Annotated in this window: 53 protein-coding genes (1 of these 53 only partly in view); 21 read left to right on the top strand and 32 right to left on the bottom strand. The window is 60.0% G+C overall.

The features are described 5' to 3' along the window. Positions 1–1,585: the 5' portion of an alanine--tRNA ligase gene (alaS, locus tag BMZ63_RS14445; protein WP_091706601.1), read on the bottom strand. It extends 1,046 nt beyond the left edge of the window; only the first 1,585 of its 2,631 coding nucleotides appear in the window; its start codon is at positions 1,583–1,585; its stop codon lies off the left edge, out of view. Positions 1,586–1,726: 141 nt separating this feature from the next. Between alaS and BMZ63_RS14440 the strand changes: the two genes are divergently transcribed. After that, complete coding sequence (locus BMZ63_RS14440) at positions 1,727–2,266, top strand: RDD family protein (protein WP_091706599.1); 540 nt, start codon at positions 1,727–1,729, stop codon at positions 2,264–2,266. 16 nt (positions 2,267–2,282) lie between these two features. Here BMZ63_RS14440 and lptG read toward each other — a convergent pair whose 3' ends face one another. Further along, positions 2,283–3,344 carry an LPS export ABC transporter permease LptG gene (gene lptG / locus BMZ63_RS14435; RefSeq protein WP_091706597.1) on the bottom strand — a complete coding sequence of 354 codons (1,062 nt, stop codon included), beginning with the start codon at positions 3,342–3,344 and terminating at the stop codon, positions 2,283–2,285. Continuing rightward, positions 3,337–4,440: an LPS export ABC transporter permease LptF gene (lptF, locus tag BMZ63_RS14430; protein WP_091706596.1), complete on the bottom strand. Its 1,104-nt coding sequence runs from the start codon at positions 4,438–4,440 to the stop codon at positions 3,337–3,339. The genes lptG and lptF overlap by 8 nt, the downstream gene beginning before the upstream one ends. A 222-nt stretch (positions 4,441–4,662) precedes the next feature. On the opposite strand from lptF, the gene BMZ63_RS14425 reads away from it, so the two are divergent. From BMZ63_RS14425 to BMZ63_RS14405, 5 genes are all read left to right on the top strand, one after another. Continuing rightward, on the top strand, positions 4,663–6,153 hold the full coding sequence (locus tag BMZ63_RS14425; protein WP_091706594.1) for a leucyl aminopeptidase: 1,491 nt from the start codon (positions 4,663–4,665) through the stop codon (positions 6,151–6,153). Then, positions 6,143–6,655 (top strand): DNA polymerase III subunit chi, encoded by a 513-nt coding sequence (locus BMZ63_RS14420; RefSeq protein ID WP_091706593.1) that lies wholly within the window; start codon positions 6,143–6,145, stop codon positions 6,653–6,655. Before BMZ63_RS14425 ends, BMZ63_RS14420 begins: the two co-directional genes overlap by 11 nt. 90 nt (positions 6,656–6,745) lie before the next feature. Further along, a complete protein-coding gene (locus BMZ63_RS14415) occupies positions 6,746–9,598 on the top strand; it encodes a valine--tRNA ligase (RefSeq protein WP_091706591.1) in 2,853 nt (950 codons plus the stop codon). A 3-nt stretch (positions 9,599–9,601) separates the two neighbouring features. Continuing rightward, on the top strand, positions 9,602–10,489 hold the full coding sequence (locus tag BMZ63_RS14410) for a ketopantoate reductase family protein (RefSeq protein WP_091706589.1): 888 nt from the start codon (positions 9,602–9,604) through the stop codon (positions 10,487–10,489). Between the two features lie 59 nt (positions 10,490–10,548). Continuing rightward, positions 10,549–11,106, top strand: coding sequence for a cob(I)yrinic acid a,c-diamide adenosyltransferase (locus BMZ63_RS14405; protein WP_091706587.1), 558 nt, complete (start codon positions 10,549–10,551; stop codon positions 11,104–11,106). A 48-nt stretch (positions 11,107–11,154) separates the two neighbouring features. On the opposite strand, the gene BMZ63_RS14400 is transcribed toward BMZ63_RS14405, so the two are convergent. The 3 genes from BMZ63_RS14400 to BMZ63_RS14390 all read right to left on the bottom strand — a co-directional run bounded on the left by BMZ63_RS14400 (position 11,155) and on the right by BMZ63_RS14390 (position 14,987). Further along, positions 11,155–12,042: a histidine kinase gene (locus BMZ63_RS14400; protein WP_091706585.1), complete on the bottom strand. Its 888-nt coding sequence runs from the start codon at positions 12,040–12,042 to the stop codon at positions 11,155–11,157. Further along, on the bottom strand, positions 12,043–12,657 hold the full coding sequence (ampD, locus tag BMZ63_RS14395) for a 1,6-anhydro-N-acetylmuramyl-L-alanine amidase AmpD (protein ID WP_218141256.1): 615 nt from the start codon (positions 12,655–12,657) through the stop codon (positions 12,043–12,045). Positions 12,658–12,725: 68 nt separating this feature from the next. Beyond that, the gene (locus BMZ63_RS14390; RefSeq protein ID WP_091706583.1) at positions 12,726–14,987 is read right to left on the bottom strand and encodes a DUF1631 domain-containing protein; all 2,262 of its coding nucleotides are present in this window, start codon (positions 14,985–14,987) and stop codon (positions 12,726–12,728) included. Positions 14,988–15,180: 193 nt separating this feature from the next. On the opposite strand from BMZ63_RS14390, the gene nadC reads away from it, so the two are divergent. Further along, positions 15,181–16,020 (top strand): carboxylating nicotinate-nucleotide diphosphorylase, encoded by an 840-nt coding sequence (gene nadC / locus BMZ63_RS14385; RefSeq protein WP_091706581.1) that lies wholly within the window; start codon positions 15,181–15,183, stop codon positions 16,018–16,020. On the opposite strand, the gene BMZ63_RS14380 is transcribed toward nadC, so the two are convergent. The 3 genes from BMZ63_RS14380 to BMZ63_RS14370 are packed head-to-tail and all read right to left on the bottom strand — an operon-like array spanning position 16,017 to position 18,372. Continuing rightward, positions 16,017–16,352, bottom strand: coding sequence for a YqcC family protein (locus BMZ63_RS14380; protein WP_091706580.1), 336 nt, complete (start codon positions 16,350–16,352; stop codon positions 16,017–16,019). The two genes, nadC and BMZ63_RS14380, sit on opposite strands and share 4 nt — an antisense overlap. 51 nt (positions 16,353–16,403) lie before the next feature. After that, on the bottom strand, positions 16,404–17,132 hold the full coding sequence (gene hda / locus BMZ63_RS14375; RefSeq protein WP_227663671.1) for a DnaA regulatory inactivator Hda: 729 nt from the start codon (positions 17,130–17,132) through the stop codon (positions 16,404–16,406). Beyond that, on the bottom strand, positions 17,125–18,372 hold the full coding sequence (locus BMZ63_RS14370) for a DUF2066 domain-containing protein (RefSeq protein ID WP_227663672.1): 1,248 nt from the start codon (positions 18,370–18,372) through the stop codon (positions 17,125–17,127). The genes hda and BMZ63_RS14370 overlap by 8 nt, the downstream gene beginning before the upstream one ends. A gap of 153 nt (positions 18,373–18,525) precedes the next feature. Between BMZ63_RS14370 and purM the strand changes: the two genes are divergently transcribed. The 3 genes from purM to BMZ63_RS14355 all read left to right on the top strand — a co-directional run bounded on the left by purM (position 18,526) and on the right by BMZ63_RS14355 (position 21,081). Next, positions 18,526–19,590: a phosphoribosylformylglycinamidine cyclo-ligase gene (gene purM / locus BMZ63_RS14365; protein ID WP_091706574.1), complete on the top strand. Its 1,065-nt coding sequence runs from the start codon at positions 18,526–18,528 to the stop codon at positions 19,588–19,590. Further along, positions 19,587–20,249, top strand: coding sequence for a phosphoribosylglycinamide formyltransferase (purN, locus tag BMZ63_RS14360; protein WP_091706572.1), 663 nt, complete (start codon positions 19,587–19,589; stop codon positions 20,247–20,249). Before purM ends, purN begins: the two co-directional genes overlap by 4 nt. A gap of 82 nt (positions 20,250–20,331) precedes the next feature. Beyond that, positions 20,332–21,081 (top strand): DUF3108 domain-containing protein, encoded by a 750-nt coding sequence (locus BMZ63_RS14355; protein WP_227663673.1) that lies wholly within the window; start codon positions 20,332–20,334, stop codon positions 21,079–21,081. Here the strand turns inward: BMZ63_RS14355 and BMZ63_RS14350 are convergent. The 4 genes from BMZ63_RS14350 to apbC all read right to left on the bottom strand — a co-directional run bounded on the left by BMZ63_RS14350 (position 21,078) and on the right by apbC (position 24,979). Further along, entirely contained in the window at positions 21,078–22,346 is a 1,269-nt protein-coding gene (locus BMZ63_RS14350; protein ID WP_091706570.1) for a valine--pyruvate transaminase, read from the bottom strand. The genes BMZ63_RS14355 and BMZ63_RS14350 overlap by 4 nt on opposite strands. A gap of 64 nt (positions 22,347–22,410) precedes the next feature. After that, positions 22,411–23,010, bottom strand: coding sequence for a YjaG family protein (locus BMZ63_RS14345; RefSeq protein ID WP_091706568.1), 600 nt, complete (start codon positions 23,008–23,010; stop codon positions 22,411–22,413). Then, positions 23,007–23,573, bottom strand: a complete 567-nt coding sequence (gene dcd / locus BMZ63_RS14340) for a dCTP deaminase (protein WP_091706567.1) — start codon at positions 23,571–23,573, stop codon at positions 23,007–23,009. Before dcd ends, BMZ63_RS14345 begins: the two co-directional genes overlap by 4 nt. A gap of 305 nt (positions 23,574–23,878) precedes the next feature. Continuing rightward, a complete protein-coding gene (apbC, locus tag BMZ63_RS14335; RefSeq protein WP_091706564.1) occupies positions 23,879–24,979 on the bottom strand; it encodes an iron-sulfur cluster carrier protein ApbC in 1,101 nt (366 codons plus the stop codon). 181 nt (positions 24,980–25,160) lie between these two features. Here apbC and metG point away from each other — a divergent pair, with 181 nt between their 5' ends. The 8 genes from metG to nth are packed head-to-tail and all read left to right on the top strand — an operon-like array spanning position 25,161 to position 33,327. Then, positions 25,161–27,215: a methionine--tRNA ligase gene (gene metG / locus BMZ63_RS14330; RefSeq protein WP_091706563.1), complete on the top strand. Its 2,055-nt coding sequence runs from the start codon at positions 25,161–25,163 to the stop codon at positions 27,213–27,215. Between the two features lie 24 nt (positions 27,216–27,239). After that, positions 27,240–27,821 (top strand): electron transport complex subunit RsxA, encoded by a 582-nt coding sequence (rsxA, locus tag BMZ63_RS14325; RefSeq protein WP_091706561.1) that lies wholly within the window; start codon positions 27,240–27,242, stop codon positions 27,819–27,821. A gap of 15 nt (positions 27,822–27,836) precedes the next feature. Then, on the top strand, positions 27,837–28,415 hold the full coding sequence (gene rsxB / locus BMZ63_RS14320; protein WP_091706560.1) for an electron transport complex subunit RsxB: 579 nt from the start codon (positions 27,837–27,839) through the stop codon (positions 28,413–28,415). Next, complete coding sequence (gene rsxC, locus BMZ63_RS14315) at positions 28,415–30,238, top strand: electron transport complex subunit RsxC (RefSeq protein WP_091706558.1); 1,824 nt, start codon at positions 28,415–28,417, stop codon at positions 30,236–30,238. The genes rsxB and rsxC overlap by 1 nt, the downstream gene beginning before the upstream one ends. A 6-nt stretch (positions 30,239–30,244) precedes the next feature. Next, complete coding sequence (rsxD, locus tag BMZ63_RS14310) at positions 30,245–31,297, top strand: electron transport complex subunit RsxD (RefSeq protein WP_091706557.1); 1,053 nt, start codon at positions 30,245–30,247, stop codon at positions 31,295–31,297. A gap of 3 nt (positions 31,298–31,300) precedes the next feature. Further along, positions 31,301–31,957, top strand: coding sequence for an electron transport complex subunit RsxG (gene rsxG / locus BMZ63_RS14305; RefSeq protein WP_091706555.1), 657 nt, complete (start codon positions 31,301–31,303; stop codon positions 31,955–31,957). Next, the gene (locus tag BMZ63_RS14300; RefSeq protein ID WP_091706553.1) at positions 31,957–32,673 is read left to right on the top strand and encodes an electron transport complex subunit E; all 717 of its coding nucleotides are present in this window, start codon (positions 31,957–31,959) and stop codon (positions 32,671–32,673) included. The genes rsxG and BMZ63_RS14300 overlap by 1 nt, the downstream gene beginning before the upstream one ends. Positions 32,674–32,688: 15 nt before the next feature. Beyond that, positions 32,689–33,327 (top strand): endonuclease III, encoded by a 639-nt coding sequence (nth, locus tag BMZ63_RS14295; protein WP_091706551.1) that lies wholly within the window; start codon positions 32,689–32,691, stop codon positions 33,325–33,327. 30 nt (positions 33,328–33,357) lie between these two features. Here the strand turns inward: nth and BMZ63_RS14290 are convergent, their stop codons facing one another. The 16 genes from BMZ63_RS14290 to dnaE form a co-directional block, all read right to left on the bottom strand. Then, a complete protein-coding gene (locus BMZ63_RS14290; RefSeq protein ID WP_091706550.1) occupies positions 33,358–33,936 on the bottom strand; it encodes a chalcone isomerase family protein in 579 nt (192 codons plus the stop codon). Positions 33,937–34,022: 86 nt separating this feature from the next. Next, complete coding sequence (gene rpoS / locus BMZ63_RS14285; protein WP_091706548.1) at positions 34,023–35,021, bottom strand: RNA polymerase sigma factor RpoS; 999 nt, start codon at positions 35,019–35,021, stop codon at positions 34,023–34,025. A 186-nt stretch (positions 35,022–35,207) separates the two neighbouring features. Beyond that, positions 35,208–35,930, bottom strand: coding sequence for a peptidoglycan DD-metalloendopeptidase family protein (locus BMZ63_RS14280; protein WP_244888406.1), 723 nt, complete (start codon positions 35,928–35,930; stop codon positions 35,208–35,210). Between the two features lie 306 nt (positions 35,931–36,236). Continuing rightward, entirely contained in the window at positions 36,237–37,196 is a 960-nt protein-coding gene (locus tag BMZ63_RS14275; protein ID WP_227663675.1) for a DUF368 domain-containing protein, read from the bottom strand. Further along, the gene (locus tag BMZ63_RS14270) at positions 37,196–37,852 is read right to left on the bottom strand and encodes a protein-L-isoaspartate(D-aspartate) O-methyltransferase (RefSeq protein WP_091706546.1); all 657 of its coding nucleotides are present in this window, start codon (positions 37,850–37,852) and stop codon (positions 37,196–37,198) included. The genes BMZ63_RS14275 and BMZ63_RS14270 overlap by 1 nt, the downstream gene beginning before the upstream one ends. Then, positions 37,836–38,615, bottom strand: coding sequence for a 5'/3'-nucleotidase SurE (surE, locus tag BMZ63_RS14265; RefSeq protein WP_091706609.1), 780 nt, complete (start codon positions 38,613–38,615; stop codon positions 37,836–37,838). Before surE ends, BMZ63_RS14270 begins: the two co-directional genes overlap by 17 nt. A gap of 23 nt (positions 38,616–38,638) precedes the next feature. Then, entirely contained in the window at positions 38,639–39,721 is a 1,083-nt protein-coding gene (gene truD / locus BMZ63_RS14260; protein ID WP_091706544.1) for a tRNA pseudouridine(13) synthase TruD, read from the bottom strand. Continuing rightward, positions 39,718–40,197: a 2-C-methyl-D-erythritol 2,4-cyclodiphosphate synthase gene (ispF, locus tag BMZ63_RS14255; RefSeq protein ID WP_091706542.1), complete on the bottom strand. Its 480-nt coding sequence runs from the start codon at positions 40,195–40,197 to the stop codon at positions 39,718–39,720. Before ispF ends, truD begins: the two co-directional genes overlap by 4 nt. Positions 40,198–40,232: 35 nt before the next feature. Then, entirely contained in the window at positions 40,233–40,940 is a 708-nt protein-coding gene (gene ispD / locus BMZ63_RS14250) for a 2-C-methyl-D-erythritol 4-phosphate cytidylyltransferase (protein WP_091706540.1), read from the bottom strand. A gap of 144 nt (positions 40,941–41,084) precedes the next feature. Further along, positions 41,085–41,357: a septum formation initiator family protein gene (locus tag BMZ63_RS14245; protein WP_091706538.1), complete on the bottom strand. Its 273-nt coding sequence runs from the start codon at positions 41,355–41,357 to the stop codon at positions 41,085–41,087. A gap of 190 nt (positions 41,358–41,547) precedes the next feature. Beyond that, a complete protein-coding gene (gene eno / locus BMZ63_RS14240; protein ID WP_091706536.1) occupies positions 41,548–42,843 on the bottom strand; it encodes a phosphopyruvate hydratase in 1,296 nt (431 codons plus the stop codon). Positions 42,844–42,899: 56 nt separating this feature from the next. Next, a complete protein-coding gene (gene kdsA, locus BMZ63_RS14235; RefSeq protein WP_091706534.1) occupies positions 42,900–43,745 on the bottom strand; it encodes a 3-deoxy-8-phosphooctulonate synthase in 846 nt (281 codons plus the stop codon). A 3-nt stretch (positions 43,746–43,748) separates the two neighbouring features. Further along, complete coding sequence (locus BMZ63_RS14230; RefSeq protein ID WP_091706532.1) at positions 43,749–45,377, bottom strand: CTP synthase; 1,629 nt, start codon at positions 45,375–45,377, stop codon at positions 43,749–43,751. An 88-nt stretch (positions 45,378–45,465) separates the two neighbouring features. Beyond that, positions 45,466–46,812, bottom strand: coding sequence for a tRNA lysidine(34) synthetase TilS (gene tilS / locus BMZ63_RS14225; RefSeq protein ID WP_091706530.1), 1,347 nt, complete (start codon positions 46,810–46,812; stop codon positions 45,466–45,468). Next, positions 46,796–47,749, bottom strand: a complete 954-nt coding sequence (gene accA / locus BMZ63_RS14220; RefSeq protein WP_091706528.1) for an acetyl-CoA carboxylase carboxyl transferase subunit alpha — start codon at positions 47,747–47,749, stop codon at positions 46,796–46,798. Before accA ends, tilS begins: the two co-directional genes overlap by 17 nt. 123 nt (positions 47,750–47,872) lie before the next feature. Then, positions 47,873–51,355, bottom strand: a complete 3,483-nt coding sequence (gene dnaE, locus BMZ63_RS14215; RefSeq protein WP_091706527.1) for a DNA polymerase III subunit alpha — start codon at positions 51,353–51,355, stop codon at positions 47,873–47,875. Positions 51,356–51,521: 166 nt separating this feature from the next. On the opposite strand from dnaE, the gene BMZ63_RS14210 reads away from it, so the two are divergent. Beyond that, positions 51,522–51,881: a DUF2069 domain-containing protein gene (locus BMZ63_RS14210; protein WP_091706525.1), complete on the top strand. Its 360-nt coding sequence runs from the start codon at positions 51,522–51,524 to the stop codon at positions 51,879–51,881. A gap of 18 nt (positions 51,882–51,899) precedes the next feature. Here the strand turns inward: BMZ63_RS14210 and BMZ63_RS14205 are convergent, their stop codons facing one another. After that, complete coding sequence (locus tag BMZ63_RS14205; protein WP_091706524.1) at positions 51,900–52,946, bottom strand: DUF3080 domain-containing protein; 1,047 nt, start codon at positions 52,944–52,946, stop codon at positions 51,900–51,902. 31 nt (positions 52,947–52,977) lie between these two features. Continuing rightward, complete coding sequence (gene smrA / locus BMZ63_RS14200; RefSeq protein WP_091706521.1) at positions 52,978–53,559, bottom strand: DNA endonuclease SmrA; 582 nt, start codon at positions 53,557–53,559, stop codon at positions 52,978–52,980. A 182-nt stretch (positions 53,560–53,741) separates the two neighbouring features. Here smrA and BMZ63_RS14195 point away from each other — a divergent pair, with 182 nt between their 5' ends. Further along, a complete protein-coding gene (locus BMZ63_RS14195) occupies positions 53,742–55,655 on the top strand; it encodes a putative nucleotidyltransferase substrate binding domain-containing protein (RefSeq protein ID WP_091706519.1) in 1,914 nt (637 codons plus the stop codon). 15 nt (positions 55,656–55,670) lie between these two features. Next, a complete protein-coding gene (locus tag BMZ63_RS14190; RefSeq protein ID WP_091706517.1) occupies positions 55,671–56,381 on the top strand; it encodes a 3'-5' exonuclease in 711 nt (236 codons plus the stop codon). Between the two features lie 201 nt (positions 56,382–56,582). On the opposite strand, the gene BMZ63_RS14185 is transcribed toward BMZ63_RS14190, so the two are convergent. Further along, the coding region (locus BMZ63_RS14185) for a transposase (protein WP_143072225.1) at positions 56,583–56,907 on the bottom strand (325 nt) is incomplete at its 5' end.

Below are 56,907 nucleotides of genomic sequence, written 5' to 3'. Positions count from 1 at the left end.
GGTTACTGCCTTCCTTGCGGGTGTCGGTAACCTGGAAACGGCCGCCGCTCCAGGTCAGCAGGCCGGTATCACCCACCTGGCCACCGGATTCGGCGTAGAACGGGGTGCGCTCAAGTACCACCACGCATTCATCGCCGGCCTCGGCGTTACGCTCCTCGCCATCCACCAGCACGGTACGGATGCGCTCGTGGCCATCGATGTGATCGTAACCGGTGAACTCGGTCTCGCCTTCAATGCTGATGCCGGCGGCGTTGTAATCAATACCGAATTTGCTGGCCGCCCGGGCACGCTCGCGCTGGGCTTCCATGGCTTTCTCGTAGCCTTCGTAATCCAGGGTCAGACCACGCTCGCGGGCGATGTCGTTGGTCAGGTCCACCGGGAAACCGTAGGTGTCGTAAAGGGTGAAGACGGTTTCGCCCGGGATTTCCGTGCCCTTGAGCTCGGCAATGTCCTGCTCCAGCAGGCGCAGGCCCTTGTCGAGGGTCTTGGCGAACTGTTCTTCTTCCTGCAGCAGTACTTTTTCAATCTGTTTGCGGCTGCTGACCAGCTGCGGGAAGGCCTCGCCCATCAGCTCCACCAGCGCACCGGTGAGCTTGTAGAAGAACGGCTGGGTGGCGCCCAGCTTGTTGCCATGGCGGGCGGCCCGGCGGATGATCCGGCGCAGTACGAAGCCACGGCCTTCGTTGGAAGGCATCACGCCGTCGGCAATCAGGAAGGCACAGGCGCGGATGTGGTCGGCCACCACGCGCAGGGAGGCTTCGGTGGTTTCGACACCGCCAAGCAGCTCGGAAGCGGCTTTCAGCAGGTCCTGGAACAGGTCGATTTCGTAGTTGCTGTGCACGCCCTGCAGCACGGCGGTAATGCGCTCCAGCCCCATGCCGGTGTCCACGGACGGTTTGGGCAGGTTGAGCATTTCGCCGTCGGCGGTGCGGTTGTACTGCATGAAGACCACGTTCCAGATCTCGATGTAGCGGTCGCCGTCTTCCTCGGGGCTGCCGGGAGGGCCACCGGCCACGTCCGGGCCATGGTCGTAGAAGATTTCGGTACACGGGCCACAGGGGCCGGTGTCGCCCATCTGCCAGAAGTTGTCGGAGGCGTAACGGGCGCCTTTGTTGTCGCCGATGCGGACAATACGCTCGGCCGGAACACCGATTTCCTGGTTCCAGATATCAAAGGCTTCGTCGTCTTCGGCGTACACGGTGATCCACAGCTTCTCGCTGGGCAGGTTCAGCCATTTTTCGTCGGTCAGAAAGGTCCAGGCAAAGTTGATGGCTTCGCGCTTGAAATAGTCGCCAAAACTGAAGTTGCCCAGCATCTCGAAGAAGGTGTGATGGCGGGCGGTGTAGCCCACGTTTTCCAGATCGTTATGCTTGCCGCCGGCGCGCACACATTTCTGTGTGGTGGTGGCCCGGGTGTAGTCGCGTTCTTCCCGGCCCAGGAACAGGTCCTTGAACTGGTTCATCCCCGCGTTGGTGAACAGCAGCGTGGGGTCGTCAGCCGGCACCAGTGAACTACTCGGAACAATGGTGTGGCCATTTTGTCGGAAATACTCAAGAAAAGCCTGTCGCAACTCAGCGGTTTTCATAACCCTTTGATACCCTCTCGGAAACCCGGCAAAACAGCGGCCGGATCTGCAATTGAACATGAATACTTACATGCGTGTGCAAATCCGCTACTCTAGCACACGCCGAAAACAGGAAAAACGTGAAATCTCACAGGAGAATCCATGGCCCGACGCTTCCATGACGCCGAGCAACTGCTTCCGCCAGCCACTGCCCTGAAGCGCGCACTGGCAATTATCTACGATGGCCTGATCAGCATCGCGGTGCTGCTGGTTACCACCTGGGCCTACACCATGGTGGCCGGCTGGATTACCGGCTGGGACACATACGAGCAAATGGCCGAAGCCGGCGAACTGTCGGGCGACCCGGGGCTGACTTTTGTACTCTTTCTGGTGCTTTACCTGTTTTTTGCCTATTTCTGGACCCGTATTGGCCAGACACTGGGCATGCAGGTATGGCGGGTGCGCATTGAAAACCTGGACGGCACCTCGGTGAGCTGGACACAAGCGCTGATTCGTTACATCACTGCCGCGTTTGTGGTGTTCCTGACCATCATGGGAGCCTACTACCTGGGTAGCCTGACACTGCTGTTAACAGTGCCGGCGATCATCGCGCTGTTTTACCCGATCAATGGCCTGTCACTGACCGACCGGGCATCCAACAGCGTGGTGGTGCAGGTGCCCCGGCCCGAGAAGAAAAAGTAGCCGGTTGCGGGCCGGCTCAGCCGGCGCGCCGCATTAACAGCACACCCGCAACAGCACTGATGGCAATGGGCGCAAGCACCGCCAGCATGGGGTTAAACCCGTAGACCATGCTCATCGGCCCCAACAGATCCTGCATGTATTTGAACAGTAGCCCCACCAGCAGACCGGTGAATACCCGGAACCCCATGGTCACCGAGCGCAGCGGCCCGAACACGAAGGAAATCGCCACCAGCACCATCACCGCCGTACCCAGCGGCATCAGCGCTTTTTTCCAGAACGCCAGCCAGTAACGGGCCGCGCTCAGGCCCTGCTCCCCCAGGTAGCGGGCGTAAGTATAGAGGCCGGACATGGACAGATCCTCCGGATCAACGATCAGCACACTCAGGACACTGGGCGAGAGACCGGTATCCCAGCGCACTGACGAGTCTTGCTCACGCACCGTGCGGTCGTCCTCGATACGGGTGGTGGTCACGTTTTCCAGCAGCCAGTAATCCCCCTGATAGATGGCCCGCCGGGCGAAACTGGATTCCTTCAACTGCCGGTTGTCGTCAAATTCAAAACGGGATACCCCGTGCAACACACCGTTGGGCTGCACCGCGTTCAGGTGCATGAAGATATCGCCTTCCCGGTGCCAGACCCCGTGCGCTTCCGCCACGTTATTGCCCGAGCCCAGCGCCACGGCTTTTTCACTCTGGGCGATGCGTTCGGTGGTGGGTGCGACAAATTCCCCGAGCAATACCCCCAGGATCACAACCACCAGGGCCGGTTTCATGGCGGACCAGACAATCCGCTTGAGCGATACGCCGGCCGCGCGCACCACGGTCAGCTCCGAAGAACTGGCCATGGCGCCAAGCCCCACCAGGCAGCCCATGAAGGCGCCCAACGGTAAATACTCGTAGATTCGCCGGGGCACGGTCAGTGCCACATGCCAGAGTGCCTGCAGGGTCTGGTAATCGTTGCGGGTATCTTCCAGCTCAGCGATGAAGGCAAAAATCAGATCCAGCGACAACACCACCATCATCACCAGGAAAATGGCCCCGCCCACGGTGCGCATCACATAACCATCGATCTTACGCATGGGCGCGGGCCTCCTTTTCCAGTTTGCGGCGGTACAGCCAGGCCGGCCCGAACTGCAGCCACAGCCCCAGCGCCAGGAACAGCGCGTGCACCCACAGCATGCCGATCCATTCCGGTACTTTTTCATCGGCCAGGGCATCCCGGGCCACAATCAACAGTCCCAAATAGGTGATGTACACCAACATCGCGGGCAACAGGTGGAAAAAGCGCCCCTGGCGCGGGTTCACCCGGCTCAGGCGCACCGCCAGCAACGTCACGATGGGAACAATCAACGGCAGTGAGAAGCGCCAGTGCAGCAGCGCGCGGTCTTCCGGGTCATCCGAGTGCCACAAATCCAGGGTACTCATGCCCTCTTCCAGGCTTTTGTCGCCTTCCTCGCCGCTCTGTATCTTCAGGCCATAGGCCTCAAACTCGGTGGTGTTGTAATCGAGCCGCCCGGGCGTGCCCTGGAAACGGCCACCGTCCTCCAGAATCAGAAAACGGCTGCCGGTTTCCTCGTCGATCAGCTGCGAACCGGTTTCGGCGGTAATCAACGTCACGCCCTGGCCACTGCGGTCGTATTCGGCGATGAACACCCCCTGCAGCTGCCGTTTGTCGTCACTGAGCGCCTCGGTGTAGGTTACCCGGTTGCCGGAGGTGAAATTCTGGAAGCGCCCGGGGGCCAGCATTTCAAACTCCGTGGCCTGGCTCTGCTCATTGAAAATCCGCTCGACCTGTTTCATGCCCCAGGGCGAAATAAACAGGCTCGTCGCCCCCACCACGATCATCACCGGCAGCGCCCCGATCAGCGTTTTGGTCAGAAGCTGCTTGTCGCTGACGCCACAGGCGAACAGCACCGTCATCTCGCTTTCCAGATACATGCGCCCGTAGGCCAGCAAGATGCCGATGAACAGGCCCAGCGGCAGAATCAGCTCCAGAAACCCGGGAAAGCGATACCCCATGATGGCAAACAGCACACCGGCCGCCAGCTCACCTTCGGCGGCTTCGGCCAGGTACTTGATAAAACGCCCACTCATAAACACCAGCAAAAGCACGCTGGAGACAGCAAGCATACTGACCATGATCTGGCGGATGAGGTAACAGAAAACGATAGTCAAATCAGTCTCTCTGGCCTGTGCCAAGGGAAAGGTGGTGCATTCATTAAACTGCCGCGTATTCTAAGTAACCTTGCCCACGAATGACAGCTTGGGTGTAGCAAGTAAAACGATGGTAAGGATAAAGGCCCCGTGCTTGATAAATTGTTCGACTACCCCAATGCTTAGGTATTATCGCGCACGTCGAACCCGACGGGTGAATCACAGTCAAGAAAAGGAGTTGCCATGAACTTCAGTCTGAGCAGTAAAGCCATCACCGCAACCAAAGCCGATTGCCTGGTTGTCGGGTTGCCTGAAAAAGGCGACTGGCCGGAATCCACCAAAGCCGCGGATGAAGCACTGGGCGGACTGATCGGGCAATTCAGCAAGGCTGGCGACCTGACCGGCAAAAACGGCACCGTGAACACCCTGCCGCTGGCCGAACAACCATGGCCCCGGGTAATGGTGGTCGGTACCGGCAAGAACGACGACCGCAGCGCCGCCAGTTACCGCAAGGCACTGTCTGCCATGGCCGGCGCACTGAAAGACCTGCCCGCCAAAAGCGCACTGATCACCCTGAGTGACACCGCCATACAGGGCGAAGACAGCGTGAGCTCCGAGGAAGGCAAACTCAAGCTGATTGGCCGCACCCTGGAAGAACAGTTCTACACCTTCAACGACTACAAAAGCGAAAAACCTGCGGCGCGCAAACTGAACAAAGTGGTGGTACAGGCCACCGGGACCACCAAGGCCCTGAAAGACGCCCTGCACCTGGGCCTGGCCACCGGCCGCGGCATGAACTACACCCGCGACCTGGGCAACACCCCGCCCAACGTCTGCCACCCGGTATGGCTGGCCGACCAGGCCAAGAAACTGGCCAAGGACTACGACAGCATCAAGACCGAAGTGCTGGACGAAAAACAGATGGAAAAGCTGGGCATGAACACCATCCTGGCCGTCGGCAAGGGCTCCAAGCAGCCCCCACGCCTGATCATCATGGAATACCGGGGCGGCAAGGCCAAAGACAAGCCTTATGTGCTCGTGGGTAAGGGCATCACCTTCGATTCCGGCGGCATCAGCCTCAAGCCCGGCGAAGGCATGGATGAAATGAAGTACGACATGGGCGGCTCCGCCTCCGTGTTCGGCACCATGCAGGTACTGGCTGAAACCAAACCCAAGATCAACGTGGTGGCAGTCATAGCCGCCGCCGAAAACATGCCGGACGGCGGCGCCTCCCGCCCGGGCGACATCATCAAGACCCTGTCCGGCCAGACCGTCGAGATCCTCAACACCGACGCCGAAGGGCGCCTGGTGCTGTGCGACGCCCTCACCTACGTGAAAAAGTTCGACCCGGAAGCCGTGATCGACATGGCCACCCTCACCGGTGCCTGCATCATTGCCCTGGGCAACCAGGCCTCAGGCCTTTACGCCAACAACGACGACCTGGCCGGCGAACTGCTGGCAGCGGGCGAGCGCACCGGCGACCGCGCCTGGCGCATGCCCCTGTGGGACGAATACCAGAGCCAGCTGGACTCCAACTTCGCCGACATGCAGAACATCGGCGGCCGCCCGGCCGGCTCCATCACCGCCGCCTGCTTCCTGAGCCGGTTTGCGAAAGACTACCGCTGGGCCCACCTGGACATCGCCGGCACCGCCTGGAACTCCGGCAAAGCCAAAGGCGCCACCGGCCGCCCGGTGCCCCTGCTGGTCGACTACCTGATGTCCCATGCAGGATAACCAGCCCAACCCACCGGAACCCGGCAGCCAGGCTGCCGGCGCTTCCGGCACCGGTTCCGACAACCAGAACCAGCGCTACTGGTTCCACATCCTCGGCCAGAACACCCCCGCCGCCCGCAACCTCCACGCCGCCAAACTCTTGGACAAAGCCTGGCAGCAAGGCGACCGCGTATGCATTATTTGCGACACACAGGAACACGCCCAGGAACTGGACGACCTGCTGTGGAACTTCAAACCCGACGCCTTCATCCCCCACAGCATCTCCACTTCCGAAGACGCACCCTGCGACGACCCCGTCGGCATCCTGCTCTACCCGCCGGTGGCCTCGGACTGGGACACCGTCATCGTCCTGTCTGCCACCCTGCCCAAAGACGCCGACCAGTACCGCCGCCTGGCCCTGGTGGCCCATAACGATCCCGCTGTGCTGAACCAGGCTCGGGGGCATTATAAGCAGCTTCGGGCGATGGGGATTGAAGCAAAAGTGCATGATATGCGGCGGTGATCCCACAGTTCGCCGCAACCAAAGCGACCATGTATAATCGGCGCTTTCAAAATTTCTTCCGAGCATCAACAACGGTCACTGCAGAAACCCATGGAAAAAACCTACCAGCCAGAAAACATCGAGCGCCAGTGGTACGAAAACTGGGAATCCAAAGGCTATTTCCGCCCCAGCGGTGAGGGCGAGTCCTACAGCATCGCCATTCCGCCGCCCAATGTGACCGGCAGCCTGCACATGGGCCATGCGTTCCAGCACACCATCATGGACACCCTCACCCGCTACAAGCGCATGCAGGGCCGTAACGCATTGTGGACCGTCGGCACCGACCACGCCGGCATCGCTACCCAGATGGTGGTTGAACGCAAACTGGCCGCCGAGGAAGACAAAACCCGCCACGACCTGGGCCGCGAAGAATTCATCAAGCGCATCTGGGACTGGAAAGAACACTCCGGTGGCACCATCACCCGCCAGATGCGCCGCCTGGGCAACTCCGTGGACTGGGAAAACGAACGCTTCACCATGGACGACGGCTTCTACAAGGCCGTACAGGAAGTGTTCATCCGCCTGTACGAAGAAGACCTGGTGTACCGTGGCAAACGGCTGGTGAACTGGGACCCGAAACTGCACACCGCCATCTCCGACCTGGAAGTGGAGAACAAGGAAGAGAAGGGCTTTTTCTGGCACCTGCGCTACCCGCTGGCCGACGGTGAGAAAACCCAGGACGGCAAGGATTACCTGGTCGTGGCCACCACCCGCCCGGAAACCATGCTCGGCGATACCGCCGTGGCCGTACACCCGGACGACGAGCGCTACCAGCACCTGATTGGCAAGCACGTGCTGCTGCCACTGGTGAACCGCCGAATCCCCGTGATCGCCGACCACCACGCCGATCCGGAAAAAGGCTCCGGCTGCGTGAAAATCACCCCGGCCCATGACTTCAACGACTACGCCGTCGGCAAGCGCAACAACCTGCCGATGATCAACGTCATGACCCAGGATGCCAACATCCGGTACCAGGCCGAAGTGTTCAACTCCGACGGCACCGAGAACACCGAGATCGACGGCACCCTGCCCGGCGCCTATGCCGGCCTCACCCGTGAAGAGGCGCGCAAACAGATCGTCGCCGACATGGAAGCCGAAGGCCTGGTGGAGCAGATCGAAGACCACGTATTGTCCGTGCCGCGCGGCGACCGCTCCGGCCTGATCATCGAGCCCATGCTCACAGACCAGTGGTTCGCCGACGCCAAGACCCTGGCCAAGCCCGCCATTGAGGCGGTGGAAGACGGCCGTATCCAGTTCGTGCCCAAGCAGTACGAGAACATGTACTTCGCCTGGATGCGCGACATCCAGGACTGGTGCATCTCCCGCCAGCTGTGGTGGGGCCACCGGATTCCGGCCTGGTACGACGCCGAAGGCAACATTTACGTGGGCCGCAGCGAAGAAGAAGTGCGCGAAAAGCACAACCTGGGCGCGGACATTGAACTGAACCAGGACGAAGACGTACTGGACACCTGGTTCAGCTCCGCCCTGTGGACCTTCGGCACCCTGGGCTGGCCGGAAATCACCGAACGGCTGAAAACCTTCCACCCCACCGACGTGCTGGTGACCGGTTTCGACATCATCTTCTTCTGGGTTGCCCGGATGATCATGATGACCATGCACTTCATGAAAAACGAAGACGGCACCCCGCAGGTGCCCTTCCACACCGTGTACGTGACCGGCCTGATCCGCGACGAGCACGGCGACAAGATGTCCAAATCCAAGGGCAACGTGATCGATCCGCTGGACATGATCGACGGCATCGGCCTGGAAGACCTGCTGGAAAAGCGCACCGGCAACCTGATGCAGCCCAAGCTGGCCGAAAAGATCGCCAAGCGCACCAAGAAGGAATTCCCGGAAGGCATTACCGCCCACGGTACCGACGCCCTGCGCTTCACCCTGGCGGCCATGGCCACCACCGGCCGTGACATCAACTGGGACATGAAGCGCCTGGAAGGCTACCGCAACTTCTGTAACAAGCTGTGGAACGCCGCCCGCTACGTGCTGATGAACACCGAAGGCGAAGACTGCGGCGTGAACGACGAGCCGGTGGAACTGTCCCTGGCCGACCGCTGGATCATCAGCGAGCTGCAGCACTGCGAGCAGGAAGTGACCCGTCACCTGGAACAGTACCGCTTTGACCTGGCCGCTTACGCCCTGTACGAGTTCATCTGGAACGAGTACTGCGACTGGTACCTGGAGCTGTCCAAGCCGGTGCTGAACGACGACAACGCCAGCGCCGAGGCCAAGCGCGGCACCCGCCGCACCCTGGTGCGCGTGCTGGAATCGGTGCTGCGCCTGGCGCACCCGATGATGCCGTTCATCACCGAGGAAATCTGGCAGCGCATCGCCCCGCTGGCCGGCAAGACCGGCGACAGCATCATGCTGCAGCCGTTCCCGCAGCCGGACGCCAGCAAGCAGGACTCCGCCGTAGCCGCCGATATCGAGTGGCTCAAGGGCGTGATCGTCGCCGTGCGCAACATTCGTGGTGAGATGAACATCTCCCCGGCCAAGCAGATTCCGGTACTGCTCAAAGGCGCCAGCGCCGAAGACCAGCGCCGGATGGACGACAACCGCACCTTCCTGATGTCACTGGCCAAGCTGGAGAAGCTGGAATGGTTCGAGGGCGACAAGGCGCCCATGAGCGCCACCCAGCTGGTGGGTGAGATGGAAGTGCTGGTGCCCATGGCCGGCCTGATCGACAAGGACGCCGAACTCAAGCGCCTGGACAAGGAGCTGGAGCGCCTGAACAAGGAAATCGCCCGGGTGGAAGGCAAGCTGAACAATGAGAAATTCACCGCCAAGGCCCCGGCCGAAGTGGTCGAGAAGGAGAAAGACAAGCTGAAAGAAGCCCAGGGCAGCCTGGAGCGCCTGAGCAGCCAGCGGGCCGACATCGAGGCCATGTAAACCATGATTGCGATTCTGGGCGCCGGCTCCCTGGGCCGGCTCTGGGCCGCATCACTGCCACCCGGGCGGGCCGCCTTTGTGCCCCGCCCGGGGGCTTCCTCCGATTCCATACCTTATCAATTTCATCCCGTGAGCGGCGAAGCCTTCTCGGTCGATATCCCTCAGCTTGGGTCTGACGAAACGCCGGAGCTGCTGCTGGTCACCACCAAGGCGGGCGACACCCTGGATGCGCTGCACAGCGCACTACCAAACATTCCCGCCAACACACCGGTTGTGCTGTTCCAGAACGGCCTGGGCAGCCAGCAACAAGTGGCAGACACCTGGCCCGGGCGTCCCATCCTGGCCGCCTCCACCACCGAAGGCGCCAACCGGCCTGCCCCCGATGTGGCCGTTCACGCGGGTAAAGGGGCAACCTGGGTGGGAGCACTCACCCGGACCGCTGAATCCCGGCTACCCAGCGTTGTCGACCAACTGAGCGAAAGCGGGCTGACCGTTCATGCGGAGACCGACATTCTGCCCCGTCTGTGGCAAAAACTGGTGATCAACGCCGGCATCAATCCTTTCACCGCGTTGCTCGATTGCCCCAACGGAGAGATTCTCGAGGCACCGCTGTTCCGGCAATGGATCACGCCACTGTGCGAGGAGATCGCCAGCCTGATGGCCGGGGCCGGACAAGATCGGATACCGCCGGACGAGCTGCGCGGCAACATTGAAACCGTGGCCCGGAGCACGGCCACCAACACTTCGTCCATGCGCGCGGATATACTGGCAGGACGCCGCACCGAAATTGAGTACATCAATGGCTATCTGGTCAGGCTTGGCGACACGCTGGATATTGCCACCCCGGTGAACCGAATGCTGACCGAACGGGTACAACTACTGAACCATTAACCTGGCCTCCGGGCAAACAAGCCATCCCATCCAGGCCTAACCACCAAGGGAGCACAACCATGGGCAACCGCCTGTCGAAAATCTACACCCGTACCGGCGACGACGGCTCCACCGGCCTGGCCGATGGCAACCGCATTGCCAAGAACGCCCAGCGCGTGGAGGCCATGGGCACCGCCGACGAGCTGAACTGCCACATCGGCATTCTGGTGGAAACCCTGCCGGCGGACGATGCGTTGATCGAGGTTCTGCGCCGTATTCAGCACCACCTGTTTGACCTGGGCGGCGAGTTTGCCATTCCCGGCAGCAAGGTGATTGGCGACGAGCACATCGACTGGCTGGAAGCCACCCTGGATGAATACAACGAAGGCATTCCGCCGCTGAAGAACTTCATCCTGCCCGGCGGCTCACCTGCCGCCGCCCAGTGCCATATGGCCCGGGCCGTGTGCCGGCGCGCCGAGCGCGTGGTGGTGGCACTGGGCCACGAGGATTCGATCAACACCAATTCCCGGCATTACCTTAACCGGTTGTCGGATCTTCTGTTCGTGGTGGCGCGGGTACTCGCACGGCGGGAAGGCGCCCGGGAAATTCTCTGGGAACAGAAGAAATCCGGCCTCTGATCACCGGCCTGCACTCCTGACCTGCCGGACGTGGTGCGGCGGCGGCCACTAGACCACGCCAGCAATCACCAGCAGCGCGATCACACAAATCCACACCAGCATGCTGCGGTTAAGCAGATCACGAATGGCCCGCAGGCTCCGGCCACCGAAGTCCGGCCACTCCTGCGGGTGCAGCCCGGAAAACCGTGACGGGTCCAGGGCATAGCCGGTCAGCGCGCCATCCGCCGCGGTCATCAGCACCCGCTGATTGCGTTCCCGGAAACCCGGCAGTACCCGGCGGATTTTTTGCGACCATCCCGCCAGATCCCCCGCCAGCCCGAAGGTCAGGGCCAGCAGGCGGGACGGAATCCATCCGATCACATCAACCATTCGGGCAAACCTTACCCGCGCCGGAGCCTGCGGCCAGTGCTCGGCCAGTGCCACCAGGCTGCGGGCCAGAAACGCCGCCTGCAGACCACCCACCACATACCAGAACACCACCAGGAAGAAACGTTCGAACACCGAGGTCATCAGAGTGCGGGACAAGGACAAATGCATGGCCTCCGGCGACAGCGCCTCGCCACGTTCGGCCGCCGGCAGCCAGCGCTGGATGTGTCGCCAGGCCGCCTGCATGTCGCCCCGGCCCCAGGCCTGGCTGTAGGCTTCCAGTACCTGTCGCCAGCCCGGCGCGCCCATCAGCAATACCAGCGCCAGTAACTCCAGGGGGTACAGTGTCCAGCGCAGTTCCTGGTCGATGGCCAGAAACCACAAGGCAGCCAGCAACGCCGCTGGCACCAGCACTCGCAAAAGTCCCGGGACCACGGCATGCTCCCTGCCGGCCCGGGCCCGCCCGTGGGCGCCAAACCAGTGCCGCCAGAAAGCATCGGTGGATACCCGGTTCACACCGTCCAGACGACGGCGGATAACGTAGGCCAGTAGCAGGACCAGGAGAATCATTCAGACGGTCTCCGGGGCCAGAAGAAGATCATGAAAACGGGACCAACTGAACGCCGGCCCGGGGTCGGTCTTGCGGTCCGGCGCGATGTCGCAGTGGCCGGCAATCCGCTCTGGTGTCACCGCCGGCCAGGCCGCCATAACCTGACGCGCCAGCCGGGCCAGTACGGCGTATTGTTCAGGCGTGTAGGGAATATCATCCGCTCCTTCCAGTTCAATGCCGATGGAGAAATCGTTGCACTCCACCTCGCCCCGGAAGCTGGAGCGGCCAGCATGCCAGGCCCGGTCCAGGCAGCTGACAAACTGCACCACCGAACCGTCACGGCGAATCAGTGCGTGCGCCGACACCTGCATGGGTGCGATGGTGGCAAAATAGGGATGCTGGCCGGCCTGCAGGCGGTTACAGAAGAAATCTTCGATGTGGGAGCCACCAAACTGCCCCGGGGGCAGGCTGATATTGTGTACCACCAGCAACGAAATGCCGGCGTCATCGGGCCTGGGTCCGAAATTGGGTGACGGGCACCAGCGGGCACCGGCAAAACGCCCGGTTTCCCGCAGCAGGGCGATTGTCTCGGCAGAAGGGTTGAGTGGTTGGCTAGTGGCGTGCGGTTGGCGCAAGGCAGTCCCCGGTACAGTTGGATTCACTCACGGGATTGAATCACAAACCGACCGGGGATACCACGATCTCAGTCTTTACGATTGTGGCGCAGATTGTCGATGATGGATTCAAGTGCCCGATCGAAAATCAGGCCATCATCCAGCATGGTGATCACGCCCGCCTGCAGAGCTTCCGCCAGATCCTCCCGGTGGTACTCCGCCACCTTGGCTCCGCTGCGATTGACAAAGATGTACTTGCCGGTGGCCCGGATGAACGCCGCCAGCTTGCAGCGCACCCGCAGGTCCTCACCGGTCATTTCCACCCAGGAACCGACGGTGAGCTGGTCTGCCCGCGCCAGCCACGCTTCCGGTACCGACGGGGCAACCGCTTCAGCTTCCGGTCGGGCATCGCCGGCTTCCACGGCGGTTTCCGGTGGCCGCTCGGCTGTTGCAGGCTGCCGGGCTTCAGGTTCGCCCGCCGGCTCAGCTTGTGGCTCCTGGTCAGGTGCGGGCCCGGGTTCTTCCACTGGCGCGGTCACCAGCCTTTGCAGCACATCGACATGAGCCAGTTCCAGGTCACGGATGACCGTATCCGTGGCAAACGGATCCCAGGAAATCTCCTGCAATGCCTTGCGCACATCGTCGACAATGCTGGGAATCGAACGCAGCAAATCTGTGCGGGTATGTTCGGAAACCGGCGACGGGTCCACACTCCACACCAACCGGGCGGTCACTTCACAGGCCTCTTGCCAGGGCTCGCTGCCCTCGCCCGCACGCAAGGCCAGCCATTGCAGGTAACGGGTCCATGGTTCTTTCAGCAACTGGCTGATGGCCTCCGGGATATTCCGGCCTGCGGTTTGCGCATCAATCACTTCGGTGGCCAGCTGGCTGGCTCTTTCGTGTTTCGCCCGGCCCTCTTCAGCATCTTTCAGACGCTGCTCCACCAACTCCCGGCGGCGGCGATCCAGGTCCATGAAATGGCCGAAGTCTTCCAGCAATTCCTCGAACAGGGTGGTATCGGTGGTAAATTCTTCCAGCACCCGGTCAACCACTTCGGCGATTTTCTCCCGCAACGGATCCCGGGCGCCCTCCCGCTTCTCGGTCCAGCCGATGGCCGCCAGCGCCAGTTCGTTCAGCAGCTTGCGGACCGGATGCCCGCCCCGGTTGAAGAAGTTCCGGTCACTGAGGGCCACTTTCAGCACGGGAATCTGCAACCGGCCAATCAGGGATTTCATGACAGGGTGTAACTGGCGGTCTTCCAGAATGAAATCAAACAGCATGGCCACCAGGTTGATCACATCACTGTCAGCCTGGGCAATCTGGCCGGGGGTGTCCTGCAACAGCGGATGCAACTGCTCCCGCAGCGGCATGACTGGCTCTCCAACCTGACCTCTGGCTGCTATCTGGAGCTGTTCCAGCTCACTGACCAGCTGTCCCGTGCCCAACACCGACCCTGATGAAGCCGGCGCGCCGGTGACCACGGTGTCCCCCTGCCCCCGGCGCAGCAGCGATGTCAGTTCCTGGAAGGTGGCGGATGAGCTGCCTGGTGCTCCTCCCGTTACAGCGGACTCATCAGTTGCCGGCTCCCCGGAGGATTGTCCGGAGCCTTGCTGCGGGCGACCGGCACCGGATGACGCGCCAACTGCCCTGGGGCGGCCAACCGGCGGGCGTTTCATATTCGGCAATACGCCGGCATCAATCAGCGCCTGATTGCAGTCGCGGTAAAAACCATCCAGTTGATCGGCCATCAGTCGTTCAAACAGCTTGAGCACAACCAGTTTGGCGCGGATGTCGATATCCAGATCGGCACAGGCCTCCCCGATGGCGTTGCAGATCACTTCCGGCCCCAACGGCATCTGTGCATCCGCCAGTTCGAGTTCCGGCACAAGATGGCGAATCCGGGCTGCCAGCAAATGCACGGACTCCTGATACCGGTTGCGCAAGCGGGTGGTCAGGTTATCAATGGCCACCTGCTGTTCCAGTTGCTCGTGGTCAACAAGGCCGAGACCGTCCTGATCAACCTGCTCCAGAGACGACGAAGCGGCGCCGGACCGGGTCCGCCCCATCTCATTAAACGCCTGACTCACGTGCTGCAGCACCGACACGGTCATGGATTTGCGGCTCAGCCGCAATTCGCGCATGGCATCAAAATAGGCGGTCTGGTCCTGGTTTGTGCCAGCCTTGTCCGCAAGCGCAAACAGGGTATCGTCCGCCTGCTCAAAAAAACGGGCCAATACCTGCTTGAGAGCCTGGCCGGACCTGTCCCTGAGCCGCACCAGCTCTCCCGGCATGGCAAACCGCTCCTGCTGGTTCGCGCCGGTAAACCGGACAACTTTATTATCCTGAGCCATAATTCGTGCCCCACTCTGAGCCATTCAATGCCATCATGATATGGCCAGACGGCGTCACCTTGTGTCAGCTTTTGTCATCTTTTGTGTAAAAGCGACCTGCATCACAGTTTAGCCCCGTTTGGCGAATCCGCCGGCGAGCGTTAGAATTGCCGGCCCTGACCATCTACCTTTGCCACCAACCCGGACTATCACCATGATCGCCCCTGAACTGCTACGCCAGGCCCGCATTGAGACCGTTGCCCAGAGCCTTCGTGAAGATATAGGCGACGGCGATATAACCGCGCAGTTGATTCCCGCCGGGGCCGTGGCCAGGGGCCGGGTGATTACCCGTGAAAATGCCCGCCTGGCAGGCCGGGCCTGGGCCGAAGAGGTTTTTCGCCAGGTTGACCCCACGGTGGAACTTGAGTGGCTTTTCGACGACGGTGACGACATTCAGCGCAACGATGTCATTTTCCGCATGCATGGCCCGGCCCGGTCACTGCTGACCGCCGAACGCTCTGCCCTGAACTGGCTGCAAACCCTGTCCGGCGTGGCGACACGGTGCGCCGGTTATGCCGCCCGTGTCGCTCATACCAATGTACGCCTGCTGGATACCCGCAAAACCCTGCCGGGACTGCGTCTGGCGCAAAAATACGCTGTCACCTGCGGCGGCTGCGACAATCACCGGATTGGCCTGTGGGATGCGTTCCTGATCAAAGAGAACCACATTGCCGCCTGTGGCTCCATTGCCAATGCCGTGAGCGAGGCTCACCGGGTGGCGCCGGGCAAACCGGTGGAAGTGGAAACCGAGAATCTGGAGGAGCTGGCCCAGGCCCTGGAGGCCGGGGCTGACATCATCATGCTGGATGAGTTTTCACTGGCGGACATGCGTGAGGCTGTTGCGCTGAACGGCGGCAAGGCGAAACTGGAGGCCTCCGGCGGCATCAATGACCAGACCCTGGTCCCGATTGCCGAAACCGGGGTGGATTACATCTCCATCGGCAATCTGACCAAGAGCGTGAAGGCGGTGGACTTGTCGATGCGGTTGATTTAACGGCCAGACAACAGCTGATCCATCTCTTCAAGCGCCTGAATCAGACCATGCCCGGATTCAGGCCGGCCACGAAAATGCTCTTCGGCCATGGGCGCAATACCTGAAACGGAGGGCAGCGGCTGACCCGCTTCCACCAGGGTCTTCATCCGGTCCAGAAACACGAACTGCACCCACTGGGGAAATTCCATGGTGTCCAGGCAAAACGGCTGGGTGCTCTGGAAGGCTTCGTCCGGCAGCGGCTCATGCTCCCAGACTCCCAGTTCCCGGAGTTCGATTTCGATTTTCAGCAGACCGTCGGTCACCCGGTCCAGATGTTTTTCGTGAGTCGACATTGATCTACCTGTAACTCGTTTGTCTATTCACACAAGAGGGAAAGGCCACCACTACCAGCCCATCACGCTCTTCACGAACGGGATGGTCAGGCGCCGCTGGGCCTGCAGGGAATTTTCATCCAGGGTATCCAGAATGGCCAGCAAATCGCCCAGCCGGCGGGGCGCCCGGCGCATGATGAAGCTGGCAACGTCGTCTGAAAGTACCATGCCACGCTGCTCCGCCCGGGCCTTTAGAATGCCGGTGCGGTCCTCGTCACGGTAAACCCGCAACTGCAACACCAGCCCGTGGGCCAGCCTGGACCCCAGGTCAGCCAGCTCAAACGGCACCGTGCCCGGAACGTCGGCCATGGAGACAACCAGCAAACCATCACGGTCCAGGATGCGATTGTAAAGATGAAAAACAGCTTCTTCCCAGGCGCCATTGCCGGCAATCAAGCCGAGGTCGTCCAGACAGACGATCGCGTGGTTCTCCAGCCCCGCCAATGCCTCCGGACCGAAGGGCATCAGCTCTTCCAGGCTGATGCAAACCGCACCCTGGCCGAGCTGCTCTGCGCGGTGGCAGACCGCCTGCAGCAGGTGGCTTTTACCGGTATCCGAATCACCGCAAAGCACCACCACCGGAAGGCCATCCGGCTGCTGGCAGACGCGCTCAAGGCGAGTTGCCACTTCCCGGTTACGGCTGCCATGAAAATTGTCGAAACGCGCGTCGTCCCGCAGCTTGACCCCCAGGGCCATCTGCGCGGCCATTTCCGTTGACTCTCCGGGGTTACTGCTAGCCATCGCTATCACTTTCAACAGGGCCTGCCGGCTGCCAGCGGTAATACAGTACCGGATACAGGGATTCAAAAGCCTGTTCGGCATCCTGCTCATCACCCGCCACCAGCGGCTGATAGGCCAGCGCATCACCGATACCGTCCTGGCCGGAGCTGGCCGTTCCGGACGTATTGGCCGCACCGGAGCCGTTTTCAGGACCAGCACCGCCTTCAGCGGACACTCTGGACGGTGGTTGTTCCACGGACACAAAGCGCGGGTCCAGAGCCACGTATTGTTTAAGTTGATCCAGCTCCCCATCAAAGGAGACCTGAATGGTCAGCCGATCCCCCCGAACCCTGCGGGCTGCCACATAGGTAACCGGTGTAAAGCTCTTCAGCGCTTTGACCACGCCACCGTAGTCGGCCAGGGTAGACACGCCTTCAAGCACCAGGTCCACCTTTGGCGATTCATCCACGTCACTGGCATCAACGGCGTAGCGGCTTGCGTAGCCCTCGGTCCAGTGATTGATCACCGCCTCGGCAAGCCGCCACTGGCTGTCAGCGGTGACAGACATTTCTTCACGCTCCACGGCCGGGCCCTCAATGGTCCAGCTGGCCCGCCATCCCGAGCCATCACGGCGGATACGCACCAAAGCCAGGGCGTCGTGAGCCTGCCCGTCGGAAGCCCGGACAATCCGGTTATTGAATTGCCCCCACAAATCCGACAGCAGTTCCCTGTCATCCGCGAAGCGACGCGGCGGGAACGCCACCGGCAAACCCCGCTCGGTGGCCGCAGAACGGAAGCTGCCAAGCCAGCTGTCAGCGGTTTCACCTGTCGGGGTTGAGGTCAGTAGATGCCGACTGCCACGGTCTTCCACGGCCACCCAGGCCAGGGTGAGCGGCCGGTTCGCCCCCCATACCGGCGCCTCGACAGACGCCATGGCCCGGTTGACACCAACCGCCCCGAAAGTCATCTGCAGCCGATTCCCCCCATCCTCACGGGTCACCTCGTAGGACTGCAGGAAAGATTCCGCCCGCTCCAGCAGATCGTCCACGCCCTCGAGGTCCAGAACATCCCGGGAGCCGGAAACACGCACCATTACTTCTTGCAGCCCCCTTGCATAACCTTCCTGCAGGTCGTCCTGATTGCTGCTTTCAACACTGACATCCACTGTGTAGAGCCCGGACACGGTGACCGCATTGGCGGTTCCGGCCAGCGTCAGGCAGCAGGCCAGCACGGTTGCCAGCAGCGAGGGGCCGATTCCCATCCTGCCTTTTTGTCCTGATTGCGTCATGTAACACCCTGGCGTTGCGCATGAATGGCGCACAGGATACACCATCAACCCATAGCAGAGTAGCAAGTGCCCATGCGCACCTGCTAAAATCCGCGGCCTGAATCACAGGCCAACGGTTGAACTTTCATGAGCGAACAAAAGCCCTCCCTTACCTATCGCGACGCCGGCGTGGACATCGATGCCGGCAACGATCTGGTAAACCGCATCAAGAACACGGCAGCCCGCACCCGCCGCCCGGAAGTGCTCGGCGGCCTCGGCGGTTTCGGTGCCATGGTTTCCATTCCCGCCGGTTACAAAGAGCCGGTCCTGGTTTCCGGTACCGATGGCGTGGGCACCAAACTGCGCCTGGCCATGCAGTTGCAGAAGCACGACACCATCGGCATTGATCTGGTGGCCATGTGCGTGAACGATCTGGTGGTTGGCGGTGCAGAACCCCTGTTTTTCCTGGACTACTACGCCACCGGCAAGCTGAACGTGGATGTGGCCGCCCAGGTGGTGGAAGGCATCGGCGCCGGTTGCGAGCTGTCCGGTTGCGCGCTGGTGGGCGGTGAAACCGCTGAAATGCCCGGCATGTACGATGGCGATGATTACGATTTGGCCGGCTTCTGCGTGGGCGTGGCCGAACGTGAACAGATCATCGATGGCAGCCGGGCGCAGGCCGGCGATGTACTGCTAGCGCTGGGCTCTTCCGGCCCGCACTCCAACGGTTATTCGCTGATCCGCAAGATCATCGACATCAGCAACGCCAACCTGAACCAGCCACTGGGTGACACCACCCTGGCCGACGCGCTGATGGCCCCCACCCGTATTTACGTGAAAAACCTGCTGCAACTGATCCGTGAAGTGGATGTACGCGCGCTGTCGCACATTACCGGTGGTGGCCTGCCGGAGAACATTCCCCGGGTACTGCCCGACGGCGTCGTTGCTGCCATCGACACCCAGAGCTGGGAACTGCCGGAAGTCTTCCAGTGGCTACAGGAAAACGGCGGCGTGGCCTCCGAGGAAATGTACCGCACCTTTAACTGCGGCATCGGCATGATTGTCTGTGTGCCGGCCGAGCAGAAAGACCTGGCCATTGACACCCTGCATGCCCTGGGCGAGAAGGTCTGGCAGGTGGGCGTACTGGAAGCTGCGGAAAACGCCGACCAGAGCGCCGAGGTTCGTTACGCGCCGGGGCTGCTGAAGGCATGAAGGCAGATCCGGCTCCGAAACCGTCCATCGTCGTCCTGGCCTCCGGCAGTGGCACCAATCTGCAAGCGCTGATTGACGCCAGCCGGGAACGGGATTACCCCGGTGAGATCATTGCCGTTGGCTGCAACAAACCGGATGCGTTTGCGCTTGAACGTGCGGCCCAGGCGAACATCCCCACGTTTGTGGTGAACCACAAGAACCACGGTTCCCGGGAAGAGTTCGACGGCGCGTTGATGGCCGAGCTGCGTCGCTACAACCCTGACCTGATTGTGCTGGCCGGTTTCATGCGCATTCTCACCTCGGATTTCGTGCACGCCTTCCGGGGCAAGATGCTGAACATCCACCCGTCGCTACTGCCCGCCTACACCGGCCTGAACACCCATCAACGGGTACTGGAGGCCGGCGACAGGGTACACGGTGTTTCCGTGCATTTCGTGACCGAAGAGCTCGACGGCGGCCCCGTGATCGCCCAGGCGGAAGTACCGGTGCATGCCGGCGACACCGCCGACTCACTGGCCGAGCGGGTTCAGGAACAGGAACACCTGCTGTACCCGATAGTGGTACGCTGGTTCTGCGAAGGCAGGATACAGCTCGGCTCTGACCACGTGCTGTTTGACGGCCAGCCCCTCGCCGAACCCATGAGGCTGAGCCAGGACTGAACGTATTGTCATCCCGCTCGCCTCTCTGCCACGGTAAACTAGGGTATCAACCTATTATTTCCATGAGGAGAGAGGCGACCGGATGATTCACCGCCCCACCACTCGCGCCCTTTCAACCCTGACCGGGCTTGTCTTCGCCCTGATGGCCAACAACGCCATGGCCGACCCGGCCGAACCGGAAACGGATCCCTCACCCGCCGAACTGTCCCCCTACTCCGCCACCTACTCGGCCTCCATGTCCAAGGGCATCACGCTCAACGGTGCCGGCAAACGAGAGCTGTCGGACCAGGGCAACGGCGTCTGGCTGTACCGCACGGAAGTGGATTCGTTCATTGCGGACATCAACGAATCCCTGGTGTTTCGCTGGGATGACGGCCAGGTGGTCCCCCTGCGCTACCGCTACAAGCTCTCCGGCCTGATGATCAAGGACCGGGAACAGGCCATTGATTTCGACTGGCAGGCGGGCGTGGCCTCCGGTCATTATCGGGACGAGGAATTTGAGCTGGAACTGGCGGACGGCGTTCTGGACCCGCTGGGTTTCCAGCTGCAGCTGCACCAGGACCTGAAGGCCGGCAAACGGGATGTGATCTATCAGGTTATCGACAAGGGTGATTACGATGATGACCGGTTTGCCGTGTTGGAGGAAGAAACTCTTAAACTGAATGGCCGGACCGTGAACGCCCTGAAGGCGGAAAAAGTGCGGGAGGACGATTCAAAGCGGGAAACGCTGATGTGGTTTGATCCGGAACAGGATTATCTGCTGGTGCGCCTGCTGCAGGTTGAGCCGGATGGCAGTGAGTATGAGCTGCGACTAAAAGAGGCGGAGATTTAGCCCTGCTCCGCCCACACAGCCTTCACCTCATCGGCAATAATTCTCAAACCTTCCGCCACGCGCTCGTCATCCTGGGAATAGGTCACCCGCAGGCACTCATGGCGGTGGCGCCAGTCGTCCTCGGGCAGACCCGGGAAGAAGTAATGGCCGGAGACCACCAGTACGTTACGAGCCTTCAGGCGCTGGTACAGCTCCAGACTGGAAATCGGCAGATCCGGGAACCACAGCCACAGGAACATGGCGCCTTCCGGCTTGTGGATGTACCAGCGGCAGGTATCCTCGCCCATGGCTTCGTGGAACACCGCCACGGCCTTTTCCATCTTGGCCTTGTAGAAGGGGCAGACCACGTCGCGGCTCAGTGACAGGATTTCCCCCGAACGCACCAGCGGCTCCGCCAGCATGGCACCGAAACTGCCAGTGGCCAGGTTCATGATGGCGTTGATGCCGGACAGCGCTTTGATAATCGATTCTTCGGCAATCACGATACCGGTGCGAGCCGCCGGAAGGCCCAGCTTGGACAGGCTCAGGCACAGGATGATCTGCTCGTTCCAGGTCGGGTGCGCCTCGGTGAACAGCAGGCTTGGAAACGGGGTGCCGTAGGCGCCATCAACGATCAGCGGAATATTCTGCTGGCGCGCCAGCTCTTCAAGGCGCCCCAGTTCCTCGTCGGTGACCACGTTGCCGGTGGGGTTGGTGGGCCGTGACACGCAGATGGCGCCGGTTTCACCGGTCACTTCCACGGCGTCGAAATCGACCCGGTATTTGAACTCGTGGCCGTCGGTGAAGGAGATATCCGGGCGCACGGCACGGAACAGTTCCGGCTCGATGCCGGCGTCGGCGTAACCGATGTATTCCGGAGCCAGCGGCAATAGGATGTGCTTGCGATGGCCGTCGCCGTAATCTCCGCCGAACATGTTGAACAGCATGAAGAACGCCGCCTGGCTGCCGTTGGTCAGGGCGATGTTTTCCGGCTTCAGGTCCCAGCCGTATTCCCGGTTGAGCAGTGCCGCCAGCGAGGCGATAAACTGTTTTTCACCCTGGGGCGGATCGTAAACACCCACCAGGCGCCGCATGTCTTCATCGCTCTTGGTGATGTTGGCCAGCACCTCCTGCACCCGTTGCTGAATCTCGGGAATGTGGCCGGGGTTGCCGCCGCCCATCATGATCATGTCCTCGCCGGAGGCCATGGCATTGCCCAGGTCGTCCATCAGGGAGGTAATACCGGCATCGGCGGTGAACTTGCGGCCAAAAGCAGAGAGTTTCATGAAGTTATCCGTTCACAACAATTCAACAGAGGGTTGCAGGCAAGTGTAGACCGGTTGCCCGGTTTTAGCCGTCCAGGGCTATGCCGAGGTTACTGACACCGCCATTGGCGGCCTGTTCCCGCAGCTCGGCGATGAACTCTTCCCGGGGAACCCGCTGGCGTTTGAGAGCCAGCACCAGGTCCCGCTGGAATATCTTGTCTTCCTTGAGCAGCGGATGATGCTCGAACAGGTTAACCAGCTCGCTCTCTTCCAGCTCCTCCCCTTCGGACAATTCGACAAAATCCATCACGGTTTTGGTGGCCAGGGCAGAGGCATCCGAAGCGCGATGCTTGTCGGGGTTCAGGCGGTTCAACAGCGCCTGTTCCAGCAACTGGCAGAAATCGAAGGCGGGATACACGCCATAGGCGTCGTAGTCCTCCACATTCGGGCACAGGCCTTCGAGTTTGGTCAGCAACTGCGGGATGGCCGCTTCGCTGGTGTCTTTCTGCAGGGATTCCCAGCCCAGGTCGAGCAGCTGGCGCATTTTGCCGCCGGTCTTCAGGCCAACGGCCTCTGCAAACAGCGCGTAGTTGGGGAAGGAGCGCTCGGCAAGCGCCAGCAGGAAGGCGCATTCGCGCCAGCCCTGCAGTTGTGAGACGGCTTTGAGGAACTGGTTGGCGTTCATGTCCGCGGCAGGGTCACGCCGGTCTGGCCCAGGTATTTGCCGCCCCGGTCTTTGTAGCTGGTTTCACACTGCTCGTCCGATTCGAGGAAGAGCATCTGCGCCACACCTTCGTTGGCGTAGATTTTCGCCGGCAGGTTGGTGGTGTTGGAGAACTCCAGGGTCACCTGTCCTTCCCACTCGGGCTCCAGCGGTGTGACGTTGACGATAATGCCACAACGCGCATAGGTGCTTTTGCCCAGGCAGATGGTCAGTACGTTACGCGGGATGCGGAAGTACTCGACGGTGCGCGCCAGGGCGAAGCTGTTCGGCGGGATGATGCAGGTGTCGCCGGTGTAGTTGACGAAGCTGTTTTCGTCGAAGTTCTTGGGGTCGACGGTGGCGCTGTGGACGTTGGTGAAGATTTTGAATTCGTTGCTGCAGCGCACGTCGTAGCCGTAACTGGAGGTGCCGTAGGAGATAACGCGGCCTTTCTCGGATTCGCGCACCTGGCCGGCTTCGAAGGGTTCGATCATGCCCTGTTCGGCGGCCATTCGGCGGATCCATTTATCGGATTTGATGCTCATGGATGAGTTTCTCGTTTCCAGCTGGGAAAATTGGGGCGTAGTTTACCTTTTCCCTGTGGGTCTGTCGAAGTGTTAGGAGAGTACTTTCGGATCAGGGCACCCTTCCCAAAAACCGCTGTCTCGGAGTACTGCAGGGTCAGGGTCCCCCTCCCAAAAACCGCTACAAGCACGGTCCCTGTGCGCTTATTTCGGGCCATCCTTGGCCCTCAAAATTTTTGGGAGGGGGACCCTGACCCTGCGTATTCATTTCCAGCTGGCCTCCACTAGCTCACAGGCCAGACCTTTCCTGAATTACCTGCGTTTCGTTAATGCTCGGTCACCGAAACGCTGGAAATCGTGCCACCCAGATTACGCTCTCTGGTGGACAGCTCCGCTCCTACCCTGCGAGCGATGTCGCGGTAGCGCCGGGCCACTTCGGAGTCTGGTTCGGCAACGACTGTCGGCTGGCCGCTGTCGGTTTGTTCGCGGATGGTCATGTGCAGCGGGAGCTGGCCGAGCAATGTGGTGTCGTAGTCGTCGGCAATTCTCTCGCCACCACCGTGGCCAAACAGCGGCTCTTCGTGGCCGCAGTTGCTGCAGATGTGGACGCTCATGTTTTCCACCACGCCCAGCACGGGAATATCAACTTTACGGAACAGCTCGATGCCTTTTTTGCCGTCCAGCAGGGCGATGTCCTGCGGGGTGGTGACGATGACCGCGCCGGTGACGGGGACTTTCTGGGCCAGGGTGAGCTGGATGTCGCCGGTGCCTGGCGGCATGTCGACGATGAGGTAGTCGAGTTCGTCCCACAGGGTCTGTTCCAGCAGCTGCATCACCGCGCCGCTGACCATGGGGCCGCGCCAGGCCATGGGGGTTTTGTCGGTGGTAACGAAGGCCATGGAGTTGGCTTGCAGGCCGTGAGCCTGCATGGGCACGAAGTATTTGTTTTCGCGCACGTCCGGGCGTTTGCCTTCGGGTACGCCGAGCATCATGCCGACGCTGGGGCCGTAGATGTCGGCATCCAGTATCCCCACCCGGGCGCCCTCGGCACTCAGGGCCAGGGCGAGGTTGACGGCGGTGGTGGATTTGCCCACGCCGCCCTTGCCGGAGGCGACGGCGATGATGTTTTTCACGCCGGCCACGGGGGAGATGTCTTTGTTGATTTTGCAGGCGTGGATTTTCTGGCCCACATGCACGTCGGCGTTTTCCACGCCATCAACCCCTTCCAGTGCGTTGGTGACGATTTGCTTCAGGCCGCCCGCAATGCCTTTGGACGGGTATGGCAATTCAACCATCAGGGTGACCTGGCCGTTGTCGTCGGCGTTCAGGGTTTTCACGGCGTCCAGCTCGAACAAGTCCTTGTTGAGGTAAGGGTCGCGGTATTCTTTGATGGCCGCTTCAAGGGCTGATTGGGCAATCTGTGTCATCGGGGGCTCCGGAATATGCTCATAAGCACGGATGCAGGTGAAAATTGATGGTTTGGAAGGTATCATCTGCGCCTGTTTCTGACCATATGGGGTCTTTACCTGGGCCAATCAATGCCGGTTGTGCCCCGCGCCCCGATTTTTGGCATTCCAACCCTTACTGACAAAAGGTTCGGACATCATCATGACGCAAGCGAGTAACCAACAGCGCGATATTCTGATTACCAGCGCCCTGCCCTATGCCAACGGGCCTATCCACCTGGGGCATCTGCTGGAGTACATTCAGACCGACATCTGGGCGCGCTACCAGAAAATGCGTGGCCACAACTGCTACTACGTTTGCGCCGATGATGCCCATGGTACCGCGATCATGCTGCGCGCCGAGCGCGAAGGTATTACCCCGGAGCAGCTGATCAAGCGCATCAGTGACGAGCACCAGGAAGATTTTGCCGGCTTCCACATCCGGTTCGACAACTATTACTCCACGCACTCGGAAGAGAACCAGTATTTCTCCGAGTACATCTACCGCCAGTTGCAGAACAACGGGCACATTGCCACGCGCAAGATCACCCAGTTTTTCGATCCAGAAAAGGAAATGTTCCTGGCGGACCGGTTCATCAAGGGCACTTGTCCGAAGTGCAAGACCGAGGATCAGTACGGCGATAACTGCGAGGCCTGTGGCGCCACCTACACCCCGGCCGAGCTGATTAGCCCACGGTCGGCGGTTTCCGGAGCCACCCCGGTTGAGAAGGAATCGGAGCACTATTTCTTCAAGCTGCCGGAATTCCATGACTTCCTGAGCGAGTGGACCCGCAGCGGCGCCCTGCAGCCGCAGGTGGCCAACAAGCTGGCGGAATGGCTGGATGCCGGCCTGCAGGAGTGGGACATCAGCCGCGACGCCCCCTACTTCGGCTTTGAGATTCCGGATGCGCCGGGCAAGTACTTCTATGTCTGGCTGGACGCGCCCATCGGCTACCTGGCCAGTTTCAAGAACCTGTGCAACCGCGAAGGCATCAACTTCGAACACTTCTGGAAGGCGGATTCCGACGCCGAGGTGTATCACTTCATCGGCAAGGACATCATCAACTTCCACGCCTTGTTCTGGCCTTCCATGCTGCACGATGCCGGTTTCCGCACGCCCAGTGCAGTCTGGGCCCACGGTTTTGTCACGGTGAACGGCAAGAAGATGTCCAAGTCCCGTGGCACGTTCATCATGGCGCGGACGTACCTGGACCACCTGAACCCGGAATACCTGCGCTACTACTTCGCCGCGAAGCTCACCAGCGGCGTGGATGACATGGACCTGAACCTGGAAGACTTCGCCGCCCGGGTCAACTCCGACCTGATCGGCAAGGTGGTGAACATTGCCAGCCGCAGCGCCGGGTTTATCACCAAGCGCTTTGACGGCAAGCTGGGCACTGTCACCGAGTCGGAAAAACTGCAGGCGTTCATTGATGCGGGGAAAGAAATCGAGGAATTCTACGAAGCCCGCGAATTCGGCCGTGCCATGCGCCGGATCATGGAGCTGGCGGATATCGCCAACCAGTACGTGAACGACGAGCAGCCCTGGGTCATCGCCAAACAGGAGGGCCAGGAAGCGAACCTGCAGGCCATCTGTACCAACGCCATCAACATGTTCCGCCTGCTGATGACGTATCTGGCACCGGTACTGCCGAAAACCGCCGAGGCGTCCGAATTTTTCCTGAACAGTCGTCTGGACTGGAACAACCGCGCCGCCCTGCTGGAAAACCATGGCATCGACAAGTTCAAGCCGCTGATGAGCCGGGTGGACATGGCACAGATCGAGAAAATGCTGGAAGCCTCAAAGGAAGAGCTGCCGGCCGCTCAAGGCGACAGCCAGAAAGAAAACTCGAAACAAGAGGAGCCGGCCGCGGACCTCGAACCACTGGCTGATGAGATTGAATTCCCGGATTTCGCGAAGGTGGATCTTCGGGTGGTCAAAATTGTCAAAGCCGAACATGTGGAAGGCGCCGACAAGCTCCTTCGCCTGACTCTTGACGTGGGGCATGGCGAACGCAACGTCTTTGCTGGTATCAAGTCTGCCTATAAACCCGAGGACCTGGAAGGCCGTATGACGGTGATGGTGGCCAACCTGAAACCACGCAAGATGAAATTCGGCATGTCCGAAGGCATGGTTCTGGCCGCCGGCCCCGGTGGCAAGGACATTTTCATTCTGTCCCCGGATTCCGGGGCAACTCCCGGCATGCGGGTCATGTAAGCACAGGCAGACAGAGACGCTCCGATGACCGAGTATTTGCTGATATTGGTCAGTACCATTCTGGTGAACAACTTTGTGCTGGTGCAGTTCCTCGGGCTGTGCCCGTTCATGGGGGTTTCCGGCAAACTGGAAACCGCCATGGGCATGTCGCTGGCGACCACATTCGTGCTCACCCTGTCATCGGTGTGCAGCTATCTGGCCTACACCTACTTGCTGGAACCCCTGGATCTGGCATTTCTGCGCACCATCACCTTTATCCTGGTGATCGCCGTGGTGGTTCAGTTCACGGAAATGGTGGTGCGCAAGACCAGCCCGCTGCTGTACCGGGTACTGGGCATTTTTCTGCCACTGATCACCACTAACTGCGCCGTACTGGGCGTGGCACTTCTTAACCTCAATAAAAACAACAACTTCGTTGAGTCTGTCCTGTACGGCTTTGGCGCGGCGACCGGCTTCTCGCTGGTGCTGGTGCTGTTTGCCGCCATGCGCGAGCGTATTGCCGTGGCCGATGTGCCGGTTGCCTTCCGGGGCGCGGCCATTGGCATGGTGACCGCCGGGCTGATGGCACTTGCCTTCCTGGGCTTTACCGGCCTGGTTGCGGTCTGACGGAGCGGTTGTTTTATGTGGACAAGCATTATCATCGCCATTCTGGTGCTGCTGGCCCTGGCCGTTGTGTTTGGCGGCCTGCTGGGCTTTGCGGCCGAACGTTTCAAGGTCGAAGGCAACCCGCTGGTGGACCAGATTGACGCCCTGCTGCCACAAACCCAATGCGGCCAGTGTGGCTTTCCCGGTTGCCGGCCCTATGCCGAGGCCATTGCCAACGGCGAAGCCATCAACAAATGCCCGCCGGGCGGCGAGACCACCATCAAGGCCCTCGCGGACCTGCTGGATGTGGAGCCCGAGCCGCTGGATGCCGAGCACGGCGTGGAGCAGGCCAAACGGGTAGCGGTGATTCGCGAAGACGAGTGTATCGGCTGCACCAAGTGCATCCAGGCCTGCCCGGTGGACGCCATTCTCGGGGCGGCCAAACACATGCATACGGTTATTGAGAGCGAATGCACCGGCTGCGACCTGTGCGTTGAACCCTGCCCCGTGGACTGCATAGATATGATCACCGTCGAGCCGGACATTCGTACCTGGACCTGGACACCCCCGAAATCCGGCGTTATCGCCACCGACCGCCAGGGAGCCAGCGCCTGATGACACAACTGTGGGATTTTTCCGGCGGCATTCATCCGCCCGAAAACAAGCACCAGTCCACCAGCCGCCCGATACGCGAGGCCTCGATTCCCGACATCCTGGTGCTGCCATTGCAGCAACATATTGGCGAGCCGGCCGAAGTGGTTGTCAACGTGGGCGACAGGGTGCTCAAGGGCCAGAAGATTGCGGATGTCACCACGGGCATGGGTGTGCCGGTACACGCCTCCACATCCGGCACCATTGAAGCGATTGAACAACGGCCTGTACCACACCCCTCGGGCATGGCGGACTGGTGCGTGGTGTTAAAGCCGGATGGTAAAGACCAATGGTGTGACCTGGAACCGCTGCCGGATTACCAGCAACTGGAGCGGGAACAGATACTGGAAAAAGTCCGTGACGCCGGCATTTCCGGCATGGGCGGGGCTGGTTTCCCGACCGATATCAAATTGCGCCCGCCCCGGGATCGCAAGGTGGACACGCTGATTCTCAACGGCGCCGAATGCGAGCCCTACATCACCGCCGATGATATGACCATGCGGGAGCGGGCCGACGAACTGGTCGCCGGGCTCAAGATCATGGCCTGGATTCTGCGCCCGACCCGCTGTGTTATTGCCATCGAGGACAACAAACCGGAAGCGATCGCCGCCGTGAAAACGGCCGCTGCCGAAGGCACTCACATTGAGGTCATCGCCATTCCCACCAAATACCCGTCTGGCGGAGAAAAACAGCTGATCGAGATTCTGACCGGGATGGAAGTGCCCAGCGGCGGCATTCCCGCCGATATCGGCGTCATGTGCCAGAACATCGGTACGGCGGTGGCGGTTGCCCGCGCGGTCCTCGAGGGCAAACCGCTGATCTCGCGCGTGGTCACGGTAACCGGCGAAGCGGTTCAGGAGCCGGGTACCTTTGATGCACTGATAGGCACGCCGGTGCAGCACCTGTTGCAACTCGCCGGTCTGCAGGCCGGCAAGCTCAACCGGCTGATCCAGGGTGGCCCGATGATGGGCTTCACCCTGACCACCGATGCCGTACCGGTCACCAAAACCTCCAACTGCGTGATTGCCGCCACCGGCAGCGAACTCCCCGCCCCGCCACCGGAACAGCCCTGCATCCGGTGTGGCCAGTGTGCCGAAGTCTGCCCCATGGAATTGCTGCCACAGCAGTTGTTCTGGCACGCCAAGGCCGCGGAGTTCGAAAAGGCCGAGCACCTGAACCTGTTCGATTGCATTGAATGCGGTGCCTGCTCCTACGTGTGCCCAAGCTCTATCCCGCTGGTGCAGTATTATCGCTTCGCCAAGGGTGAAATTCGCCACCAGCAGGCGGAGCAGCTGAAGGCAGACCGTGCCCGGGAGCGCTTCGAGGCCCGCCAGGCCCGGCTTGAGCGAGAACAACAAGAGAAAGAACAACGCCGCAAAGAACGAGCGCGTGCCGCTGCCGAAGCCCAGGAAAAGAAAAAGGCCGAAGCACAAAAAGCCGCGGACAAGGGTGAAGCCGTGGACGAGCGCTCAGCCAAGGCGGCGCTGGTTCAACAGGCACTGGAACGCAAAAAAGCCAAAACGGCTCAGAAGACCGGCCAAAGTGATTCAACCGCCCCCGAGTCTGTGGACAAGCCGGACATTGAGGCACTGGAAAAACAGCTGACCCAGGCGGAAGGAAAACTGGCCACCATGGAAGGCATGCTGGAGGAGGCCCGCGCCCAGCAGGCGGATAACGTGGATAAACTCGAGCGCGCGGTGGCCAAGAACCACGACCGGGTCAAACGGGCGAAAGAAACTCTGGAAAAAGCCCGGGAACAACATTCCAACGAAACCACAACAGGCTAAACGTTCATGGCATTCGTTCAGCAATCATCTCCCCATGCCCACAATGCCCGCCCCACCTCGCGGGTCATGCTCTGGGTGATCATTGCCGCCCTGCCCGGCCTGCTGGCCCAGACCCTGTTTTTCGGCTGGGGCAACCTGATTAACGTGGTCTGGTGTATCGCCCTGGCGCTGGCCTGCGAAGGTGCATTCCTCAGGCTTCGGGGCAAACCGGTGGTGTTCTTCCTGAAAGACAACACCGCCGCCGTTACCGGCCTGCTGCTGGGCCTGTCGCTGCCGCAGTTCGCACCCTGGTGGGTGTCCGGCATTGCCGTGATTTCGGCCATCATTATGGCCAAGCAGCTTTACGGCGGCTTGGGGGCCAATCCGTTCAACCCCGCCATGGTGGGCTATGCGCTGGTGTTGGTATCGTTTCCCGTGGCCATGACCACCAACTGGGCGGAGGCCGCGGGCCTGTTCGGCGGGGCGCCGGGTTTCGGCGAAACCCTCGGCCGCATATTCTCCGCCAGCCAGACCAGCATCGACGGCTGGACCATGGCCACGCCGCTGGATGAATACAAACACAAGGTGGCCAATCACACCGCTGTCGAAATCCTGAACCACCCCACATTCGGTGACTGGGTCGCCCGGGGCTGGGAGTGGGTAAATCTGGCATTCCTGGCGGGTGGTTTGCTGCTGATCGGGTTACGCATTATCACCTGGCACATCCCCGTCGCCATGCTTGCGGGTCTGACCATCATGAGCCTGGCCTTCGGCAACAATCCCGACCAGTACGCGTCCGTACAACTGCAGTTACTGGCCGGTGGCACCATGCTCGGCGCTTTCTTCATTGCCACCGACCCGGTATCCGCCGCCACCAGTCACCAGGGCAAACTTATTTACGGTGCCGGCATCGGCATTCTGATTTACGTTATCCGGGCCTGGGGCAACTATCCGGATGCCGTGGCCTTCAGCGTGCTACTGATGAACTTTGCCGTCCCCTTTATCGACTACTACACGCCGCCACGGACCTACGGCCACCACAAGGCCCGGCGCGGCGTGCCCGGCAGGAACGGAGGCTGACCCATGAGCGCACTGATAACCTCCATCCGCCGCAGCGCCATCGGCCTTGGCCTGTTCGCAGTCATTACCGGTGGCACCATTGCCGTGACCCAATCGATGACCGAGGAGCGCATCGAACAGCAGGCCGCCAAAGCCGAAGCCAGTGCCCTGTTCGAAATCATCCCGGAAACCCGGCACAACAATGATTTGCTGAACGACACTGTTACCCTGCCCGCCAGCAAGCGCCTGGCACAGGAAGGTCCGGTACAGGCCTGGGTGGCCCGGCAGGACGGCGAGCCGATCGGCCTGATACTGCCGGCGGTTGCCCCTGACGGCTATTCCGGAGATATTGATCTTCTGGTCGGCCTCAACCTGAACGGTGAAGTGCTGGGTGTCCGGATAACCAGCCACCGGGAAACTCCCGGACTGGGTGACCGGGTTGAAACCCGCAAATCTGACTGGATTCACAGCTTCGAGGGCAAATCGCTGGGCAACCCCAGGCCACGGCAGTGGAATGTGAAGAAAAACGGTGGCGTCTTTGATCAGTTCACCGGCGCTACCATCACTCCCAGGGCCGTGGTCAAGGCGGTGCAGAAAACGCTGATCTACTTCCGCGAAAACCGTGCTGACATTATCGGGCGGGTACAGGCAGGTCCGACCGGATCAGAGGAGCAATTCTGATGGCAACAAAAACCTCATCCGAAATCATCAAGGACGGTCTCTGGCACAATAACGCGGCACTGGTCCAGGTTCTGGGGCTTTGCCCGTTGCTGGCGGTGACCAGTACCGTTGTAAACGCCATCGGCCTGGGCCTGGCCACATTACTGGTGTTGATTGGCTCCAACCTGTCGGTGTCGCTGATCCGTAACTTTGTCAGCGAATCGGTGCGCCTGCCAGCGTTTGTAATGATCATTGCCTCGTTTGTCACCTGCGCCGAATTGCTTATGCAGGCGTTTACCTATGAGCTGTACCAGATCCTGGGCATTTTCATTCCGTTGATTGTCACCAACTGCGCCATTCTCGGCCGGGCTGACGCTTTTGCCTCGAAAAATCCACCATTACCGGCCATCCTGGACGGCGCCATGATGGGGCTGGGTTTCCTGGCGGTGCTGGTAATCCTCGGCGGTATGCGCGAGTTGATTGGCCAGGGCACCCTGTTTGCAGACATGAACCTGTTGCTGGGTCCGGCTGCGGCAGACTGGTTGATTCGCCCCTTTGAACACTACCCGGACATGCTGTTCATGGTGCTGCCACCGGGCGCCTTTATTGGACTGGGCCTGCTGATCGCGCTGAAAAACGGCATCGACAATCACCTGGCCGAACGCCGAAAGGCGGCGCAGCCAGAACCGGTGAGTACCGGCAGCAAGCGGGTGCGCGTAACCGGCAACATTTCCTGATACCGATAACAGACAATGAACAAACAAAAACGCATCGAGATTTTCAGCCGCCTGCGGGACGCCAACCCCGAGCCAACCACGGAACTGAATTACAATTCGCCCTTCGAACTGCTGATCGCCGTGATCCTGTCGGCCCAGGCTACCGATGTGGGTGTCAACAAGGCCACCGCCAGGCTGTTTCCGGTGGCCAATACGCCCGAGGCCATCCTTGCCCTGGGTGTGGATGGACTGAAGGAATACATCAAGACCATCGGCCTGTTTAACAGCAAGGCGGAGAATGTGATCAAGACCTGCCGCCAGCTGATCGAGAAACATGGTGGCGAGGTGCCCGATAACCGGGAAGATTTGGAGGCATTGCCAGGGGTAGGACGCAAAACCGCCAACGTTGTTCTGAACACGGCGTTCCGCCAGCCGGCCATGGCGGTCGACACGCATATTTTCCGGGTCTCCAACCGCACGGGCATTGCCCCGGGCAAGAACGTACTGGAAGTGGAAAAACGCCTGATGCGGCTGGTGCCAAAGGAGTTTCTGATGGACGCCCATCACTGGCTGATTCTGCACGGCCGCTATACCTGCACCGCGCGCAAGCCCAAGTGTGGCGCCTGCATTATTGAGGATTTGTGCGAGTTCAAGCAAAAGCGGGACTACCAATAAGTCCCGCTTTCAAACCCCGTCTGAACGGTTTTAATCCCGGCCCAGCATTCTGTCCTTCAGACTTTCCTGGGCAGGATCGTCCGACAACCAAATTCCAAAAAGGACTTTCTTGAACGCCAGGTCACCGACCGTCTCTTTCAGCTCGCCGTTTTTCAGCACCCGCACGCCCTCGCCGGGCACATAGGCCAGCTCAAAGCTGTCCCCTTCTTTGATCTCATCACTGAACACGGCCATGAAGCGGTCAATATCGTCTCGATAAGGTGCTGTGTCACCCCCCGTGGAAGCTTCAAAGCCCTCTTCGGTGGCTTCCGTCATGCGTTCACTGGTGATCATGCCGGAGGTGATGTGCAGGGTGATGGCCTGGGGCTGATCGGCTTCAAGTACCGCATTGCCACTGGTCAACACTTCGGGGAGATAAAGTGCACCCACGTACAAGTCCATAAACCACTTCGATCGTGTGCCGGCACCGCTGAGCGCCAGGGACTCTCCAGCCAGTTGATAGCTCTCCTGCACGTCTACACCGCCGACAGTGCGGCCCATCGCTGGTCCCGCCAGACTGCCAAACAAAACAAAGGCGGCCAGGAGCTGGCCGATCAGGCGTTTGTTCATGGAGTCATCCGCTAATACTTGTGTTTATTGTTATTTGCCGGTGCGCGACCGCCTGAATAGCTGACGAACACGCACCGGCAGGGCTTTTATTTGAACAGCAGGCTGCTGGAAAGGCCTTCCTTTTCCATGATCTCCCGCAGGCGGCGGAGAGCTTCCACCTGGATCTGGCGCACCCGTTCCCGGGTCAGGCCGATCTCTTGGCCCACTTCCTCCAGCGTGCACACCGGGTAGCCGCGCAGACCAAACCGGCGGGACAGGACTTCCCGTTGCTTCTCGCTCAACTGGTCGATCCATCTTTCCAGGCAAGAGGACATGTTATTGTCCTGCAGCAGGTCAGCCGGATCCGAGGCGCCTTCGTCCGCCACCGTATCGAGCAGGGATTTCTCGCTGCCAGCGCCAATCGGCGTATCCATGGACGCCACACGCTCGTTCAGACCGAGCATGCGCTTTACATCGGCCACCGGCTTGTCGACCATGCGGGCGATCTCTTCGGCAGTCGGCTCATGGTCCAGCTTCTGAGTCAGCTCACGGGCGGCCCGGAGATACAGATTGAGCTCTTTGACCACATGAATCGGCAAGCGGATGGTGCGGGTCTGGTTCATGATGGCCCGCTCGATGGTCTGTCGGATCCACCAGGTGGCGTAGGTGGAGAAACGGAAGCCACGCTCCGGGTCGAACTTTTCCACGGCGCGGATCAGGCCGAGGTTACCTTCTTCGATCAGGTCCAGGAGTGTGAGCCCGCGATTGACATAGCGGCGGGCAATCTTGACCACCAGGCGCAGGTTACTCTCAATCATGCGCTTGCGACCGGAGTCTTCCCCCTTTCGGGCGAGCCGGGCGAAATACACTTCTTCTTCGGGAGTGAGTAGCGGCGAAAAGCCGATTTCATTGAGGTACAGCTGGGTTGCGTCCAGCTGTTTCTGGCTTGCGTAGTATTTACCCCGGGAAGGAAATTCATCCCGGTGGTCGGCCTGTGCATCCCCGCTAACGGGCTTGATGTCACCTTCCTCGGCCAGTTCCTGATCGTCTGCGTCTTCCACATCCGCAACACGATCGATGATGAGGTCTTCTTGCTCTGCTGACATTGTCTTACCCCGCCTCTGAAAATCCTGTCATTACCGTGGTTGTTATTATTACGGTCGTTGGTTTGGCTATGTTTCAGGACACGTCTGGCCAGCTTTCGCCTTGCCATTATTGTTGTATTTATTTCTGTAATTAGCAGTGTTCTGTCAGCCTCAGGTAAGGGTTCCGGAACGTCCTGTTTTCCGGGTTTAACGCCCTGGCAAGTAGCGGGAAGGGTCTACCGGGTTGCCGTTTCGGCGTATCTCGAAATGCAACATCGGTTTATCGGTACCCGTACTGCCCAGCTCGGCGATTACCTGTCCGGCTTTTACGTCCTCCCCTTCTTGCACCAGTATCTTGCGATTATGCGCGTATGCACTGAGGTAGTGCTCGCTGTGGTTCACAATAATGAGGTTTCCATACCCTAACAATCCATTCCCTGCGTAGACCACATTGCCTTTTGCCGCGGCTCTCACAGCATCACCGGGTTTACCGGCAATATCAATCCCTTTGTTGACTTTTCCTGATGCTGAGTAACCTGCAATTACAGTGCCATTGTGAGGCCACTGCCAGTCAATATCTGATGCCACCGGTGTTTTGGCCGGACGACTCGAAGCGCTGGTCTGACGACTCCCGGACGTGCGCTGTACCGCCGACTTTGATGGCCTTGGGGAAGCAGACGCCGTTGCCGGGATCCGGCCTTTTTTATCCAGCCGGATCACCTGGCCGGGATGAATGGTCCAGGGAGGCTTCAGGCCGTTGGCATTACCCAGCTCCCGATAATCACGACCGTAGCGCCAGGCGATGCCATAAAGGGTCTCGCCTTTTTTTACCTCGTGCTTACCCCAATACACCGGTGGGTTATAAAGATGATCCTGATAGATTGCACTGGTATTACAGCCGGAGAGCAAGATGAGGGAAAGCAGAAGGATAACGACGCTGACTGCTGGCCTTCCCCGGGTGAAGGGCCGGCCAATGGAGGCTGGCAGAGCGGGCGCCCTGTCAGAGAGTTGCGGTGATCGGCAGCCGGAATAAACAGTCACGTATAAAAATTGCCTGATTATGATAAATCCATCTAAGAAATTGCCACGCTGTGCTGCAATTTCTCACATTTCAGGACTAACTTCCTAATATATTGCATGATTCAACACGGCATACCGTTAATCCTTGTGGTCAGGCTGTTACCGCGAGAAACAACTTCGCGCGTTTGGTAACACTTATTCCTTTCCCGACACCCTTTATGCGTTATTTACCGGTTTCCGCGCCATGCTCTCGAGTATTAGTACCAAAGCCAGACCAAGCAATGCCATCAGTATCGCCGGAACCACCAACGGCTCCTGGTGATACAGGTTCTCCCAGGCTGCCGGCATCACGGGTGTCTGGCTTAACGGAACCTGGTCGCCGGCGCTGTTGGTGCGCCAGCTCAAGGTTTCCTGCCAGGGCCACACTTTTGACAACGCCCCGATCATGAAACCGGTCAACAACACCAGTACCATGTCATGAAAATGCCGGAATGCCAGGGTAATCACTTTCGCGGCCGATAACAGGCCAAGCACGCATCCCGCCAGAAACAGCCCCAGGCTGACAACGTCGAAGCTCTTTACCGCGGCCAGTACCGGGCTGTACATGCCAATAATCAATAGCAGAAAGCTGCCGGAAACACCGGGGAGAATCATCGCGCAAATGGCCAGAGCCCCCGCACCGAGAAACGCCACCCCGGAGGGCGCCACTTCACTGGCCGGCAAGGTGGTCAAAAACCAGGCAATCACAATTCCGGCCAGCAACGGCAGCAGCAAAACCGGTGAGAACCTCCGCACCTGCAGGCTGACATGCCAGACAGAGGCGAGAATCAGGCCAAAGAAAAAACTCCAGATGAGGATAGTATGCTCTGACAGCAGCCAGGTGATCAGCGAGGCGAGAGTTGCGATACTGGTGATAATGCCGACCAGCAGGGTCAGAAGGAAAGGGCCATCCACAGCCTGCCAGAACCGCCGCACCTGGCCTTTGGCCAGATGCCGGAAAACAGCCGCCGGTGCAGCGCTGATCGCTTCCAGCAAACGAAAGTAGATACCGGTAATGAAGGCAATCGTTCCCCCGGACACCCCCGGCACGATATCAGCGGCGCCCATGGCCATGCCCCTCAGAAAAACGCCCACGGGGCCGTGCGAGCGATCAGCGTCAGTGGTGGTGTCACGCATTAACGAATAACTCCGGCCAGTAAAGGCACGAAACGAACAGGTTCGAGTTCGCGGCGCTCAAACCGGTCTCCCCTGCGGACAACCTCCACCAGCACCTGTTGCTCTTCCCCCACCGGGGCAATCAGTACACCGCCCTCGGCCAGCTGTTCCAACAGTTCGGCCGGTACGTCGGTGGGTGCGGCCGTGACGATAATACCATCAAAAGGGCCACGCTCCGGCCAGCCCATACCGCCATCGGCGTGTTTGAGCAGGACATTGCGGCACTGCAGCTTGCGCAGCCGGTCCCGGGCCCGATCCTGCAGGGGACGTATCCGCTCCACGCTGAAGATCTGCGGGAACAGCTGGGCCAGTACAGCCGTCTGGTAACCGGAACCAGTCCCCAGCTCAAGTACCCTTTCCGGCTTGTGCGCCAGAAGCAGCTCAGTCATTCGGGCCACGATGTAGGGTTGTGACAGGGTCTGATTGTGGCCGATGGGCAGTGAGGTGTCTTCGTAGGCCCGGTGGGCCAGCGCTTCGTCCAGAAAAATGTGGCGGGGCACCTGGCCAATGATCTCCAGCACCGCTTCGGATTCGATCCCCGCCTCCCGCAAACGCTGAACCAGGCGCATGCGGGTCCGCCGGGAGGTCATGCCGATACCTTCAAGCATCGCCGTCATTGTGACCTCCCAACGCGTCCAGGCCCTCCGCCCACTCACGCAGAGCAGGCATGGCTTCGTGGCGGGTCATGTCGATATGTACCGGGGTGATCGACACATAGCCCTGGCGCACCGCGTGAAAATCAGTACCAGGACCTGCATCACCACCCTCCCCGGCGGCGCCAATCCAGTAACGTTTCTTGCCCCTCGGGCAGGTCATGGGCACGGCGCCCTCAGCGCGCTCACGATGGCCCAGGCGTGTCACCCGGATGCCCTGCAGTTGTTCCCAGGGCAAATCCGGCACATTGACGTTCAGAATCGAACGTGGTCCCAGGCTGAGTGCAAGGCGGTTTTCCAGCAGCATGCGCACGACACGGGCGGCGGTTTCGTAGTGGTAATGGCCGTCATTAACCAACGACACGGCAATGGCCGGCAAGCCAAGGTGGCGTCCCTCGGTAGCGGCGGCCACGGTACCGGAATAGATAATGTCGTCGCCCAGATTGGCGTGGGTATTGATGCCTGAGACCACCCGGTCAAACGGCTTGTCGAAAAGCCCATTTACCGCCAGGTGAACGCAGTCGGTAGGGGTGCCGTCGATGGACTGGAAACCGTTGGGATGTTCTTCCACCGTCAGCGGACGGTTCAGCGTCAAGGAGTTACTGGCCCCGCTGTGGTCCCGGTCCGGCGCCACAACCTCCAGCTCACCTATGCCTTTCAGCCCTTCATACAGGGCCAACAACCCTGGCGAATGCACGCCATCATCATTGGACAACAGAATACGCACAGTGCTCTCCACAAGGCTCTCCATTAGCCTGACTGTTTATTATTACGGCTGAGGCTCATGTCCTCGAGCTCAAAAATATCGGCAAGGATGGTCGTGGCGTACTGGCCCGGCTGCAGGAAAAATTGCAGGGCCAGGGTCTGGTCATCCAGCCATTGCCAACGAACCTGTTCCGGACGTGCAACCAGGGGCCGACGTTCGGGCTTCATGCGGGTGCTTGAAAACAGTGCGCCGAGACGGGGGTTGGCATCCACCACGCGGCGCTCGAGCACCTCCTGCGGTCCGGTCGCCGTGGTGCCTCCGTCGCCCCAAAGCGGCCCGGATGGCGCGGCCTCGACGGTTGCCGGCTCGCCGTCCATGGGCTCGGCCCAGTTATCGGCCAGCACGCGCTCCGCCAGCACTTCGTTGAACAACCACGAACGTGCCGCCGAAAAGTACAATACGTTTTTCGACGCACTTCTGCCACCTCGCCCCCGCTTACGATTGAGCCGGGTCGGATCCAGGGCCAGGGCTTTGTCGAGGTTGCCGCCACCCATACCGAAACGCTGGGGACCAAAATAATTTGGCGCCCCGCACCGGGCCAAGGATGCCAGAGCCTGGTCCACGATTTCCCGCTCGCCGGTCACAGAACGCAGAACCAGCTCGAAACCATTACCACGATGATCGCCCCGGCGCAGTTTGCGAGCATGGCGCCGGCCAGCCAGAACCGGCCAGCGCTCGCCAATAGCCCGCAACAGCGCGGGATCGTCCTGCTCCTGACCGGGGCGGTACAAGCTGAACCACTGACGGGTGACCGCATGACGGTCTTTCAGACCGCAAAAGCCTACCTCAAACGCCCGACACCCGGCCAAAGCCGCCAGCTCCCGGGCCACGAATTCGGTGTTGTCACCGTTTTTCTCCAGGCGAACACACAAATGCTCACCACCGGAATCCTGTTTACCGGATGCCACCGGAAAATCCGCCGCTTCACCTTCTTCCTCTTCCGGCCACAGACACTCACTCACCCGGAAGTCTTCATTCCGGCTTTTCAACTGTGCCCGTCCCGCACGCTTACCCGCCGAAACCGGCCAATCCAGCCGCCAGTTGGCGGATTCACCCGTCAGGGTCATGACGACACTGCCTCAAGCAAACAAATGGCCTGGCAGGCAATGCCTTCGCCCCGCCCGGTGAAGCCCAGCTTTTCGGTGGTGGTTGCCTTGACGCTCACCCGGTTGGCGGCAATGCCGAGGTCTTCGGCGATGTTCAGGCGCATGCTGTTTACATGGGGCGCCATCTTCGGTGCCTGGGCAATAATGGTGGCATCAATATTCACCACCGCATAACCCTCCTCATGGACCCGCTGCATGACATTGCGCAACAGCACACGGCTGTCTGCTCCGGCCCATTCCTCGCTGGTGTCCGGAAAGAGATGTCCGATATCACCCAGCGCCACAGCCCCAAGCAACGCATCGGCCAGGGCATGCAGCAGTACATCGCCATCTGAATGGGCTTTCAGGGCCTGGTCATGGGGAATACTGACACCGCCCAGAATGACTGAATCACCTTCACAAAAGGCATGAACATCAAAGCCCTGACCAATACGCATAAACGCCTCTGTCTGTCATGAACGATAAACCCAACTCAACCATCCTGCTGAGCCAGCAAAAACTCCGCCAGCGCCAGATCCGCCGGCACCGTGATCTTTATATTGTCCGACCGCCCTTCCACCAGCACCGGCGTATAACCGGAAAACTCCATGGCTGAGGACTCATCCGTCACCGGCAGCCCCCGCTCCAGGCACGAGGCAAGGGCACAACGCAACGCACCAAGACGGAACATCTGCGGCGTAAACGCCCGCCACAACCGGCTGCGGTCCACCGTGGAATCCACCTCCGGCGGCTGCCCACCCCCGGTCTGCTTCAACGTATCCGCCACCGGCGCGGCCAACAAACCTCCGACCGGGTGTTCCACCAACGAATCCACCAGATTGGAGAGATCATGGGGATGCAAGCACGGCCGTGCCGCATCATGTACCAGCACCCAATCCTCATCAGCCGCCTGCCCTGCCAACGCCTGAAGCGCCGCCAGCACAGAATCCGCCCTTTCAGCGCCCCCGGTACAGGTCTGAACCCGCTCATCCCCAGCCGCCACCGAATCCGGCCACCACCGATCCCGGGGATTCAGAGCCACCATACAACCATCAAAAAGACCGCTATCCAGCAAACGGGACAGGGTGACATCCAGAATGAACCGTTGATGAAGCTTCAGATACTGTTTGGGACACTCCGAACGCATACGCTGGCCAATGCCGGCGGCGGGAACAACTAACCAGAATCTGGAATTTACCATAGGAGGGCCTGCACAAAGCTTGAAGAGTGGCGGGGTCGTCCTTTCCAGGACTGTCTGTGGCCATGGATGGCCACAGTCAAGCGTACAGGGAAGTACTCGCAGCGTGTCCTGGAAAGGACGACCCCGACGCTCTGGACGCCCGTATCAGTTTTCAACGACCAGGAAGAAGGTTTCATCCTCCCGAATCAACCCGAGGTTCATCCGCGCCCGCTCCTCAACCGCACCCTGCTCATCCCGAAGGTTACGAACCTCGGCATACAAACGGTCGTTCCGCACCGCCAGCCTGGCATTCTCAGCCCGCTGCTCGGCCACCGCCTCTTCCAGCGACCATACCTGCGCAAAACTGCCTTCCCCTGCCCACAGGCGAACCTGCAGCAAAAGAATCAGTACTACCAGAATGGCCCAAAGCGTTTTCATGCCGCGTCCGTACAAAAAATGAGCATTTTATTGATACAGCTGAAGGAAAAGTATAGACCTTGGAGTAGATTAGCAACAACTTCTTGTAAGTTATTGTATAAAAAGGCCATCGCATGGCCCGGACTAGCCGGAATGCGATGGCCTTCACAGTTTTCCCGACAACCGCCGGGCAATCAGGCGCCGGAGCGTATCAACCCTGGCCCTTGATCTCCTTCAGGCCACGGTATGGAGCCTTGCCTTCCAGCGCTTCCTCGATACGCAGCAGCTGGTTGTACTTGGCCACACGGTCGGAGCGGCACAGGGAGCCGGTCTTGATCTGGCCGGCGCAGGTGGCTACCGCCAGGTCCGCAATGGTGGTGTCTTCGGTTTCACCGGAACGGTGGGAGATCACGGCGGTGTAACCCGCATCGTGGGCCATCTTGATGGCGTCCAAGGTTTCGGTCAGGCTGCCGATCTGGTTGAACTTGATCAGGATGGAGTTACCCACGCCCTTCTCGATACCTTCGCTGAGAATGCGGGTGTTGGTGACGAACAGGTCATCGCCCACCAGTTGAACCTTGCTGCCCAGCTTGTCGGTCAGCACTTTCCAGCCGTCCCAGTCGCTTTCGTCCATGCCATCTTCAATGGAGACAATCGGGAAGCGCTCGCACAGGCCCGCCAGGTAATCGGCGAAGCCTTCGGAATCGAAGCTCTTGCCCTCTCCGGACAGCTGGTACTGGCCGTCTTTGTAGAACTCGGAGGAAGCGCAGTCCAGGGCCAGCGTCACGTCTTTACCCAGTTCATAGCCGGCTTTTTCCACCGCTTCCTGGATGGCCGCCAGGGCCGCTTCGTTGGACGGCAGGTTGGGCGCAAAGCCGCCCTCGTCGCCCACGGCGGTGTTCAGGCCCTGGTTTTTCAGGACTTTTTTCAGGCTGTGGAAAATTTCCGCGCCCACGCGCAAGGCTTCGGCAAAGCTGGTGGTGGCCACCGGCTGCACCATGAATTCCTGGATGTCGACGTTGTTGTCGGCGTGCTCGCCACCGTTGAGGATGTTCATCATCGGCACCGGCATGGAGAACTGGCCGGAGGTGCCGTTTACATCGGCGATGTGCTCGTACAGCGGCTTGCCCAGGGAGGTGGCGGCGGCTTTGGCGGCAGCCAGGGAGACGGCCAGAATGGCGTTGGCGCCCAGGTTGGCCTTGTTGTCGGTGCCGTCCAGGTCGATCATGATCTGGTCGAGGCTGCGCTGGTCGGCGGAGTCTTTGCCAAGGAGTGCGTCGCGGATCTGACCGTTGATGGCTTCAACGGCTTTGCGAACACCTTTGCCAAGATAGCGGGACTGGTCGCCGTCGCGCAGCTCCAGGGCTTCGCGGGAGCCGGTGGAGGCACCGGAGGGGGCGCAGGCGCGGCCCAGGGTGCCGTCTTCCAGGATAACGTCGGCTTCTACGGTGGGGTTACCGCGTGAATCCAGTACCTCACGGCCTTTGATGTTGGCAATCTTGGTCATGCGAAAATGTCTCCAGATTTTCTTTATCTAAATACCTTAAACACCAACACCGCCTATCAGGCGGTGTCGATGGGTTTGAAACTTTTTACCAGGTCGTCCACGGCCTTTACCCGCTCCAGGAACGGTTCCAGCTGGCTCAGGCGCAAAGCGCATGGGCCGTCGCATTTGGCCTGGTCCGGGTCCGGGTGGGCTTCGAGGAACAGACCTGCCAGCCCCTGGGACATGCCGGCCAGGGCCAGGTCGGTGACCTGGGCACGGCGGCCGCCAGCGGAATCTGCCCGGCCACCGGGCATTTGCAGGGAGTGGGTGACGTCGAAAAATACCGGCACGTTCATCTGTTTCATGATGCCGAAGCCCAGCATATCGACCACCAGGTTGTTGTAGCCAAAGCTGCTGCCGCGCTCGCACAGGATGACTTTGTCGTTGCCGGCCTCTTCGCACTTGTTGATGATGTGCTTCATTTCCTGGGGCGCCAGGAACTGGGCTTTCTTGATGTTGATCACCGCGCCGGTTCTGGCCATGGCAACGACCAGGTCTGTCTGGCGGCTCAGGAAGGCCGGCAACTGGATGATGTCGCACACCTCGGCGGCAGGTTGGGCCTGGGCCGGTTCGTGGACGTCGGAGATGATCGGTACGCCGAACTTGTCTTTGATGTCCGCCAGGATCTGCAGGCCTTTTTCCAGGCCAGGCCCCCGGTAGGAATGCATGGACGAGCGGTTGGCCTTGTCAAAGGAGGCCTTGAAGACGTAGGGGATGCCCAGTTTGCCGCAGACATCCACGTACTTTTCCGCCACTTCAAAGGCAAGATCTCTGGATTCCAGTACGTTCATGCCGCCGAACAGCACAAAAGGCTGTTCGTTGGAGATATCGATGCCGGCAACGTTCAGTTTGCTCTGCGCCATGGATCAGGACCCTTTTTTGGCGTTCAGGGCCGCGGATACGAAGCCCTGGAACAGCGGATGGCCGTCACGGGGGGTGGAGGTGAACTCCGGGTGGAACTGGCAGGCCACGAACCAGGGATGGTCGGGCGCCTCCACCACTTCCACCAGCTTGCCGTCGGAGGAGCGTCCGGAGATTTTCAGGCCCGCTTCTTCGAGTTTTGGCAGGAAGTGGTTGTTCACCTCGTAACGGTGGCGATGACGTTCGCGAATGGTTTTCTTGCCGTAGCAACCGGCAATGGTGGAGCCTTCTGTCAGCACGCAATCCTGCGCACCCAGGCGCATGGTGCCACCCAGGTCGGATTCTTCGGTGCGTTCTTCACGTTCGCCGGTGGCATCGAGCCATTCGGTGATCAGGCCAACCACCGGCTCGGCGGTGTGCTCCCGGAATTCCGTGCTGTGGGCGTCTTTCAGGCCGGCGACGTTACGGGCGTATTCGATAACGGCCACCTGCATGCCCAGGCAGATGCCCAGGTACGGCACTTTGTTTTCCCGTGCGTATTGAACGGTGCGAATTTTACCTTCAACGCCCCGCTCGCCGAAGCCACCCGGCACCAGAATGGCGTCTGCGGCTTCCAGCGCGCCGGTGCCGTTCTGCTCGATGTCTTCGGAATCGATGTAATTGATATTAACCTTGGTGCGGGTCTTGATACCGGCATGCAGCAGCGACTCAATCAACGACTTGTAAGCATCAAGCAGCTCCATGTACTTGCCAACCATGGCGATGGTGACTTCCTGCTCGGGGTTCATCAGCGCATCAACCACGTTATCCCATTCACCCAGGTCAGCCGGGTTGGCATCCAGGTTAAAGCGATCAATAACCAGCTGATCCAGACCATAACCATGCAGCATGCGCGGGATGGCGTAGATGGATTTGGCATCTTTCATCGGGATGACCGCGCGCTCTTCCACGTTGGTGAACAGCGCGATCTTGCGGCGGGAGCTGGCGTCCACTTCGTGCTCGGAACGGCACAACAGGATATCCGGCTGCAGGCCGATGGAACGCATTTCCTTAACCGAGTGCTGGGTCGGCTTGGTTTTGATCTCGCCCGCGGTGGCGATGTACGGCACCAGGGTCAGGTGCATGAACAGGGCACGCTGGGGACCGACTTCCACTTTCAACTGGCGGCAGGCTTCAAGGAACGGCAGGGATTCGATATCACCCACGGTACCGCCCACTTCGATCAGCGCCACATCCACGCCGGCGGCGCCTTCCACCACGCGGCGTTTGATTTCGTCAGTGATATGCGGAATGACCTGAACGGTGCCGCCCAGGTAATCACCCCGGCGCTCCTTGCGGATAACTTCCTCGTATACCCGGCCGGTGGTGAAATTGTTACGGCGGCTCATACGGGTACGGATAAAGCGCTCGTAATGGCCGAGATCCAGATCGGTTTCTGCACCATCTTCGGTAACAAATACCTCACCGTGCTGGAAAGGGCTCATGGTGCCGGGGTCTACGTTGATGTAGGGGTCCAGCTTGAGAATGGTGACCTTCAGGCCGCGAGCTTCGAGGATGGCTGCCAGGGAAGCCGAGGCAATACCTTTCCCCAGGGAAGACACAACACCGCCGGTGACGAAAATATAACGCGTCATGCAGATTCCATGATTATCTGGTTCGGTAAAGGAGGGAGATTATTCATCTCAAGATGGGACGCCAGACTACCAGAAAGCCCCCTTCTGCTCAATCACAATCCCTCTCCACAATCAGCCGCCAGCCGGCAGCAGGAGCGCCTCCCGAGTATTGGTCAGAAGTCCACAAATTGCCAATGGCGATCAGTTCGTCGCCTTCCTCGCCCTGCCGGAAAACCAGCGGTAGAGCGGCCCGCTCCCAGGGTGGGACACCCTGTTCCTGGAGCCAGGTTTTCAATAATCTGGAGGGTCGGCCCGGGTGTAACCTGACGCGTTCACCCCCCCGCCTCGTAGATACCCTTATTGGCGACACCGGTGCATCTGCGGTATCGGCTGCCCCGCAAGCTGCCAGCGTTATCCGCCAGGAACCCCAGCGCAGTGGCTTGTCCGGCTCGAGAAACACATCGCCTGCCGGCGTCATGGCATCCGGTACAAAATACAGGTGCTCCCGATACCGGCGCACGGAATAACCGGGGCCCCGCAACTCCGGTTGCCCACCCTCTGCGGCCTCCAGCAATTCCGTCAGCACCTGGTCCCAATCCGCCAGCGAAGGCAGCGGCCAGCCGTTCTGCCTGAACCGCCAGCACAACAGATTGCGTTGCTCGATCCGGTCCAGAGCCCGGAAGCCAGCCAGCGTGACGCGATGCCCTCCATCAGCACAGGCTTGCCAGTGCAGTTCCGCCAGCTTTCGATTCAGGTACTCACTGTCGGCACAGGCCCGGGCACTGTGCGCCACACGCCGCAGCAAACCGGGCCAGCGCTGCTTCAGGCCGGGCACAACGGCGTGGCGCAGATAATTCCGGTCATGGACCTGGCTCTGGTTGCTGGGATCTTCGCGCCAGTCCAGGCCCGCGCCGGCGGCCACCTGCTCAAGCCGCTCGCGCCCGACGGCAAGCCAGGGCCGAAGCAGCCGTCCCTTGCCCAGACTGCGGGTGCGCGGCATGCCGGCCAGACCACCAACACCGGAGCCTCGCAGCAGTCGAAACAGGACGGTCTCCAGCTGATCATCGGCGTGGTGGGCCATCAACAGCAGGTCGCCTGGCTGCTGGAGATGATCGAACACCCGGTACCGGGCATTGCGCGCGGCATCTTCCAGGCCGCCCGCCTGCCCGGTTCCAACCGGCACCGAGATTCGTTCAACAATGATGGGGACTGACAATTCAGCGCAAACATCGCGACAGAACTGTTCGGTTTCTTCGTGATCGGGCTGGAGTTGATGATTGACGTGCACGGCAACCACATCGGCATGGCAGGCTGCGGCCACATGCAATAGCAGAAGGGAATCGAGACCACCGCTGAGGGCAACCCGAAGGGCCCGGTGTTCAGGAAGGGAGCGGACTGGCCGGCTCAGATCGTCCGGCCAGTCGGTAACCGGGGCGGGTTTACCGCCCGTTTTCATACTTGGTCAGGCGCTTGTAACGACGAGCGAGCAAATCGTCCATCGACAAACGGCCGAGTTCTTCCAGGCTCTGCACCAGACGGGCCTTCAGGCTTTCCGCCATTTTTTCCGGATTACGGTGCGCGCCACCCAGCGGCTCCGGAATCACATTGTCAGCCACGCCCAGCTCTTTCAGACGCTCGGCGGTTACACCCATGGCTTCAGCCGCCTGGGATGCGTAATCCGCACTCTTCCACAAGATGGAAGCACAGCCTTCCGGGGAAATAACGGCATAGGTGGAGTACTGGAGCATGTTCAGCTCGTCGCCCACGCCGATGGCCAGCGCACCACCGGAGCCGCCTTCACCGATCACATTACAGACAATCGGGGTTTTCAGGCGCGACATCACCGCCAGGTTGAAGGCGATGGCCTCACTCTGGCCGCGCTCTTCGGCACCAATACCGGGATAGGCCCCCGGGGTGTCGATGAAGGTCAGGATCGGCATCTTGAAGCGCTCGGCCATTTCCATCAGGCGCAGGGCCTTGCGGTAGCCTTCCGGGCGCGGCATGCCGAAGTTACGGCGAACCTTCTCTTTCACCTCGCGACCTTTCTGATGCCCGATGATCATGACCGGCTGGTTGTTCAGCCGGGCCGTGCCACCAATGATCGCCAGGTCATCCGCGTAGCGACGGTCACCGTGCAGTTCATCGAAGTCATCGAACATCATCTCGATGTAATCCCGGGTATAGGGCCGGCGCGGGTGACGGGCCAGGCGGGCCACATCCCAGGATTTGAGGTCGGAGAAGATGCTTTCAGTCAGGCTGACGCTCTTCTTTTTCAGACGGGTAATTTCGTCTGTGATGTTGATGTCGGTATCGTTTCCGACCATGCGAAGCTCTTCGATTTTAGCTTCCAGGTCGGCAATGGGCTGTTCGAAATCCAGGTAATTAGGGTTCATGATGTTCCATCATTTGCTTGCTTGGCCGGCACTAAGACGGCCAACACCAGAATTTGGGATAAAGATAACAGTGCCGCAAAGGCAGCTAAAGCGGACATTGGTATAAGGCCCGCTGAACGGTTTTTAATCATACACAAGCTCGACCGAATGATCGCCCACCAGATGTTTGAGTTCAAATAGCAAGCTGTCATCCGGCTGCACCCGCCAGGACTCCCCAAGCTCGATGCGCGTGCTGGCCTGTTCGCCAAGGTATTCAATCCACACCGGACTGCCCTCGCAACGGAACGGCTGAAGCGTTTCGCCAAGCTTGTCCAGGAGTCCATTCTGCAACTGTTTTTCATGCAGGGAAAGGCGCAGGCCCCGACTGAACTGCTGGCGCGCCGTGGCCACATCCATGACCGAGTTCACCCGCATCTTCATCTGCCCGGAGTAATCATCGTGACTGACCTGGCCTTCCACCACAATCACCTGATCGGATTGCAGTAGTTCCCGGTTCTCGAAAAAGGCTTCTGAGAAGAGCGTTGCCTCGATGCGGGCGCTGCGATCATCCAGCGTGATAAAGCACATGGTGGAGCCAGTGCGGGTTTTCATGGTGCGCTGGGCAACCACCAGCCCCGCCACCCGTTGCGGCGATTTATTGGGCTTCAAATCGGCAATGGAGGAGCGCACAAACCGGCGGACCTCTTTTTCGTACTCGTCAAACGGGTGACCGGTGAGGTAGAGCCCCAGGGTGTCCTTTTCCCCTTTCAGACGCTGTTTTTCCGGCCACTCGCGCACATCGGCCACATCCGCGTAGGGATCATCATCCTCACCACCGGCGTGCAGCATTTCACCAAACATGTCGATCATGCCGGCGGCGTCGTTCCTGGATTGCTGATCCGCCTGCTGGATGGCCTTTTCAATACTGGCCATCAACTGGGCGCGGCTGGGGCCGAGCTTGTCCATGGCACCGGAACGAATGAGTGCTTCCAGAGCCCGTTTGTTGACCTTTTTCAGATCAATGCGCCGGCAGAAGTCAAAGATGTCCTGGAAGGGACCATCCTCCGCCGCCGCCACGATGCTGTCGATCGGGCCTTCACCCAGGCCCTTGATGGCACCCAGGCCATAGACGATCTGACCATCGTCATTAACGGTAAAGGTGTAGGCCGAGCGACTGACATCCGGAACCAGCAAATCCAGCCCCATGGCCCGACACTCTTCCACCAGCGTGACCACCTTGTCGGTGTTCTGCATATCGGCGGTCAGTACCGCGGCCATGAACTCGGCCGGGTAATGGGCTTTCAGCCACAGGGTCTGGTATGACACCAGCGCGTAGGCCGCGGAGTGGGATTTGTTGAAGCCGTAGCCGGCGAACTTTTCCACCAGGTCGAAGATGTTTTCCGCCAGGGTCTTGTCGATGCCGTTTTTCTCGCAGCCATCGAGGAAGATCTGTTTCTGCTTGGCCATTTCCTCGGGTTTTTTCTTACCCATGGCCCGGCGCAGCATGTCCGCCCCGCCCAGCGTATACCCCGCCATCACCTGGGCAATCTGCATGACCTGCTCCTGGTACAGAATGACCCCGTAGGTGGGCTCCAGTACCGGCTTCAGGCCTTCGTACTGGTAATCCGGGTGCGGGAAGGACACCGGCTGACGGCCGTGCTTGCGGTCAATGAAGTCGTCCACCATGCCCGATTGCAGCGGGCCGGGGCGGAACAGGGCCACCAGGGCGATCATTTCTTCCAGCGAATCCGGCTGCAGGCGCCGGATCAGGTCTTTCATGCCCCGGGATTCGAGCTGGAAGACGGCGGTGGTTTCCGCCTTTTTCAGCATGTCGAACGAGGGTTTGTCGTCCAGGGGAATGGTGGCAATATCCAGCTCCCCTTCCCCGCGCTTCTCCCGGCGCGGGTTGATCATGTTCAGGGCCCACTTGATGATGGTGAGCGTTCGCAGGCCCAGGAAGTCGAACTTCACCAGCCCGGCGTCTTCCACATCGCCCTTGTCGAACTGGGTGACCAGGCTGCCGCCCTCGTCGTCGCAGTACAGCGGCGAGAAGTCGGTGATCTTGGTGGGCGCGATCACCACGCCCCCGGCGTGTTTACCGGCGTTCCGGCACACGCCTTCGAGCTTGAGGGCCATTTCCCAGATTTCCTGGGCTTCCTCGTCGTTCTCAAGAAACTCCACCAGCTGGGGCTCCTGCTCCAGGGCTTTTTCCAGCGTCATGCCCGGCTCGAACGGGATCAGCTTGGAAAGCTTGTCTGCCAGCCCGTAGGATTTGCCCTGCACCCGTGCGACATCACGCACCACCGCTTTGGCGGCCATGGTGCCGAAGGTGATGATCTGGGACACCGCTTCCCGGCCGTATTTCTCGGCGGTGTATTCAATGACCCGGTCGCGGCCTTCCATGCAGAAGTCCACGTCGAAGTCGGGCATGGAGACCCGTTCGGGGTTCAGGAAGCGCTCGAACAGCAGGTCGTATTCCAGTGGGTCCAGGTCGGTGATCATCTGGGCGTAGGCCACCAGGGAACCGGCACCGGAGCCCCGGCCGGGCCCCACCGGCACGCCGTTGTTCTTGGCCCACTTGATGAAGTCCATCACGATCAGGAAGTAGCCCGGAAAGCCCATCTGGATAATGATGTCCAGCTCGAAGTTCAGGCGCTTGTAGTAGGCTTCACGCTTGGCCTCGTATTCCGGGTCGTCTTTGCTCAGGGTTTTGGCCAGGCGCTCTTCCAGCCCCTCTTCCGAGACCTTCCGGAAGAACTCGTCCATGGTCATGCCGTCCGGAATCGGGTAATCCGGCAGGAAATATTCCCCCATGCGCACCTGCACCGAACAGCGCCGGGCAATCTCCACGGTGTTCTCGACCGCCTCGGGAATGTCCGAGAACAGCTCAATCATTTCCTCGGGGCTGCGCAGGTACTGCTGGTCACTGAACCGGCGATCCCGGCGAGGATCGTCCAGGGTACGACTCTCACCGATACAGACACGGGCCTCGTGGGCCTCGAAATCCTCTGCCTCCAGGAAGTGGACATCGTTGGTGGCCACCACCGGCAGATCCATTTCGGCCGCCAGCTCGAGATTCAGGTGCAGACAGTCTTCATCGCCCGGGCGCCCGGTGCGCTGAAGTTCCAGGTAATAACTGTCCGGATACAGCTTGCGCCAGTAGTCCGCCCGCTCGCGGGCCAGTTCCGGCTTGCCGGCCATCAACGCCTTGCCGACATCGCCCAGCTTGGCACCAGACAGCACAATCAACCCATTGGCCCGCGCTTCCAGCCATTCACGCCGTATAATCGGTTTGCCATGGTGCTGACCATCGGTGTAGCCGAGGGAAATGATTTCGGTGAGATTCAGGTAGCCGTCGTTATCCCGCGCCAGTAACGTCAGCCGGAACGGATTGTCGGGTTCTTCCGCGTTTTCCAGCCAGATGTCGGCGCCAATGATGGGCTTCACGCCGGCCCCCAGTGCCGCTTTATAAAAGCGCACCAACGAGCACATGTTGGACTGCTCTGTCAGCCCGACAGCCGGCATTCCCAGCTCGGCGGTACGGCTGATCAGCGGTTTCACCCGCACCAGGCCGTCCACCATGGAGTATTCGGAATGAACGCGAAGGTGTACGAAAGTATTCGGCATATCGAGCGGGAGTTCCTGCTTCTGTTTTCTGGGGAGCCAAATGGTACCACTGTTCGATTGCCCCAGGCAGGGTACTGAACAATCGGAGCAACTGGTAAACTCGCGCACTGGCCTGGCGGCCACCAGCGCCACGCCCCGCTAACCGGCAATTTACCAAGGAAAATCCATGCTCAGAAACGAAAAGGCGCGCACCACGGCCCGAATCACTTTTGCCCTGTACCTGGCCACCCTGGCTACTCTGGTGGCCACCACGTTCTGGCCCAAACCGGTGGAGGACGTTTCAATCACTCTGATGCTGGCCGTGAAACTGATCCCGCTGCTGCCGTTTGCCATTCCGGTGTTCCGGGGCCATAGCCGGGGTTATATCTGGATGGCGTTTGTCATCATTTTCTATTTCACCCAGGCGGTGGTCTCTGCCTGGCTGAGCAAGGGCGCGCCAGGACCGGTTATCCTGACCATCCTGACTCTCTCGCTGTTCGTGGTTGCCATGGTGCACCTGAAGGTCAACCGGCACCCAGCGGCATAGCCAGCCTCCGCCCAGCCCTCAAGCCTGGGGGCGCAATCCGCACTGGCCCAGCAGTTTCTGCCAGTGCCGGGTGTGCCGGGCCATTGCCCGGTCCAGCTCCCACCAAAGGCTGCCCTCCAGATCGCGGGCCAGGTGCCGCCGGTACCAGTCATTGAATGACTCGGGCATAACGCCGGCCTGCTGTTGTGCCAGTTGTTCAAGCTCGGCAATCAGGGTGTCATGGGCACGGCTGACAAGGCTCATATAGGGCTGGATTTTCTCGATATAGATCGCGAAAAAGAAATTCTGGACAATATCCGACTGGTTATTGGGGTTGCCGTTCAGGCAAAGCGGACGTTCATCAATTCGCACTTCAAGCATCCGCGTGCCGGCGTTCATGGTGGCTATCAGCAGGCGCGCACTGTTGATCAGTTGCCCCGCTTTGAACTCGGCCTGCCAGCGCTGGTGGATGGCGCCCAGATCAGCCAGGGAAACCTCCAGTTGCTGGCTGGCCAGTTGCTCAACCATGCCATTCAATTGCCGGAGGTCTCGCACCAGATCCGCACTGCTGCCGGCATTGTAATCGACCGGATAATACCCTTTGGAAAGGGTCAACAGGCGTTCAATTTCCTCACTTCCCCAGGTTGCGTTCCAGACTGCCTTTGCCAGCGATTCCCGTTTGCTGGTCACGGCTTTACGCAGGTCGTCATGCAATTCGGTGTCATCAATCTCCGGCAAACAGGCTTCGGCCGCCTGAATAAACCGCACTTCATACCGCAGCCGGTTAACCGGCTGCATGACCCGCCCGAGCACCGAGGCTTTTTCGCCGATCACCACCTGAAGTTCACAGCCATAGAGCGACAGAAAATCCAGCATGCCCAGTTCCAGCTCGGGCAGGGACTGCAACCGCTCACGCCGGCGAGGAAGGGGGCTGGCCGTTGGCAATGGCGGGCGTTCGACAGCTTCGACCTCGAGCACCCGGGCCAGGCGCTCGAGGTACTCGTTCATCATCGGCTCGGCTTCGGTAAAATTGTCGCAGCCGGATAACCAGACTGCCAGCATCACCACAAACAGCCCTCTGAACATAGCCCCCCCCTGATCGCAGCACCGATGCCGGTCAATGCCCTCCGTGGATTTCGCGGTTGCGCTGCTTGTCCCGGTCGCCCTTGCGAACCATGACGTAGACCGCACCGGTGCCGCCATGGTGTTTTTGCGCTGAATGGAACGCCAGCACGTCCGCCAGCTCAGGCAGCCACTTGGCGACATGACTTTTGATATGCGCGACTCCGTCCGGATTCCGCTCTCCCTTGCCATGGAGAATGATGACCGAACGCAAACCGTAGCGCACACAATCATTGATGAAGCCAAACACCTCCCGGCGCGCCTCATCTACCGTCATACGATGCAAATCGAGCCTGGCTTCAATGGGATACTGGCCAAGGCGCAGTTTTTTGAACACACCGTGCTGAACGCCAGGGCGCTGCCAGCTGAGCACATCGTGGGCGGTCAGCGGCTCGACCATGTCGGCGGTCAGGGGATTGCGGTCAACCGCGGGCTGTGCCACCGCCGCCCGCTGGCGCTCCAGGTGGCCTGGCGTCAATTCACGGGGGGTCGACACCTCGGCCTTGTTGGGTTTGCGGATACGACGCACATCCTGCATTTCTTCGAGGAAAGCCAGGCGTTCATCTTTACTGGTCATGGCAAATCAGTCCGGAGATTGACGAGTGTCAGAACTTTACCACCGGTATCCGTCACCATAAAGCATTGCCCTGCGACCAAAATCCTAGGGTAAATGTACAAACCACTGATACACTTCAGGCGGAAAACAACAACACCCGGCCACCGGTGCAACCGTCAGGCCGGCAAGGAATGGATCTCACTATGGCTGCAGCAAACCCGGAAAACACGCCCCAGAACAACCGCGCCATCATGGCTTTTTTGAGACACCATGCACCTTTCTCCAGCATGGATGATTCCCATCTGGCGCACTTTGCCGAACACGCGACCCTGAGTTTCTACGCCGACGGCGATGTCGTGCTGTCACCCGATGACGGCATGGTGCAACGTTTTTACGTGGTTAAGCAGGGGCTGATCCGGGGCGAGCGCCTTAACAAGGAAACCGGGCAGGTGGAACCAACATTTGAGATCTGTCCGGGCGAGTGCTTCCCCCTGGCGGCGCTTGTGGGGGAACGGCCCACCCGCACACTGCACCGCTCGGCCGGTGATACGTTTTGCCTGAGCATTGACCACGATGCCTTTGTCACTCTGTTTTCCGAAAGCGATCCGTTCCGGGATTTCTGCCTGCGCGGGGTCAGCAGTCTGCTGGATCAGGTCAACAAGCGTATTCAGTCCAATGCCATGGCCTCCATCGGGTCCAGCAACAGCCTGGACACCCCACTGGACCGCTTCGCCCTGCGCAACCCCATTGTCTGCACACCGGATCTCCCGGTGCGCAAGGCGGTGGCAAAGATGCACGAGAATGATGTGGGCAGCATCATCATCACCGATGACAGCCGCCAGCCCAAAGGCATCTTCACCCTGCGCGATCTTCGCACCATGGTGGCCGAGGAAAAAGCACCGCTGAACACCCCGATCAGCCAGTTGATGACGCCAAACCCCAAGTCTTTGCCAACCACGGCCGATGCTTTCGAGGCCGCCATGCTGATGGCCGAGCACCACTTCGCGCACCTGGTGGTGGTCGATGAGGAAAATCGCCTGGCGGGCGTGGTTTCTCAGAGCGACCTGTTCAGTCTGCAACGGGTCGATCTGGTCAACCTGGCGCGGACCATTGGTACCGCGCCGAACCTGCAGGCCCTGGTCAGCTTCCGCACGGATGTTTCACGGCTGGTGGATACCATGCTGGCCCACGGGGCAGATTCCGGCCAGGTGGTCAAGATCATCACCACCCTGAACGACATCACCGTGCGGCGGGTAATCGAACTGAACCTGCGCCAGAATGACCCGGGCATTCCGTTCACCTGGCTGACCTTCGGCAGCGAAGGCCGTCAGGAACAAACCCTGCTGACCGACCAGGACAACGGTATTCTGTTTGAGACACCCGAAGGCATGACGCCCGATGATGTCCGGGAAAAGCTGCTGCCCTTTGCCCGCAAGCTCAATGACGAACTGGCTGAATGCGGGTTTACCCTGTGCAAGGGCAACATCATGGCCAGTAACCCCAAGCTGTGCCTGAGCGAGGAAGAATGGGACGACTGGTTCCAGAGGTTCATCGAGTCCTCCACCCCACAGAACATTGTCTATTCGTCGATCTTTTTGGACATGCGGTCCATTTTCGGTCCCGAGGAACCCTTAAAGCGCCTGCTAAACAGGGTGCTCGAGCGCATTCGCAAAAACGCCCTGTTCCAGAAAATGCTGGCGGCCAACGCCTTTGAGCGCAAGCCGCCACTGACCATGTTCAACAATTTCCGTTATCTGAACGACGAGAAAAAACACTCGCTGGATCTCAAGCGTCAGGGGCTCGCGCCGTTCGTCGAAGCCGTGCGGGTCTTTGCCCTGGCCAATGGCGTGGAGCAGGCCAACACCCTTGAACGGATGGAAGAACTGGCCAAAATCGGTTTCTTCGATGCCAAAGACGCCAACGCCTGGCAAGAGGCGTACAGCCTGATACAAGCCATCCGCATGCGGGCCCACCAGGAAATGCTGCAAAACGGCGAGGAGCTGACCAACTACATTGATCCGGACGACCTGAACCCACTCGATCGCCGGATTCTGCGGGAATCCTTCCGACAGGCCCAACGGCTCCAGCAAAAACTGGAAGTGACATACCAACTGTAAGGTAACGGAACCCGAATGTTCGATTACATCAAGCAGTGGCTGGCCGAACGCCGCGGAACGACGCTGGGCAATCATGACACCGACAACCTGCCCGAGCCGAAAACGGCCGGTGATCAGCCCTTGTCAAAATGCCGCCTGATCGTTCTGGACCTGGAGACTACTGGCCTGAACCCGCAAAAAGATGAGGTGATTGCTATCGGCGCCGTGGCCATCGAAGCCAACGCCATTCACCTGAACGACCAGTTCGACCTGATTCTGCGTCGTCCCGAGCTGGATATCCGCGAAACGGTGCTGATACACGGCATCGGCACCGAGGCCCTGGCCGACGGCCATGAAACCGAAGATGCGCTATTGCACCTGCTAGAATGGATGAACGGCGACCCGATCCTGGCCTACCACTCGGCCTTCGACCAGCGGTTTCTTGAAAAAACACTGAAAGCAGAACTCGGCTACACTACGCCACACCTGTGGATGGATGTGGCGGAATTGATGCCGGCCTTTTTCCCGAAAGCGGATATTAAAGGCAAGGGTCTGGACGACTGGTCCGAGCTGTTTGGCCTGGAAGCAAGTGAACGGCACCACGCAGCCGCGGATGCCCTGGTCACCGCCGAGCTGGTCCTGGTAGCCCTCAACCAGGCCCGCAAAACCAAGGTTAACACCTTGAAAGAATTGACAGACAAGCTGCACTATCAGCGCCGCTTACAGAACATGAAGCGGCTCCAGTAACCCCGTGCACTGATCAAAAATAAGGCAAGTTATTGAGAGTTAGACTATTTGCCAATATCTATAAATATGTCCAAAGGTAAAGTCGGAGGTGACAATAAGGAGAAAAACGTACATGAATAATAAATTCTCTAGAAGCAATAACTCACCCAAAACCCACCCAACCTCCACAATAACAAGTGACTGTGGTGTCAATTCCATAAATTAAGCCATTTCAGCCCGCCATGGTTCCTGGTTTTTGATCATGGTATTGAGCACCACAATCATCTTTCTCATGCAGGCGATGAGGGCGACTTTCGGGATCTTGCCCTGGGCTTTTAGTCGTTCATAAAAGCGTTTGAATACCGGGTTGCACTGGATGGATGAGAGCATGGCCATGAACATCACGGTGCGGACTCTGTGGCGGCCACCTCGTATCCTCCGTTTGCCATTGAGCTTGCCGCTATCTCGGTTGATGGGTGCGACGCCTACCAATGCAGCGATCTCTTTTCGGTTCAGCGAACCGAGCTCTGGAAGTTCACTCAGGAAA

This window comes from Marinobacter persicus (genome assembly GCF_900114155.1).
Taxonomy (GTDB): domain Bacteria; phylum Pseudomonadota; class Gammaproteobacteria; order Pseudomonadales; family Oleiphilaceae; genus Marinobacter; species Marinobacter persicus.
This window is presented reverse-complemented; position numbering and strand designations above follow the sequence as displayed.

What these genes read in the sequence shown, in the direction of transcription:
- ispF (WP_091706542.1), bottom strand. Translation starts at nt 40,197, where the DNA reads ATGCGTATTGGTCAGGGCTTTGATGTTCATGCCTTTTGTGAAGGTGAT.
- metG (WP_091706563.1), top strand. Translation starts at nt 25,161, where the DNA reads ATGACGCAAGCGAGTAACCAACAGCGCGATATTCTGATTACCAGCGCC.
- BMZ63_RS14230 (WP_091706532.1), bottom strand. Translation starts at nt 45,377, where the DNA reads ATGACGCGTTATATTTTCGTCACCGGCGGTGTTGTGTCTTCCCTGGGG.
- BMZ63_RS14355 (WP_227663673.1), top strand. Translation starts at nt 20,332, where the DNA reads ATGATTCACCGCCCCACCACTCGCGCCCTTTCAACCCTGACCGGGCTT.
- BMZ63_RS14410 (WP_091706589.1), top strand. Translation starts at nt 9,602, where the DNA reads ATGATTGCGATTCTGGGCGCCGGCTCCCTGGGCCGGCTCTGGGCCGCA.
- rsxB (WP_091706560.1), top strand. Translation starts at nt 27,837, where the DNA reads ATGTGGACAAGCATTATCATCGCCATTCTGGTGCTGCTGGCCCTGGCC.
- BMZ63_RS14205 (WP_091706524.1), bottom strand. Translation starts at nt 52,946, where the DNA reads ATGTTCAGAGGGCTGTTTGTGGTGATGCTGGCAGTCTGGTTATCCGGC.
- nadC (WP_091706581.1), top strand. Translation starts at nt 15,181, where the DNA reads ATGATCGCCCCTGAACTGCTACGCCAGGCCCGCATTGAGACCGTTGCC.
- BMZ63_RS14210 (WP_091706525.1), top strand. Translation starts at nt 51,522, where the DNA reads ATGCTCAGAAACGAAAAGGCGCGCACCACGGCCCGAATCACTTTTGCC.
- BMZ63_RS14400 (WP_091706585.1), bottom strand. Translation starts at nt 12,042, where the DNA reads ATGATTCTCCTGGTCCTGCTACTGGCCTACGTTATCCGCCGTCGTCTG.
- BMZ63_RS14415 (WP_091706591.1), top strand. Translation starts at nt 6,746, where the DNA reads ATGGAAAAAACCTACCAGCCAGAAAACATCGAGCGCCAGTGGTACGAA.
- dnaE (WP_091706527.1), bottom strand. Translation starts at nt 51,355, where the DNA reads ATGCCGAATACTTTCGTACACCTTCGCGTTCATTCCGAATACTCCATG.
- nth (WP_091706551.1), top strand. Translation starts at nt 32,689, where the DNA reads ATGAACAAACAAAAACGCATCGAGATTTTCAGCCGCCTGCGGGACGCC.
- BMZ63_RS14370 (WP_227663672.1), bottom strand. Translation starts at nt 18,372, where the DNA reads ATGGGAATCGGCCCCTCGCTGCTGGCAACCGTGCTGGCCTGCTGCCTG.
- lptG (WP_091706597.1), bottom strand. Translation starts at nt 3,344, where the DNA reads ATGCGTAAGATCGATGGTTATGTGATGCGCACCGTGGGCGGGGCCATT.
- BMZ63_RS14390 (WP_091706583.1), bottom strand. Translation starts at nt 14,987, where the DNA reads ATGGCTCAGGATAATAAAGTTGTCCGGTTTACCGGCGCGAACCAGCAG.
- purM (WP_091706574.1), top strand. Translation starts at nt 18,526, where the DNA reads ATGAGCGAACAAAAGCCCTCCCTTACCTATCGCGACGCCGGCGTGGAC.
- BMZ63_RS14245 (WP_091706538.1), bottom strand. Translation starts at nt 41,357, where the DNA reads ATGAAAACGCTTTGGGCCATTCTGGTAGTACTGATTCTTTTGCTGCAG.
- hda (WP_227663671.1), bottom strand. Translation starts at nt 17,132, where the DNA reads ATGGCTAGCAGTAACCCCGGAGAGTCAACGGAAATGGCCGCGCAGATG.
- BMZ63_RS14190 (WP_091706517.1), top strand. Translation starts at nt 55,671, where the DNA reads ATGTTCGATTACATCAAGCAGTGGCTGGCCGAACGCCGCGGAACGACG.
- rsxC (WP_091706558.1), top strand. Translation starts at nt 28,415, where the DNA reads ATGACACAACTGTGGGATTTTTCCGGCGGCATTCATCCGCCCGAAAAC.
- BMZ63_RS14290 (WP_091706550.1), bottom strand. Translation starts at nt 33,936, where the DNA reads ATGAACAAACGCCTGATCGGCCAGCTCCTGGCCGCCTTTGTTTTGTTT.
- accA (WP_091706528.1), bottom strand. Translation starts at nt 47,749, where the DNA reads ATGAACCCTAATTACCTGGATTTCGAACAGCCCATTGCCGACCTGGAA.
- BMZ63_RS14275 (WP_227663675.1), bottom strand. Translation starts at nt 37,196, where the DNA reads ATGCGTGACACCACCACTGACGCTGATCGCTCGCACGGCCCCGTGGGC.
- BMZ63_RS14270 (WP_091706546.1), bottom strand. Translation starts at nt 37,852, where the DNA reads ATGACGGCGATGCTTGAAGGTATCGGCATGACCTCCCGGCGGACCCGC.
- BMZ63_RS14345 (WP_091706568.1), bottom strand. Translation starts at nt 23,010, where the DNA reads ATGAACGCCAACCAGTTCCTCAAAGCCGTCTCACAACTGCAGGGCTGG.
- smrA (WP_091706521.1), bottom strand. Translation starts at nt 53,559, where the DNA reads ATGACCAGTAAAGATGAACGCCTGGCTTTCCTCGAAGAAATGCAGGAT.
- rpoS (WP_091706548.1), bottom strand. Translation starts at nt 35,021, where the DNA reads ATGTCAGCAGAGCAAGAAGACCTCATCATCGATCGTGTTGCGGATGTG.
- truD (WP_091706544.1), bottom strand. Translation starts at nt 39,721, where the DNA reads ATGACCCTGACGGGTGAATCCGCCAACTGGCGGCTGGATTGGCCGGTT.
- BMZ63_RS14440 (WP_091706599.1), top strand. Translation starts at nt 1,727, where the DNA reads ATGGCCCGACGCTTCCATGACGCCGAGCAACTGCTTCCGCCAGCCACT.
- purN (WP_091706572.1), top strand. Translation starts at nt 19,587, where the DNA reads ATGAAGGCAGATCCGGCTCCGAAACCGTCCATCGTCGTCCTGGCCTCC.
- rsxA (WP_091706561.1), top strand. Translation starts at nt 27,240, where the DNA reads ATGACCGAGTATTTGCTGATATTGGTCAGTACCATTCTGGTGAACAAC.
- tilS (WP_091706530.1), bottom strand. Translation starts at nt 46,812, where the DNA reads ATGAAAACGGGCGGTAAACCCGCCCCGGTTACCGACTGGCCGGACGAT.
- BMZ63_RS14420 (WP_091706593.1), top strand. Translation starts at nt 6,143, where the DNA reads ATGCAGGATAACCAGCCCAACCCACCGGAACCCGGCAGCCAGGCTGCC.
- dcd (WP_091706567.1), bottom strand. Translation starts at nt 23,573, where the DNA reads ATGAGCATCAAATCCGATAAATGGATCCGCCGAATGGCCGCCGAACAG.
- eno (WP_091706536.1), bottom strand. Translation starts at nt 42,843, where the DNA reads ATGACCAAGATTGCCAACATCAAAGGCCGTGAGGTACTGGATTCACGC.
- rsxD (WP_091706557.1), top strand. Translation starts at nt 30,245, where the DNA reads ATGGCATTCGTTCAGCAATCATCTCCCCATGCCCACAATGCCCGCCCC.
- BMZ63_RS14405 (WP_091706587.1), top strand. Translation starts at nt 10,549, where the DNA reads ATGGGCAACCGCCTGTCGAAAATCTACACCCGTACCGGCGACGACGGC.
- rsxG (WP_091706555.1), top strand. Translation starts at nt 31,301, where the DNA reads ATGAGCGCACTGATAACCTCCATCCGCCGCAGCGCCATCGGCCTTGGC.
- BMZ63_RS14380 (WP_091706580.1), bottom strand. Translation starts at nt 16,352, where the DNA reads ATGTCGACTCACGAAAAACATCTGGACCGGGTGACCGACGGTCTGCTG.
- BMZ63_RS14300 (WP_091706553.1), top strand. Translation starts at nt 31,957, where the DNA reads ATGGCAACAAAAACCTCATCCGAAATCATCAAGGACGGTCTCTGGCAC.
- BMZ63_RS14425 (WP_091706594.1), top strand. Translation starts at nt 4,663, where the DNA reads ATGAACTTCAGTCTGAGCAGTAAAGCCATCACCGCAACCAAAGCCGAT.
- BMZ63_RS14195 (WP_091706519.1), top strand. Translation starts at nt 53,742, where the DNA reads ATGGCTGCAGCAAACCCGGAAAACACGCCCCAGAACAACCGCGCCATC.
- BMZ63_RS14350 (WP_091706570.1), bottom strand. Translation starts at nt 22,346, where the DNA reads ATGAAACTCTCTGCTTTTGGCCGCAAGTTCACCGCCGATGCCGGTATT.
- kdsA (WP_091706534.1), bottom strand. Translation starts at nt 43,745, where the DNA reads ATGGCGCAGAGCAAACTGAACGTTGCCGGCATCGATATCTCCAACGAA.
- ispD (WP_091706540.1), bottom strand. Translation starts at nt 40,940, where the DNA reads ATGGTAAATTCCAGATTCTGGTTAGTTGTTCCCGCCGCCGGCATTGGC.
- apbC (WP_091706564.1), bottom strand. Translation starts at nt 24,979, where the DNA reads ATGACACAGATTGCCCAATCAGCCCTTGAAGCGGCCATCAAAGAATAC.